The organism is Fibrobacterota bacterium (assembly GCA_019509785.1).
GTDB lineage: Bacteria > Fibrobacterota > Fibrobacteria > UBA11236 > UBA11236 > Chersky-265.
Map to the genome: position 1 here is coordinate 1 of JAEKLQ010000047.1, position 57,671 is coordinate 57,671.

General features: G+C 61.2%; 48 protein-coding genes and 1 pseudogene (1 of these 49 running past the window's edge). 33 read left to right on the plus strand and 16 right to left on the minus strand.

Going from position 1 to position 57,671, the window contains the following annotated elements; translation table 11 throughout:
• On the minus strand, positions 1–1,499 hold a 1,499-nt coding region (locus JF616_14080), incomplete at its 3' end, for a TonB-dependent receptor plug domain-containing protein (protein ID MBW8888879.1).
• Between the two features lie 238 nt (positions 1,500–1,737).
• On the opposite strand from JF616_14080, the gene JF616_14085 reads away from it, so the two are divergent.
• The 7 genes from JF616_14085 (at position 1,738) to JF616_14115 (ending at position 10,305) form a co-directional block, all read left to right on the plus strand.
• Complete coding sequence (locus JF616_14085; GenBank protein ID MBW8888880.1) at positions 1,738–3,699, plus strand: TonB-dependent receptor; 1,962 nt, start codon at positions 1,738–1,740, stop codon at positions 3,697–3,699.
• An 80-nt stretch (positions 3,700–3,779) separates the two neighbouring features.
• On the plus strand, positions 3,780–4,265 hold the full coding sequence (locus JF616_14090; GenBank protein ID MBW8888881.1) for a response regulator: 486 nt from the start codon (positions 3,780–3,782) through the stop codon (positions 4,263–4,265).
• Positions 4,266–4,287: 22 nt separating this feature from the next.
• Positions 4,288–6,432 carry a chemotaxis protein CheA gene (locus JF616_14095; GenBank protein ID MBW8888882.1) on the plus strand — a complete coding sequence of 715 codons (2,145 nt, stop codon included), beginning with the start codon at positions 4,288–4,290 and terminating at the stop codon, positions 6,430–6,432.
• A gap of 1 nt (position 6,433) precedes the next feature.
• Complete coding sequence (locus tag JF616_14100) at positions 6,434–6,880, plus strand: chemotaxis protein CheW (protein MBW8888883.1); 447 nt, start codon at positions 6,434–6,436, stop codon at positions 6,878–6,880.
• Positions 6,799–8,391 (plus strand): methyl-accepting chemotaxis protein, encoded by a 1,593-nt coding sequence (locus tag JF616_14105; protein ID MBW8888884.1) that lies wholly within the window; start codon positions 6,799–6,801, stop codon positions 8,389–8,391. Before JF616_14100 ends, JF616_14105 begins: the two co-directional genes overlap by 82 nt.
• Positions 8,388–9,491, plus strand: coding sequence for a chemotaxis response regulator protein-glutamate methylesterase (locus JF616_14110; protein ID MBW8888885.1), 1,104 nt, complete (start codon positions 8,388–8,390; stop codon positions 9,489–9,491). The genes JF616_14105 and JF616_14110 overlap by 4 nt, the downstream gene beginning before the upstream one ends.
• Positions 9,481–10,305 carry a protein-glutamate O-methyltransferase CheR gene (locus tag JF616_14115; protein MBW8888886.1) on the plus strand — a complete coding sequence of 275 codons (825 nt, stop codon included), beginning with the start codon at positions 9,481–9,483 and terminating at the stop codon, positions 10,303–10,305. The genes JF616_14110 and JF616_14115 overlap by 11 nt, the downstream gene beginning before the upstream one ends.
• Positions 10,306–10,691: 386 nt before the next feature.
• Here the strand turns inward: JF616_14115 and JF616_14120 are convergent, their stop codons facing one another.
• The gene (locus JF616_14120) at positions 10,692–11,669 is read right to left on the minus strand and encodes a chromate resistance protein (protein ID MBW8888887.1); all 978 of its coding nucleotides are present in this window, start codon (positions 11,667–11,669) and stop codon (positions 10,692–10,694) included.
• A gap of 77 nt (positions 11,670–11,746) precedes the next feature.
• Here JF616_14120 and JF616_14125 point away from each other — a divergent pair, with 77 nt between their 5' ends.
• From JF616_14125 to JF616_14165, 9 genes are all read left to right on the plus strand, one after another.
• Positions 11,747–12,940, plus strand: a complete 1,194-nt coding sequence (locus tag JF616_14125) for a chromate transporter (GenBank protein MBW8888888.1) — start codon at positions 11,747–11,749, stop codon at positions 12,938–12,940.
• A 31-nt stretch (positions 12,941–12,971) separates the two neighbouring features.
• Positions 12,972–13,847, plus strand: a complete 876-nt coding sequence (locus JF616_14130; protein MBW8888889.1) for a DUF1259 domain-containing protein — start codon at positions 12,972–12,974, stop codon at positions 13,845–13,847.
• Positions 13,848–13,849: 2 nt separating this feature from the next.
• The gene (locus JF616_14135) at positions 13,850–14,824 is read left to right on the plus strand and encodes a YncE family protein (protein ID MBW8888890.1); all 975 of its coding nucleotides are present in this window, start codon (positions 13,850–13,852) and stop codon (positions 14,822–14,824) included.
• A 35-nt stretch (positions 14,825–14,859) separates the two neighbouring features.
• Complete coding sequence (locus JF616_14140) at positions 14,860–15,894, plus strand: EamA family transporter (protein MBW8888891.1); 1,035 nt, start codon at positions 14,860–14,862, stop codon at positions 15,892–15,894.
• Between the two features lie 169 nt (positions 15,895–16,063).
• Positions 16,064–16,900 (plus strand): TIGR02147 family protein, encoded by an 837-nt coding sequence (locus JF616_14145; GenBank protein ID MBW8888892.1) that lies wholly within the window; start codon positions 16,064–16,066, stop codon positions 16,898–16,900.
• Positions 16,897–18,093: a carboxypeptidase regulatory-like domain-containing protein gene (locus JF616_14150; GenBank protein MBW8888893.1), complete on the plus strand. Its 1,197-nt coding sequence runs from the start codon at positions 16,897–16,899 to the stop codon at positions 18,091–18,093. Before JF616_14145 ends, JF616_14150 begins: the two co-directional genes overlap by 4 nt.
• A gap of 108 nt (positions 18,094–18,201) precedes the next feature.
• A complete protein-coding gene (locus JF616_14155) occupies positions 18,202–19,155 on the plus strand; it encodes a glycoside hydrolase family 16 protein (GenBank protein MBW8888894.1) in 954 nt (317 codons plus the stop codon).
• 19 nt (positions 19,156–19,174) lie between these two features.
• Positions 19,175–20,551 (plus strand): hypothetical protein, encoded by a 1,377-nt coding sequence (locus tag JF616_14160; GenBank protein ID MBW8888895.1) that lies wholly within the window; start codon positions 19,175–19,177, stop codon positions 20,549–20,551.
• Positions 20,552–20,954: 403 nt separating this feature from the next.
• The gene (locus JF616_14165) at positions 20,955–21,635 is read left to right on the plus strand and encodes a hypothetical protein (GenBank protein MBW8888896.1); all 681 of its coding nucleotides are present in this window, start codon (positions 20,955–20,957) and stop codon (positions 21,633–21,635) included.
• Here the strand turns inward: JF616_14165 and JF616_14170 are convergent.
• Together JF616_14170 and JF616_14175 are read right to left on the minus strand one after the other, a co-directional pair.
• On the minus strand, positions 21,632–22,342 hold the full coding sequence (locus JF616_14170; GenBank protein ID MBW8888897.1) for a hypothetical protein: 711 nt from the start codon (positions 22,340–22,342) through the stop codon (positions 21,632–21,634). The two genes, JF616_14165 and JF616_14170, sit on opposite strands and share 4 nt — an antisense overlap.
• Entirely contained in the window at positions 22,339–23,070 is a 732-nt protein-coding gene (locus tag JF616_14175) for an ATP-binding cassette domain-containing protein (protein ID MBW8888898.1), read from the minus strand. Before JF616_14175 ends, JF616_14170 begins: the two co-directional genes overlap by 4 nt.
• A 53-nt stretch (positions 23,071–23,123) precedes the next feature.
• Here JF616_14175 and JF616_14180 point away from each other — a divergent pair, with 53 nt between their 5' ends.
• A complete protein-coding gene (locus tag JF616_14180) occupies positions 23,124–24,272 on the plus strand; it encodes a PAS domain-containing sensor histidine kinase (GenBank protein MBW8888899.1) in 1,149 nt (382 codons plus the stop codon).
• On the opposite strand, the gene JF616_14185 is transcribed toward JF616_14180, so the two are convergent.
• Both JF616_14185 and JF616_14190 read right to left on the minus strand, forming a co-directional pair.
• Positions 24,259–25,029: a metal ABC transporter permease gene (locus JF616_14185; GenBank protein MBW8888900.1), complete on the minus strand. Its 771-nt coding sequence runs from the start codon at positions 25,027–25,029 to the stop codon at positions 24,259–24,261. The genes JF616_14180 and JF616_14185 overlap by 14 nt on opposite strands.
• Positions 25,010–25,711, minus strand: a complete 702-nt coding sequence (locus tag JF616_14190) for a metal ABC transporter ATP-binding protein (protein ID MBW8888901.1) — start codon at positions 25,709–25,711, stop codon at positions 25,010–25,012. The genes JF616_14185 and JF616_14190 overlap by 20 nt, the downstream gene beginning before the upstream one ends.
• Before the next feature lie 221 nt (positions 25,712–25,932).
• Here JF616_14190 and JF616_14195 point away from each other — a divergent pair, with 221 nt between their 5' ends.
• A complete protein-coding gene (locus tag JF616_14195; GenBank protein ID MBW8888902.1) occupies positions 25,933–27,015 on the plus strand; it encodes a TIGR03118 family protein in 1,083 nt (360 codons plus the stop codon).
• Positions 27,016–27,029: 14 nt separating this feature from the next.
• Here JF616_14195 and JF616_14200 read toward each other — a convergent pair whose 3' ends face one another.
• From JF616_14200 to JF616_14210, 3 genes are all read right to left on the minus strand, one after another.
• Complete coding sequence (locus JF616_14200; protein ID MBW8888903.1) at positions 27,030–27,986, minus strand: hypothetical protein; 957 nt, start codon at positions 27,984–27,986, stop codon at positions 27,030–27,032.
• A 73-nt stretch (positions 27,987–28,059) separates the two neighbouring features.
• Positions 28,060–28,629, minus strand: coding sequence for a Type 1 glutamine amidotransferase-like domain-containing protein (locus JF616_14205; GenBank protein ID MBW8888904.1), 570 nt, complete (start codon positions 28,627–28,629; stop codon positions 28,060–28,062).
• A gap of 89 nt (positions 28,630–28,718) precedes the next feature.
• Entirely contained in the window at positions 28,719–29,846 is a 1,128-nt protein-coding gene (locus JF616_14210; GenBank protein MBW8888905.1) for a class I SAM-dependent methyltransferase, read from the minus strand.
• Between the two features lie 483 nt (positions 29,847–30,329).
• Between JF616_14210 and nifJ the strand changes: the two genes are divergently transcribed.
• The 12 genes from nifJ to JF616_14270 all read left to right on the plus strand — a co-directional run bounded on the left by nifJ (position 30,330) and on the right by JF616_14270 (position 46,898).
• On the plus strand, positions 30,330–33,965 hold the full coding sequence (nifJ, locus tag JF616_14215; protein MBW8888906.1) for a pyruvate:ferredoxin (flavodoxin) oxidoreductase: 3,636 nt from the start codon (positions 30,330–30,332) through the stop codon (positions 33,963–33,965).
• Positions 33,966–34,479: 514 nt separating this feature from the next.
• The gene (locus tag JF616_14220; GenBank protein ID MBW8888907.1) at positions 34,480–34,875 is read left to right on the plus strand and encodes an NADH-quinone oxidoreductase subunit A; all 396 of its coding nucleotides are present in this window, start codon (positions 34,480–34,482) and stop codon (positions 34,873–34,875) included.
• Complete coding sequence (gene nuoB / locus JF616_14225; GenBank protein MBW8888908.1) at positions 34,866–36,227, plus strand: NADH-quinone oxidoreductase subunit NuoB; 1,362 nt, start codon at positions 34,866–34,868, stop codon at positions 36,225–36,227. Before JF616_14220 ends, nuoB begins: the two co-directional genes overlap by 10 nt.
• An 80-nt stretch (positions 36,228–36,307) precedes the next feature.
• Entirely contained in the window at positions 36,308–37,375 is a 1,068-nt protein-coding gene (locus tag JF616_14230) for an NADH-quinone oxidoreductase subunit D (protein MBW8888909.1), read from the plus strand.
• Positions 37,372–38,454, plus strand: coding sequence for an NADH-quinone oxidoreductase subunit NuoH (nuoH, locus tag JF616_14235; GenBank protein ID MBW8888910.1), 1,083 nt, complete (start codon positions 37,372–37,374; stop codon positions 38,452–38,454). Before JF616_14230 ends, nuoH begins: the two co-directional genes overlap by 4 nt.
• Positions 38,455–38,463: 9 nt before the next feature.
• Positions 38,464–38,946, plus strand: a complete 483-nt coding sequence (locus JF616_14240) for a 4Fe-4S binding protein (GenBank protein MBW8888911.1) — start codon at positions 38,464–38,466, stop codon at positions 38,944–38,946.
• Positions 38,947–38,948: 2 nt separating this feature from the next.
• Entirely contained in the window at positions 38,949–39,485 is a 537-nt protein-coding gene (locus JF616_14245) for an NADH-quinone oxidoreductase subunit J (protein MBW8888912.1), read from the plus strand.
• Positions 39,482–39,799, plus strand: a complete 318-nt coding sequence (gene nuoK / locus JF616_14250; protein ID MBW8888913.1) for an NADH-quinone oxidoreductase subunit NuoK — start codon at positions 39,482–39,484, stop codon at positions 39,797–39,799. The genes JF616_14245 and nuoK overlap by 4 nt, the downstream gene beginning before the upstream one ends.
• Positions 39,792–41,831, plus strand: coding sequence for an NADH-quinone oxidoreductase subunit L (gene nuoL / locus JF616_14255; GenBank protein MBW8888914.1), 2,040 nt, complete (start codon positions 39,792–39,794; stop codon positions 41,829–41,831). Before nuoK ends, nuoL begins: the two co-directional genes overlap by 8 nt.
• Positions 41,831–43,381, plus strand: coding sequence for an NADH-quinone oxidoreductase subunit M (locus tag JF616_14260; GenBank protein MBW8888915.1), 1,551 nt, complete (start codon positions 41,831–41,833; stop codon positions 43,379–43,381). Before nuoL ends, JF616_14260 begins: the two co-directional genes overlap by 1 nt.
• Before the next feature lie 7 nt (positions 43,382–43,388).
• Positions 43,389–44,837 (plus strand): NADH-quinone oxidoreductase subunit N, encoded by a 1,449-nt coding sequence (locus tag JF616_14265; protein MBW8888916.1) that lies wholly within the window; start codon positions 43,389–43,391, stop codon positions 44,835–44,837.
• Between the two features lie 225 nt (positions 44,838–45,062).
• The gene (locus JF616_14270; GenBank protein MBW8888917.1) at positions 45,063–46,898 is read left to right on the plus strand and encodes a PQQ-dependent sugar dehydrogenase; all 1,836 of its coding nucleotides are present in this window, start codon (positions 45,063–45,065) and stop codon (positions 46,896–46,898) included.
• Between the two features lie 77 nt (positions 46,899–46,975).
• Here JF616_14270 and JF616_14275 read toward each other — a convergent pair whose 3' ends face one another.
• The 3 genes and pseudogenes from JF616_14275 to JF616_14285 form a co-directional block, all read right to left on the minus strand.
• Positions 46,976–47,230: a BrnA antitoxin family protein gene (locus tag JF616_14275; GenBank protein ID MBW8888918.1), complete on the minus strand. Its 255-nt coding sequence runs from the start codon at positions 47,228–47,230 to the stop codon at positions 46,976–46,978.
• A pseudogene (locus JF616_14280) lies at positions 47,227–47,526 on the minus strand (BrnT family toxin). The gene JF616_14275 and the pseudogene JF616_14280 overlap by 4 nt, the downstream one beginning before the upstream one ends.
• A 99-nt stretch (positions 47,527–47,625) precedes the next feature.
• Positions 47,626–50,385: a bifunctional acetate--CoA ligase family protein/GNAT family N-acetyltransferase gene (locus tag JF616_14285; GenBank protein ID MBW8888919.1), complete on the minus strand. Its 2,760-nt coding sequence runs from the start codon at positions 50,383–50,385 to the stop codon at positions 47,626–47,628.
• Positions 50,386–50,514: 129 nt separating this feature from the next.
• Here JF616_14285 and JF616_14290 point away from each other — a divergent pair, with 129 nt between their 5' ends.
• Complete coding sequence (locus JF616_14290) at positions 50,515–50,991, plus strand: hypothetical protein (GenBank protein MBW8888920.1); 477 nt, start codon at positions 50,515–50,517, stop codon at positions 50,989–50,991.
• 7 nt (positions 50,992–50,998) lie between these two features.
• On the opposite strand, the gene JF616_14295 is transcribed toward JF616_14290, so the two are convergent.
• The 4 genes from JF616_14295 to JF616_14310 form a co-directional block, all read right to left on the minus strand.
• Positions 50,999–52,009, minus strand: coding sequence for a hypothetical protein (locus JF616_14295; protein MBW8888921.1), 1,011 nt, complete (start codon positions 52,007–52,009; stop codon positions 50,999–51,001).
• A gap of 212 nt (positions 52,010–52,221) precedes the next feature.
• The gene (locus tag JF616_14300) at positions 52,222–52,428 is read right to left on the minus strand and encodes a hypothetical protein (GenBank protein ID MBW8888922.1); all 207 of its coding nucleotides are present in this window, start codon (positions 52,426–52,428) and stop codon (positions 52,222–52,224) included.
• A gap of 97 nt (positions 52,429–52,525) precedes the next feature.
• Complete coding sequence (locus JF616_14305) at positions 52,526–53,569, minus strand: PilT/PilU family type 4a pilus ATPase (GenBank protein MBW8888923.1); 1,044 nt, start codon at positions 53,567–53,569, stop codon at positions 52,526–52,528.
• Positions 53,570–53,571: 2 nt separating this feature from the next.
• Entirely contained in the window at positions 53,572–55,209 is a 1,638-nt protein-coding gene (locus JF616_14310) for a PilT/PilU family type 4a pilus ATPase (protein MBW8888924.1), read from the minus strand.
• Positions 55,210–55,389: 180 nt separating this feature from the next.
• On the opposite strand from JF616_14310, the gene JF616_14315 reads away from it, so the two are divergent.
• Both JF616_14315 and JF616_14320 read left to right on the plus strand, forming a co-directional pair.
• Positions 55,390–56,814, plus strand: a complete 1,425-nt coding sequence (locus tag JF616_14315) for a HAMP domain-containing protein (protein ID MBW8888925.1) — start codon at positions 55,390–55,392, stop codon at positions 56,812–56,814.
• A gap of 4 nt (positions 56,815–56,818) precedes the next feature.
• Positions 56,819–57,671 carry the 5' portion of a sigma-54-dependent Fis family transcriptional regulator gene (locus JF616_14320; GenBank protein ID MBW8888926.1) on the plus strand. Its footprint extends 497 nt past the window's final position, so only the first 853 of its 1,350 coding nucleotides appear in the window; it begins with the start codon at positions 56,819–56,821; the stop codon falls past the right edge of the window.

A 57,671-nucleotide genomic window follows, 5' to 3' on the forward strand; every position in this document is an offset into this window, starting at 1 on the left:
AATATCCTCGGGGTGGGAATGGCGATAAGTGCAAGACGCGGGCTGAAATAGATCCTTTCCGCGTCGAAGAAGATGGTATTGGGGGCATCCAGGATATCGTCCCGGTCCATGCGGATGGCCGCGATGATTTTCAGGTGAGGGTTGACCGTGAACTTGTCCGAAACGTACATGCCCGCCGCGTGCGTCTCCGAGGGCGCGACGATCGAGTGCATTTTGTCGAGGCGGGTCGAATCGATGACGTTTCCCAGGCTGTCGAACGTGTATGAGTAGAAGGTATAAGGCCTATCGGGATCCCATTCGAAATCGTAGTTGTGCCGGTTCTGCTTCTCCGCGATTTGCAGCCCTAATTGGAAAAAATTCCTGCCGGCGAGATCATGCTGGATTGCGAACTCGCCCGCATAAGCGGTCTGGGAAAGATCCCAATCGGGAACGTCCCCGGAAGCATTCGGGCCGACCTCGACGACGGCCCTTGCCGTTCTCTTCAAATCCCCGTTTAATTCCAACGAAGAGGACCAGCCCTGTCCCCAGTTGGTTTTGTTCTTGATCCCCGCCGAATAGATGTAGTCCGAGCGTCGCGCGTCCTTGATGCCCGTGCTGACGTCATGCAGATCCGGCATTTGCGAGTTCTGGGAAAAGAACTGCCCGGACCAATTATTGAAATCGCTGCCGATGAACATTGAATAGCTGGGAAAAACCCTTCCGGTCACGTCATCCAGTTTGGCGAGGCTGGCATTGCTGCTGTTCGCCGAATTGGCCCTCCAAGCGTCGAAACCGCCGCGGGCATAATAGGAACCGGATGCGAAGAAGCTGGCATCCTCGCCCACCGATTTCCCAACCATATATTGGACATCCCGGTTGGGTTGCAAGCCGTCGCCATTGGTTTTGTAACCGGATCCGGCCGACATCGCGATTTCACCGCCATCGGATTTTTTCGTGATCAGGTTCAGGATCGCGCAAAGTGTCTCGCCCCCGTAGAAAACCCCACCCGGTCCAACGATGACCTCGATGCTTTCCAGGTTATCCAGGGGGAAGCCGCCGGCCTGGAAGAATTCGGGCTCGGTCACTTGATTGATGATATGCCCGTTGACCATCAGGGCGAATTTCTCGTTGTCGTTGGGCGCGATGCCTCGCACCTGGCCCACCATTTGGATGTCTTTCTGGTCGACCCCGAATCCGGGGATGATTTGGAAAATGTCCTTCAGGCTTTTGTAGCCCCGGCGCCGGATTTCATCATGGGTGATGACATACATGACGTTCGGGGCCTCGTCGATGGGTTCTTCGGATTTGGAGGCCGTCACTACCTTGATATTAAGGAGATCCGCAAGCGACAGGTTCATCTCTTCGTCCGCAAGACCTTTCGACTCCTGTCCGGAATCCTTGGCTGCGATACCCGGGGCGGAAGGCTTGTTCCAATCCGCCGCGGCGGCGATTGCTTCCGTGGGAAGTTGTAGGCCCAACCCGATGCACATTACCGAGCTGCTTAACATCAATCGATTCATTCTTATTCCTTATAATTCCGCGACCCTGGCGGGCCGTCCGCCGTCCCGAGGATTATGCAATACTTTCCCGGCAAAGGACATGGCATCGGGAAATCCCGGACTTTACGAGTTAAAGCGCCCTGCCGACCACAGGACCGGCTTGACATGAAGACGATCAGGTGTGGACAATAGTCGGTCGCGCCTGGAAAAGGAATCCATAATGCGGTCGGGAATAACATCGCCAACCATAGGTATACCCATGGTTGCGCCCCTCGTGTGCTTGTTCGCCGCATTGTCGATGGCGGGGGAAGAACCGCGGGAGTTGTCCTTGCAGGACTTGCTCAACCTCAAGGTGGAGGTCGCCTCGAAGAGCGAGGAGGATGTTTCCGAAGCACCAGGCGTCGTCTCCGTGATCACCAGGCAGGAGATCCAAAGCTTCAACGCGATCAGCCTGGTGGATGTGCTCAACCGGGCCCCCAGTACGCAAATGATGAGCTCGCATCTGCTGCCCCAGGCCAAGGTTTCCATCCGGGGATTGATGACCAGCCATAGCGACAACCACGTACTGGTGCTGATCAATGGCCGACCCTTCCGCGATGCCTTGGGGTATTACAGCAACGTGGCGGTGTATACGGCGTTTCCCGTGGATCTAATCGAGCGCATCGAGATCGTGCGGGGCCCCGGATCGGTCCTTTACGGTTCCGGCGCTGTCGCCGGCGTCATCAACATCGTCACCCGCGAGCCCGAAAAACCCATGTCGGTTTCGGTATCCGGGGGCGGCGGATCCTTCGATGGGAAAATGGCTTCGGGGACCGCGCTCCTGTCATGGCACGACGTGAAGCTCACCGTGGGCGGCAATTATTTCAACGAGGAGGGCTGGGACTTTTCCGCGAAGACCAAGATCGGGACGCTGGTGCAGGACAGCTCCATGAAATACGGCGAAGACAACAAGGGCGTGGCGGCCGTCCTGGAATACAAACGCCTGCGGGCCCAAGTATCCTACATGGATATCGCCTACGATGACTTGGGGATAGTGCCGGTCTGGGCCGCGGCCGGAAGCTCCTGGAGCACGCGCTTGTTCGCCGACATCGGCTACGTCCAGCCCTTGGCCGAAGGGTGGACCTTAAACGTCAATGCCACGCGCAATTCCTGGGAAAAGCATATCGTCGGCCCGTCGGGACCCTTATTCGGCGGCGACAACCAGGACCGCTCCGACGCCACGGTGTACGAAGGAGCGGTGCAAGGCCGTCTCGGGGAGAAGGGGAACGTCATCGCGGGCATCTCCGCTGAGAACCGTTCCAACCGGGATATCGTGGCCGTGGATAGCGCCGTCTCGAAAAGCCCGGCGGTTCCCATTTTGTACGACGAATGGCTTTATTCCGGATACGCCTCGGTGGACTACCGCTTCGTCGATCCGCTCAAGCTTATCGCCGGCTTCCAATACAACCACACCGTACACGGCAAGCTGGCCCTGGTGCCCCGGCTCGGGGCCATCTACGCTTTCACCGACAATGTCGCCTTGAAGCTGCTCTACGGCCAGGCCTTCCGGGTCGCCACTCCCCTGGAAGAATACGTCTTCATTCCCAACGTGCTGAGCGGGAATCCCGACCTGGATCCCGAGCTCGTCACGACCTACGATGCTCAGCTCTTCGTCAACACCACGAAGGCCCAATACACGTTCACGCTTTACTATAGCCATCTGCAGGATGTCATGGCGCGCGTATACCTGCATCCGGACGTGGCAACGGACTTGGAGGAAACTTTCGCCAATAAGGACAGTTACGACCTGTACGGGGCGGAGCTCGAAGTCAAGGTACCCCTGACCGAGCAGGTCTACGGGACCGGTTCCATGACCTATGAAAGGGAGAACGAGGATCGCCTTTTCATTCCCGACTTCATGGCCAAGGCCGGTCTTTTCTACGAGGCTGGAGGCTTCAATGGCGGGATCTTCGGATCCTTATTCGGCCGGGGCATCCAGGCACGGGGTTTCAACCCGGGCGTCGAGGATCTCAATCCCCCGGCGGAGCCGATTTTCCTGCTCTCCTTAAGCCTCAAATACGATTTCCGCAAATGGACCGGCGTTCCCCTGACCCTGGATGTCTACGGAACCAATCTTTTCGACGATCCGATGTGGTATCCCGAATTTTCCCGGAACGAAGTGAACACGCTGCCCATGGGCCCGGGCCGTGCCGTTTATGGTCGGGCCTCCCTCAAGTTCTAGGGTTTTCTCCTTGGGCTTCGGCATGGCCCGGGCCTATAATTGCGGAGAGATGAAAAAAAGCCGATCATGAGGACCTGACCATGAAGATCCTGTTGGTAGACGACTCTGGAACCATGCGCCAAATCCAGAAGATGATTTTACAAGGCATCGGCCTGACTGACGTAATCGAGGCCGCAGACGGGTCGCAAGCTATCAAGATGGCCGTCGAGCAAAGGCCGGCGCTGATACTTATGGATTGGAACATGCCCGGCATGAAGGGTATCGAGGCATTGCGCAAGCTCAAGGCGGCGGACGTCACCAAGGCCATTCCGGTTATCATGGTTACTTCCGAATCGGAAAAAAGCCACGTACTGGAGGCGGTGCGCGCCGGAGCGGCCAACTACATGGTGAAGCCCATAACCGCCGAAGTGGTCAAGGAAAAGCTGACTCCTTACCTGATCCATTACGGAGTCGTCCCCGTCGCCGGTCCCGTTGCCGCGCCATCCGCGACCGGAAAGGGTCCGGACGAGGCCCCGAAAAGCGGCGCGTCCTCCGAACCGGAAACCAAACCGGCTCCGCCGAAATGACCTGATGGAAACAGGAAGTCCGTTGGAAAAGCTGATTCGCGAATTCATCACCGAGAGTTCGGAGGCCATGGACAAGTTCGATGTCCTTCTCATGGCCATGGAGAAGGGTGGCGCCAGCCCCGAGGAGTTGGATGACATCTTCCGCATCGCGCATACCTTGAAGGGCGGGTGCGGCTATCTGGCCTTTCCCAAGCTGGAAGCCCTCACCCATGCGGGCGAAAGCTTGTTAAGCCGCATGCGCGACGGCAAGTTGACTGCCGATCCCCCGGTAATCGCATGCCTATTCCGCATGGGCGACCTGGTGCGGTCCATGTTGCGGGACATATCCGCCTTAAGCGCCGAAGGCGCCATCGATGCCTCGGAGCTGGTGCGGGAAATGGAAGCCTTGCGGCCCGGAAACGCAGGCTTGCCGCCGCGTACGGCGGTCCCCGAGAGCGACTGGAGCCTATCGGAAGCGGCCCAGCGCCCCGCATCCCCAGAGGCCCCCGCGCCCGCCGACAAAACCATCCGCGTGGAAGTGGGTTTGCTGGATAAGCTGATGAACATGGTGGGAGAACTGGTACTCGTACGCAATCAGGTGTTGCAGCAGGCCTCCGAAAGCGGGGGGCATCTCGCGCCCGCTTCGGCGCAACAATTGGATCAGCTCACCAGCGGCCTCCAAGAAGGAGTGATGCGCACCCGCATGCAACCCGTCCGGAACGTGTGGGACCGCTTCCCGCGCATGGTGCGCGACGTCGCCCGATCTTGCGGCAAGGACGTACGCCTGGAGATGGAAGGCGGCGATACCGGCCTCGACAAGACGGTCCTGGAAGCCATCAAGGATCCGCTCACCCATGTACTGCGCAACGCGATCGATCATGGGATCGAGTCCCCGGGGAACCGCGCCGCCGCGGGTAAGCCCGAGCAAGGCGTGATCAAGCTCAAGGCCTACCAGAAGGGAGGCAAGGTCCACATCGAGATCAGCGACGACGGAAGCGGAATCGACGTGGCCAAGGTGGCCTGCAAGGCCATGGACAAAGGCCTGCTTTCCGCCGAGCGCATCGCGGCCATGTCCGATTGGGAACTGGCCCAACTGGTTTTCCTTCCCGGCTTTTCCACTGCCGAGGCCGTGACCAACCTTTCCGGCCGCGGAGTGGGAATGGACGTGGTGAAGAACCATGTGGAGAAGATCGGCGGCACGGTGGACTTGGCCAGCCGTTACGGCGAGGGCCTTACCGTGCGCATCAAGATCCCATTGACATTGGCCATCATCCCGGCCTTGATCGTACAAACGGCGGGGCAACGCTTCGCCATTCCCCAAGCAAACGTGCTGGAAGTGGTTAAGCTAAAAGGCGACGCTGAAGGAAAGGGGCTGGAATGGGCGCAGGATCATCCCGTCTACCGCCTGCGAGGGGATCTCCTGCCGATATTGCGCCTGGAGGCGGCATTTAAAGGCGAATCCGCGCGCGCCGCGGATCGCGCCCCTATGGGGGAGGATTTCGTGGCGGTGGTACAGGCCGATCATGCGCACTTCGGTATCCTTTTGGGCAGCGTTCGCGATATGCAGGAAATCGTCGTGAAACCCCTTGGGAAGCATGTGAAAGCCAAGGCCTTGTTCTCCGGAGCCACCATCATGGGTGATGGAAAGGTAGCCCTGATCCTGGACGTGCCGGGCCTGGCCCAGGCCGCGGGCCTCACGCGGGAAATGGAGAAGGGCGCCCGCGCGGGAGCGGCCGCCGAGAACCCTCCCGGCACGGCCGAGAGCGGCGTACTGTTGGCCGAGCTCGCGGATGGAAGCCTGTTCGGATTCTCCCTGGCCGATGTGCTGCGAATCGAGGAAGTTTACCAGGCCGATCTGGAAGCCTTGGGTGGCCGGGAGGCTTGGCGCCATGCGGGCCGCTTGATACCGATCGTACGTTTGGAAGAGAAGCTGGGTCGGGGCGGCGCGCGGCCCACGGGCAGGCCTCTCAAGGTGATCTTGTTCGCGCGGGACGGAGCCGAGGCGGGGATAGCGGTCGAACGAATCCTCGATATCGCCGAGGGCATCGAGTTCCTGCCTTCGGTCTCAGGGCGGCCCGGAGTGCGCGCGGCTGCCATCGTGAATGGCCGGGCCATGGAAATCGTCGATCCGCTCGTCTGCATGGACGGCCTCCTCATGGCACCTTCGGACTCCGGGAAGGTGGCATAAGGTGGCCCAATATTGCTCTTTCCACCTCGCCGATCGGCTCTATGGCCTCCCCATCGTCGGCATCCAGGAAATCCTCCGCCATCTGGAGGTGACCCCCGTACCCACCGCGCCGGCCTATGTCATCGGCCTCATCAATCTGCGAGGTCAAATCGCAACGGTGGTGGATCTGCGCAAGCGCCTGGGGCTGCCTCCCGCGCCTCAAGGCCTGGATCCCATCCATATCGTCGCCGATCTGGACGGGGAGGCGGTAAGTTTCACGGCCGATCGCGCCGGTGACGTATTCGACCTCGAACCATCCGGCTTAGAACCTTGCCCCGGACCGGCGGATGCCGAAGCCTCTCCGGTCCTCGGGGTTTTCGCCCTGGAATGCGGGCTCATGCACATCCTGGACGCGCGCGCCTTACTGGATGCGACCGTCCAACCTGCCGAAACCAGGGCAGCGACTTGATACCGAAACCCATAAATGATTTTGGAGCCGATATGGAAAATTCTCCGACCCCCACACCCGGCGGCTTCACGTCCGCGTTCAAGGAATCCCGTATCCGGACCAAGCTCCTGATCCTTCAGGCCCTGTTCCTCGCGGCCTTCCTGGTCTTCGGGGGCTTGGCCTGGAATACCTTGCGCATCGTCCAGATCAATGGCCCCTATTACAAGAACATCGTGCAGAGCAAGGATCTCATCGCCGATATCCTGCCGCCTCCGGAGTATTTGATCGAGACCTACATGACCATCTTGCAGATGGCCTACGAGACGGAGGCGGACAAGCTTCCCGCGATGATCGACAAATGCAAAGCCTTGCGGAAGGACTATGATGATCGCCGCAACTTCTGGCTCAAGGATTTGCCCGAAGGCCCCATGAAGACCACCTTGCTGGAAACCTCGTATCGCCCGGGGTTGGAACTGCTGGAAATCCGCGATCGCGAATTTATCCCTCTGCTTCTCAAAGGCGATCGCGCCGGGGCGCAAAAGTTGGTGCAAGGCGTAATCCGCGAGAAGTACGAGCAGCATCGCGCCGCCATCGATCAATTGGTGACCCTCTCCAACGAAAAGTACGAGCAGGACGAGGCCGCCGCCTCCAGCATCGTGCGTATTCGGGCCTGGGTATTGGGGGGATTCGGGATCGCCATCATCGGGGTGGTGGTTATGCTCTGCGCCTACTTCATCCGCCAGATCACCGGCAGCCTGACGCGAATCTCCCATGGACTGGATCAGGCTTCCCGTCAGCTCTCCAGCGTTAGCCAACAGATGAGCGCCAATGCGGAAGAGACCTCTTCGCAAGCCACCGTGGTGTCTTCCTCCAGCCACCAGGTGAATCAAAGCGTGCAAACGGTCGCCAGCGGCACGGAGGAGATGACCGCCAGCATCCGCGAAATTTCCAAGAGCACCGCCGAATCGGTGCGCGTGGCCGATAACGCCGTGCGCCGCGCCGACGAGACCAACGAGAACGTCGCCAAACTGGGCCGCAACAGCGAAGAGATAGGCAACATCATCAAACTGATCACCTCCATCGCCGAGCAGACCAATCTGTTGGCTCTTAACGCCGCCATCGAGGCGGCCCGCGCAGGCGAGGCCGGCAAAGGCTTCGCCGTGGTCGCGAACGAGGTGAAAGAGCTGGCCAAGGAGACGGGCAAGGCCACCGAGGACATCGGCCGCAAGATTATGGCCATCCAAAGCGATACCCAGGGCGCGATTTCCTCCATCACCGAGATCTCCAACATCATCCGTCAGATCAGCGATATCCAGAACACCATCGCCAGCGCGGTGGAAGAGCAGACCGTCACCACCAACGAGATCGCCAAAAGCGTATCCGAGGCGGCCCGCGGCACCTCGGAAATCTCCAGCAACATCAGCGGCGTGGCCAAGGCCGCGCAGGGCACCGCCATAGGGGCGGGCGATACCAAGAAATCGGCCGACGAACTCGTACGCATGCTGTCCGAATTGCAATCCTTCGTGGGATGAGCGTGGAACGCCGCATCCGGGTCCTGATCGTCGACGATTCGGTGGTGGCCTGCAAGGCCCTCTCCGACGTCTTGGCGACCGATCCGGGCATTGAACTGGCAGGCATGGCGCATTCGGGCGCTTCGGCTCTGGCCAAGCTTCCGCAATGCGTGCCCGATGTGGTGATCCTGGACGTGGATATGCCAGAGATGGATGGTCTGCAGACCTTGGCCGGTATCCGCAAGGGACATCCCCGGTTGCCGGTCATCATGTGCAGCGGTCTCACCGAGGCGGGAAGCGCCACCACGGTGAAGGCCTTGCTCGGCGGCGCCTCCGACTACGTTACCAAGCCTCGTGGCGCGCGCGCGCAGGGCTCCTTTGCCAATTTCCAAAAAGAGGTGTTGGACAAGATCCATACCTTGTGCCCTTACGGCAATTTGCCGCACCCGGCCGCGCCCGTGCCCGCCGAACCGGCCATTGTTGCATCCACCGCCGTGGCGGCGCCGCGCGCCCGTATCGATGTGGTGGCAATCGCGGTTTCGACCGGAGGGCCCAAGGCCCTCGCCGAGGTCATACCGAATCTGCCCTCGGATTTCCCCGCGCCTATCCTGATCGTCCAGCATATGCCTCCGGATTTCACCAAGTCCTTGGCCGAAAGCTTGGGCAAGCGTTCGGCTTTGTCCATCGAAGAAGGCCGGGCGGGCGCCGCGGTGGTTCCGGGCAAGGTTTATCTCGCCCCGGGCGGCCAGCATATGGTGGTCGTGCGCTACGGCGCGCGCTATGAATTGGCCTTGCACGATGATCCTCCCGTGTTGTCCTGCCGTCCCTCCGCCAACCTCCTTTTCCAATCGGCCGCGGCCGCCTATGGAGCTTCGGTTCTGGGCGTGGTGATGACCGGGATGGGCCAGGATGGCGCCGATGGCGCCGCCGCCATCCGCAAGGCGGGAGGCATGATTTTCGTTCAGGATGAGGCCAGCAGCGTCGTATGGGGGATGCCGGGGGCGGTGGTCAAGGCCGGTCTCCAGCATCGGGTCATCCCTTTAAAAAGCCTGGCGGGCGTGATTCACGGGGCCGTATTGCAAAGCCGCGGCCGGAATCGGGAGGCCTCTGGTGGCGATTAGCCCGTCGGATTTCGATTTCGTGGCCGCGCTGGTTCACCGGCGCCTCGGCATTCGGTTAGAGCCGGACAAAGGCTATTTGGTCGAATCGCGATTCCGGCGCATCTACGAACGCATGGGCATGCGTACCGTTGGCGAATTCGTGGAGCGCCTGCGGGCAGGATCCCCCGAAACCTTGCTGATCGAGGCAATGGAGTCTTTAACCACAAATGAGACCTATTTCTTCCGGGACGGAACGCCTTTCGATGTACTGAGGGACAAAGTGATGCCCCGGGTGCTGGAAGCCAAACGAAGCGAACGCGCGCTCAACATCTGGTCGGCGGCCTGCGCGACCGGCCAGGAACCCTATAGCATCGCCATGACCTTACGCGAGGCGTTCCCGCAGCTTAGCGATTGGAACGTCCAGATCTTCGCGACCGACGTTGCAGCGAGCGTGCTGGACAAGGCTCGTGCCGGGCTTTTCACCCAAGCCGAAGCCAATCGAGGATTAACGCCAGCCATGCTCCAGAAGTATTTTTCCCGGGAAGACCAGGCTTGGCGAATGCGCGAGGATATCCGCCGCACCGTGAAATTCTGGCCCGTAAACCTTTGCCTCGAATGGCCAGTCTTCCCGCGTATGGACGTGATTTTCCTCCGGAACGTGCTGATTTACATGGACGAGACCGCAAAGCGCTCCATCTTCGCGCGCGCCCATAAGCTATTGCGTCCCGAGGGCTTCCTGTTCCTCGGCGCGGCCGAAAGTACCTTCAACTTAGGAGACTTCTTCCGGAGGACGGAGTGGGAAGTATCCGGCTGCTTCCGTCCGGTGGCGGTGTAGATGAAAGAGATCCAATTGCGGGAAGTTATCGGGAAAAGCCTTCCGAAAATCGCCGCCGCCTCGATTAACGCCGTTTATCCAATCCGTTTCCAGGCATTGGAAGAGCCCTCGCGCGATTATACCGTGGACGGGCAAGCGGTGGGCAGTCAACTCAACTATTCCCGGAATTTCCAAGTGTGCGCCTTTTTAATTACGGAGGCGAGCCAAATTTTCAAGTTGGGCCAGCGGGCTTTTCCCAAGCAAGGGCATATGGAAAGCCTGAAGATGGTGGTTTCGGCCAATGGGGAAGCGCTCAATACCATCATGAGCAAGGTGGCTTACCTGATGGGGAAGATGGACGAGGACACGGAAGTCGCCACTACTCACGCGTGTAATTACGCTCCGGCTCATTTCAAGGCCCGATGGAGCGCATTGAAAAAGCGCAAACCGCTTTTCAGCAGCGCGGCATCGTTCCGGGTCTCTTCCCGCAAACCCCGGACGAAGGCGTCGATGCCGGCGGCTTCCGGGCGCCCGTACCTTTCGTCCTTGATATCGATATCGTGGATGATTTCCGCTAGCGCCGCCAATCCGGGGGTTTTGCCTAGGGCGAAAGTTTTAAGCAGGCTTTCGAAAGTACAGTTCTCGCCATGATGGCCGAATACCGCCCCTTCCATATCGAAGGGCAGGGCAGGAGGGGCCACGGATCGGGCGCTCTTCGTCCCCACGAATCCGAAGCGGGCTTTGGGATCGATGAAGGTGCGGATGAGCCAAGCCGAAGCCAGGCGATCAACGTGCATTCCGGCCCGAGTCACCCATTTCCGGCCCCGGTAATCGCGTGCATTCAGTCCCGACGGAGCGAGGGCGGCCGGGAGCGCGCTGCCTTCTTTTCTTTCCAGCGATTTCTTCAGGGCATCCAACTGGCCTTTTATGGCAGCGGCTGCCTTGGATGGGAAATAGTCCCGTTTGGCGATGGACCCATGGGACCGGATTAAATCTTGCAAAGACGCGCGCATGGCTTGGATACGTTCCGCCGATCCCTTCTTCCGGGCCTGGATCAATTGGCGGTGGAACGCGGCGAGTTCTTTTGAGAACCCGAGATACTCCTGATCCCTGGCTGCTTGGAATAACCGGATGAATTCCCGATCCTCCGCGCTCGCATGGGTGGCCGTCATCAAGGAGGCTTTTCCGCCTCCATCCACTATGGTCTGGCGGATCCATTCCAGATCTTCCTCCGTTTCCCGGTTTTTCGGAAGCGCGTAGACGCTCCCTTTCAGATTGATGGCGCCAAGGGCCTGGAGCCGACGCCAAACCCGGACCCGCAGATTGGAACGGGACACGGAAACTTCGAACATCAATAGCAGCCATTCCCGGGGTTTCGCGCTCATGCCTTCGGTATCCTCGACGAAAAAAATAGATTGAAACGGGTATTTCAAAAAAGTAATACCTATTTCAGGAAACGAGCATGGAAACGCCCGCCGCCGAAAAGATCGCATTGGAAAGGGAAATGGAAGAGTATACCCTGTCCCAACTCCTGGTCTACTTCCTAAAGCTCGGAACCTTGGGCTTCGGGGGCCCGATAGCCCTGGTCGGCTATATGGATCGGGACCTCGTCGGCGAACGGCGATGGATCTCCAAGGAGCAATACCTGCGCGGCCTCGCCGTCGCGCAGCTCGCGCCCGGCCCGCTGGCGGCCCAACTCGCCATGTATATCGGATACCTGAAGGGCGGAATCCCGGGATCGGCCCTGGTCGGATTCGCCTTCGTGATCCCTTCCTTCCTCATGGTCGTGGCTTTGGGATGGTTGTACGTCCGGTTCGGCGGGATAGCCTGGATGCAATCCGCCTTCTACGGGATAGGCGCGGCCGTCATCGGCATCATCGTCAAGTCGGCCCATAAGCTCACCAAGCTGAGCCTGAAGAAGGACCCGCTCCTTTGGGGGTTATTCGCGGCCGTCGCTTTCGTCACCGCCTACACCGAGAAAGAGATCGCTTGGCTGTTCCTGGCGTGCGGGCTCGTGACCTTGGGCGCTCGCCTTTCCGGCCGGCCGGGCGTTCGCAAGGCGCAAACCCTGCTTGCGCCTATCGGTTTGGCATTCGCGCAATCGGCGCCCGTTCCCGCGGCGGTCGGGTTGGGTAAGCTATTCCTCTATTTCGTGAAGGGAGGGGCATTCGTATTCGGCAGCGGATTGGCCATCGTGCCTTTCCTATACGGCGGCGTGGTCCGGGAATACCATTGGCTCAACGAGCGGCAGTTCCTGGATGCGGTTGCCGTGGCCATGATTACGCCGGGACCGGTGGTCATCACCGTCGGATTCATCGGATTCCTGATCGCGGGGCTGCCTGGAGCCTCCGCGGCCGCGGCCGGCGTGTTCGCGCCTACATGGTTTTTCGTGGTCATCCTGGCACCTTACTTCGAAAAACACGGGAAGAACCAAAAGTTGGCTGCCTTCGTGGAGGGCGTGACCGCCGCCGCGACCGGGGCCATCGCGGGCGCGGTTTTCGTATTGGGCAAACGTTCCATCGTGGATCTCCCGACGATCCTCATCGCCCTGGCCGCTTTCGCCGTCGTATTCAAGACCAAGTTTCCGGAGCCCATCCTTATCCTCGCGGCAGGCGCTTTGGGGTGGACGCTCCGTCATTTCGGGATAGGAGGGTAACATGCGGGTTTCATCGGGTGTTTGCGTGGCTATGGTAGTGGCCGGTTCGTTGGCGGCGTACGGGAAGGACCTGCTTTCCGATACGAGCAGGATCCAATCCCTCACGGGAATGAAAGGCGCGTGGAACGCGAAGGAAGGCGTCTTTAAGGTCTCCAGCCCGCGCACCGACCTCCCCGTTTCCGTGGACGGATTCGCGATGCCGCCCTTCATGGGGCTAACGACTTGGGTGGGATTCTTTGATGGCGGGAAGGCCGAGGCCATGATCATGGGGGATCTGGTCCTTTTCCAGGACGAAGTCGATCCGGTGCTGGACGCCTTGCTCGCGAGCGGCGTGCAGGTGACCGCCTTGCACAATCATTTCTTCTACGACAATCCCAAGGTGTACTTCATGCACGTTTCCGGGGACGACAGCTTGGCCCGCCTGGCAGGGGGCGTGGGCAAGGCCATGGAGGCCGTGAAATCGATCCGCAAAGCGCATGCGGCCTTGCCGCTCGCCTTCGAGGGCCCGGCTATCGGGAGCCCCAGCGCCATTACCCCAAAGCCCCTCGAGGCCGTCTTCGGGCAAGAAGGGGAGAAGAAGGACGGCATGATCAAGTTCATCTTCGGCCGTAAGACCCGCATGCCCTGCGGATGCGAGGCCGGGAAGGGGATGGGCGTGAATACCTGGGCGGCTTTCGCGGGGAAAGACGAAGCGGCGTTGGTTGACGGGGACTTCGCCATGCGGGAAGAGGAAATCCAGGGCGTGCTCAAGGCCCTGCGCCAGGCCGGCATCCACATCGTCGCCATACACCAGCATATGATCGAAGAGAAGCCGAGGATCCTTTTCCTGCATTATTGGGGCAAAGGCAAGGCGGCGGAATTGGCCCAAGGGATCCGTTCGGCGCTCGCGACCCAAGCGAAAGACTGAGAATGCGCGTAATTGCCCCGCGGTTCCACCCGGCGCTGCTCCTCTTCGCAACCGCCGTCTTCGCGACCTCGCCTACCGCTTTGATCGTCTTGCCCGGCGTGTCGGGGCGAATCGATCATCTCGCCCTGGATGCGGCGGGTAAAAGATTGTTCGTGGCCGCATTGGGCAATAATTCGGTCGAGGTGGTGGACCTCTCCGCAAGCAAGCCCATCCGTTCACTGCAGGGACTGGCTGAGCCCCAGGGCGTCGCGTATATCCCGGCATCGGGCCATCTTTATGTCGCCGATGGGGGCGATGGCAAAGTGATTGTCTTCGACGCCAAGACCTTCGAACGCTTGCGGATCCTGGAACTGGGAAGCGATGCGGATAACGTACGCGTCGATCCCCATGGGGAACGGGTTTATGTCGGGTACGGGGACGGGGGAATCGCCGCCATCGAGGATGCTTCTGGCAGGATCGTTTGGAGGGCTACGCTTCCGGGTCATCCCGAGGCCTTCCAATGCGAATCATCGGGTTCGCGCCTATTCGTCAATATCCCGGATGCCGGAGAGATCGCCGTGATCGAAAAGGATCATGGCCGCCTCATCGCGCATTGGAAAACCGGGGATCTGAAATCCAATTTCCCGATGGCCTTGGATGAAGCCGGACATCGCCTTTTCGTAGGATTCCGTAGCCCGCCGGCGCTCGCCGTTTTCGACGCGGACAAAGGGAAAATGCTGGCTCGGGAAACGATCCATCGGGATGCCGATGACGTGTATTGGGATTCCGCTTCCACCCGGATTCTGATCGCCTGCGGAGAAGGGATTCTGGATCGCTTCACGGGGACCGGGCCTCAAGCCCTGAAAAGGCTGGAACCCATATCGACCAGGAACGGAGCCCGCACCGGCATTTTCGATCCGGAAGATAAGGTCTTCTACCTCGCGATTCCGAAGCGATGGAACTCGGCGGCGGAGATCCGGGTTATCCCCCTTGAGTGAAACCGGGTTGGCCGAGAGTTAACTTTGCCGGTAAAATGCGTCCCTTCATCCTCGCGATCCTTTCCGCATTCCTATTCGGCCTTTCGACGCCCTTAAGCAAAGGGTTGCTCGCGCATTGGACCTCGCAACAATTGGCCGGACTGCTCTACTTGGGCGCGGCCTTGGGAGTGTCTTTACCGCTGGTCATCAGTCGCGCGGGCTTCTTCTCCGCCCGCCTCGGTAAAACGAATTTCCTCAGGCTTGCCGGCGCCATCCTTTTCGGCGGTATCTTGGGCCCCCTTTTCCTATTAGCCGGTCTCAGCCTCGCTTCCGCATCATCCGTTTCGCTCTGGCTCAACCTGGAAATGGTCGCGACCTCGGTCCTCGCCGTACTTCTGTTCCGGGATCACTTGGGATTCCGGGGGTGGTCGGGGGCCGCCTGCGTTCTGGTGGCGGGCGTACTCCTGTCCTGGGGCGAAGGCGCCGCCGGCCTGCGCGCGGGAGTGTTCCTGGGCGCGGCCTGCATTTGTTGGGGCATGGACAATAACCTGACGGCCTTGATCGATGGGTTAACGCCTTTGCAGAGTACGTTCTGGAAAGGACTGGTGGCGGGAAGCGTGAACCTCGCATTAGGCCTTTGGCTGGCGCGGATTCCCGACCCGTCCCGCGCGGGGCTTTTCGGCGCCCTGGGCCTGGGTGCGATTTCCTACGGGGCCAGTATCGTCCTTTACATCAAGGCCGCGCAGGCCTTAGGGGCCAGCCGAAGCCAAATGATTTTCGCCTCGGCGCCTTTATTCGGATGGCTCGGTTCGGCGGTTTGGCTCCGGGAGGGCTTGACGCCTATGCAGGGATTGGCGTTCGGATTCCAGGCGTTGGGAACCTTCCTCCTTTTCAAAGACCGGCATAGTCATGCCCATTTCCATGAAGCCATGGCGCATACCCATGAACATCAGCATCAGGATGGGCATCATACCCATTCGCATCCCGGGTTAACCGGGAATTTCCGCCACACCCATCCGCATACCCACGAACCGCTTTCCCACTCCCATCCCCATTGGCCGGATCTCCATCATCGGCACGCCCACTCCTGAATTGTTATGCGGCCAGCCTCCAATAGGTATTAGGGATTCAATTCCACGACACCGCTTAATCCCATTAAGCGTTTTTCCGGGAGCCCGACCGTGGATTTGCGGGCCTTGAGCCGGATATTCCCGGGCAACGCCTATATTTCCAAGGTATCCGCGGGGAAGGCGGGTCTGTATGGATTCCATCTACGCCTACACCGATTACCGCCAATTCCTGTCTGACTTCTATCGCGAGAAGAAGGCCGCCAATCGGCATTTTTCCCATCGCCATGTCGCGGCTAAGGTAGGGATCAAATCGACCGGGCATTTTTCCCTTATCCTACAAGGGAAGGCGAATATCTCCCCGGAGCTCAGCCTCCGCCTCGGCGAGTTCATGAAGCTGCGCAAGCGGGAGGCGGAATATTTCGAATCGATGGTGGCTTATGGCCAGGCCAAATCGGATGCCGCCCGCCGCAAGGCCTGGGAACGCCTCGTCTCCCACAAGGAATGCCGGGTCGACATCGTGGAACCGGACCGATTCGAGTACTATGAAAAGTGGTACTATAGCGCGGTGCTGCGCATGCTCGATATCTACCCGTTCTCCGGCGATCATGCCAAACTGGCCCGCATGCTGGATCCTCCCATCACCCCGGCCGAGGCGAAGAAGGCCATCTCCCTGCTCGCGCGCCTGGACTTCATCCGACCCAGGCCCGATGGCCGGTTCGAAACCACCGCGCGCACCCTTAGCACCGGCTACGCCGCGCGCTCGCCGCATATCACCGCGTTCCTGAAGCAATCGGCCGACCTGGCCCTGCGTGCCATCGAGGCCTTCCCCCGGCCGGAGCGGAACATCTCCAGCGTCCATTTCAGCGTATCCGAAGAAACCTTCCGAAAAATAGAGCAGGAGGCGCGGGACTTCCGGCGTAAGGTCATGGCCATGGCTGAAGCGGATACGGCGCCCACGCGGGCTTATCAATTTAGCACCCAGATCTTCCCGCTTTCGGGCCGTTCCCCCAGGACGAGGCCGGGATGAAGCGGATCCTCGCCTGCCTGTTCTTCTCGGGCATCGCCTTGGCCTGTTGGCGTTGCGAGGGCGGCGGATCCTCGGAAACGGAAGGATTGACCCTCGCTGGCCGGGTCGTCGATTCCGCCCAGCATCCCTGGCCCCGCGCCCGCGTCGCTCTTTTCCCGGCGGCTCCGGCTGGCCGGGCCGACAGCCTGCCCGCGGCGATGGATTCCACGCGCAGCGATGCCGCCGGCCGCTTCGCCTTCCGCGGCGTCGCGCCCGGCTCCTATTCCGTAACCATCCTGTCGGAAGATTCCTCCCACGCGGCCATGCGCGCGGGGATCGAAGTCGCCGGCGACGATAGCCTGGAAGCATTATCCCTGCGTCCCGCGTCGTCGCTTACCGGCCAGGTTCCGCCGGGATTCCCGTACAGCCGCGCCAAACAGGTCGGCTTGCTCGGCACGCCGTTCGGCAGCCCGGTTTCCGCGGACGGCAGCTACCGGATTACCGGTATCACCGAAGGGACCTATCCCTTGGGCCTGATCCTGCGAACGGCGGAAACGCCCTCAAATCCGTCCGTCATCGGCGCGCTGGATACGGTGCAAGCGCTGCCGGGGCAAGCCATCGTCGCCCCGTCCCTCCAGGTCCCCGCCTTGCCCGGCACGGGTCCTTTCCTCGTCGATGACTTTGCCGATTGCGATCTGCGGAATTCCCTGCGGGGCCTATGGTGGACCGGGGGCGACGGGGCGGATTCCCGCGTGCCCAGGTTCGATGCGGCCGATCCCCAGGACGGCTCCGGCGGATGCGCGGCGCGTTTCACCTTCGCTTTCGGGCACGCGGCCCAGTACCCTTTTGTCGGCATCGGAACCTACTTCTGGCCCTATACGGACTCCTTGCCCCGGGCCGTGGATTTCACGGGAGCGACGGGGATCTCGTTCCGGATGAAAGGCAGCGGCGTCGCCATGGAGGTGCTCCTGCAATCGTCCGTCTCGGGGATCGTATCCGGCCAGGGCTTCAACATCGATAGCATCCCCGCGACGTGGACTACCTACAGCCTTGACTTCGGCGCCGACATGAAAGACAGCTACGACTCCGCCGATATCCGCAGTTGGCGGCAAAGGCGGAAGGCGATTACCCATATCCAGTTCGATGCCATCCCCGCCGCGGGAATCGATACCGGCACCATCTGGATCGACGACTTGCGCATCCTGCGGCCTTAGCATCCCGCGGCCGTAAGCCCGGATCCGCTTTACGGCATTGAGCGGAATCGGATCTCCGCCGCTTGCCTGGCGCTTCGGCTTCCGATATGTTTCCGGACGGAGGTGGATATGGCAAACCGCATCGGCATCCATGGGCTCGGTCTCGCCTTCGCATTGGCCGCCTTCAACGGCGCGCGGGCCCAGGCTCCCGCCATCTACGAGGAATTCAACGGCTGGTCCGGTACGACGTCTCCGGACGGGATCTGGCGCCGTAACGGGGATTGGACCGCGACCGGCGGCAACCTGTTCACCCTGGACGATGCCACTTTCTCCCCGACTTACGCAGGGAAACCGGGAGGTTACCTCACCCTTACGGTGAGGGCCGGCAAGCTCCAGGGCGGGGAAGTCCAGACCCTGGGCGGGGGCGATGGCATCGGCTTCAAGTGCAATTACGGGTACTACGAAACGCGCATGAAGCTGCCCAACATCCCGGGGATCTGCGCCTCCTTCTTTCGCATCGGGAAGGAGTACGACGGCAATCCGGAAATCGACATCGAGTTCCTGACCCCCGATTTCGCGAACACCCCGGGCAAAGGCAAGGTCCGGTGCATGTTGCATCCCGGCGATGGCGGGCCGCAGAACCTGCCCTTCAATCCCTCCGAGGATTTCCATCGGTACGGCTTCCTCTTCACTCCGAACAGGGTGCAATGGACCGCCGACGGCAAGGTGATCCAGACCTTGGACAACGTGGCCCTGGGAGGCGACGGCATCATCATGATGAACGCGTGGACGGGCAATGCCAATTGGGGCGGGGGACCGCCGGCCCAGGACGTGCAGGCGATCTACGATTGGGTGAAGTATTGGCCGGACGCCACGGCCATACCCGCCGATGCCGCGCCGGTGCGGCCCACTATCCAGGCCGCACGCGGCACATCGAGTGCTTTTCTGATCTTCCCGTTAGCGATGGAGGGAATGTACGGTATCGCCGCCCATGGCAAGGGGAAAGGAACAGGGATTTTCGGGCTCACCGGCCGCCGCTTGGGCGATGACGCATCACTCGCGCGGCGACCGCATGGGAATTGAGCCTCCCCCGGAAATCGCAATGAAGTTGTTCCGAGGGGTCGCGCTTTCGCTCGCCCTCTGGCTTCCCTCGCAGGCCGACCTGCGCGACTCCGTGTCCCAATTCGGGATTACCTGGGTCTTCGATAAGCCGCATGAGACCGGGCAGTTCGCCAACGGCGATTGGTGGGTGGTGGGCCCGGTAACGGCGGTATCGGTTTTGCCCGCGCCGGCCGGGGGCCGCAACGGATCCATGCTCAACCCGGAAGTGGGCTCCCAGGCGTATGATTCCCGGGGCGGCGCCTACGATGCCGCCCGGCAGGCTGGGTTCCCGCTCCAGCTCCAACCGATCCAATCCCTGGTCTCTTCGGTCAGCCATGATACTTCCACCTGCTCCCAGGGAGGCCTCCCCGGTTATCCCACCTATAACGGCGACTGCCAACGCGGTCCCGTGCGCACCCAGGCGGTATTGACCGTGCTGGCCTCGCCTCCGCCTCCCGGAACCTTCCGGCCCCCGTATGCGGGAACGGCCTACAAACCGCTCTTCACGGCATCCCGCATCTGCTGGGGCCTTTTGCCCAAGCTGCCCGTCCCCGCCACCGCCCCTGCGGCGGAAGCGGTCCTACGCCATGTGGAGCGCCCATGGATCGATCATCTGGATTCCTGGGAGCTCCAGTATTCCTGCGCGACCGGGAACATGTTCTGCTATGGGAGGGAAATCGCCGACATCGTCTCCGAGGTCTCGCAATACGTGCTTTTGGGAACCCCTTCGCAACAGGCATTGGCCATCCGGCTGATCCAACTCGGGATAGACGACTTCGGCGTGGTCCGCGCGGGCGGTTCCTGGCCCGCGGATGGCGGCCACATGAGCGGCCGCAAATGGCCCGTGTTGTTCGCCGGCCTGATGCTGGATGATCCGGCCATGAAGAAGCCGGGCTCCTTCGGTGGTGAAGATGGGCAGACCTATTACGGGGCACAGGGGAAAGCCCTGTGGGGCAAGATATGCCAGTATGGCTACCAGTATTTCCAGAACGGTTGTACGGGAAACGGATCCAAGGATTGCCGGGATCCCCAGGCGCTGGTGGATGGTTGCGACGATTATCGGATTTGCTGTACCTCCCATACCTGGGTGGGGCAGGCCCTGGCCGCGCATATCCTGCGGGCCGAGGACGATTGGGATCATCCCGCTTTCTTCGACTACGTGGATCGCTGGGTGGCCGAAGGCGGCGACAAGGGCGGGGACTTCGTCGGGAGCATGTGGGATGCGTATCGGAACAAGCTTCCCGCGCCGGGAACCTGCGCGGCATCTTCGGTCTTGCGGTCGGGCAAGATGCCTACGCGGAGACATGCGGCGAATCCGGCTTTACGCGGGCATTCCTGCGATGGCCGGGCGGTCCTAAAAACCGGGACCCGTCCGTGAATACGAGGGATATGGAATGGTAAGGCCGGGGGGAATGGTCAGGACGTACGGGGCAACTTGAGGTTCCACTTCTCCCAACGCGCGGTTCGCGACCAAGATGCGCGCGAATGAGGTGTTGGGTAGGCTGATCGTAAAGGGAGGCTCGAATTCGACCAAGGCTCCCTGGGCCCCCGTCAACAGGAGGCAAATGAGGGCCAACAGAACCGGATAGCTTCTCCCGCCCAGACCGTGACTGACTCCCTGCCTGATCTGCATCATGGCTCCTCCGAAATGGAAAACGCGGCGTCTTCCAGAATAGAATAAATCCACGAATGCCGGCCGCCGGAATCCTCGCGTTGCCCTTCCTCCGGAGTCATGGAATGATTGATGGGGATGGGAATTCGATTTAACTTTTCGCGTGATCATGAGCCAATCCAAATCCAAAGAGGGCGGCATGGCGCAAGAAGGGACTTCGCAGAATTGGTGGCAGACCTTGCCCGGCGTGATCACCGCCACCGGCAGCCTGCTCACGGCGATCACCGCCCTGGTCGTCACCCTGCATCAGACGGGCGTTCTAGGCAAGCGTGACGGGGTCGAAAAAAAGGAAACGATTGCGCAGGATCACGCGGCCGGGAGCGCTGCGGAAGGCACCCAACCGAATACCGGCGAGGACCGGCTAAAGAACCCCATCGTTCCGCAGACCGGGACGAATGGCGGTGCGGCGACTACGGCGCCGGCCTCCCCGCCCTCCAGCTCCGGATATGACCCGCAGACGGTGCTCAGCGCGCTCAAGGCCGCCAACATCGGCGTCAGCGTGGGGGAAAAGCAACTCCTCGACTGGCTCGCCGCCGATGACCGCACCTATCGCCGCATCGCCGACATCTCGCTCGATATTCTCGGCGACAAGCGGATGAATGGCCTGGCTCCCGATATCGACGTAATCAAGTTCCACTATCTCGAATTGCTGCATCGCGACGGTAACGGAGTCCTGCCTCTCGGCGAGCACGTGAACAGACCTCTACTCAAGCAGGCCATCCTGATGGCGTCGAATGAAAAGAACGGCGGCAACCTGCAACGCTTCGAGCGCGCGTTGGCGAAACGTTAAGGTTTTCGATAGCCCCTTAGTTTATCGAACCCCTTCCGGCTCCCGATCAGAAGGAGCGCAATCCAAATTCCCGAGGCTAGCGTCGCGGTCGCGACCCGGCCACCCGGCAGCGGGAAGAATGCCCCCTGGAGCAGGAGCAGCGGTCCCTGCATGGGATGGGCGATGAGCCAGCCACCCGAAGCGAAACCGAAGAAGGGCAATAGCGGGGGCACCAAAAGCAGCAGGGACGCCAGCAGCCGCGTGATCACCGCCCGCCCCTTCGGCGCATAGGCCACCACCAGGAAGGCGGCCAGGGAAAGGATCGCCGTTTCCCCGCAAACCCCCAGCATCAGCGAGCTCCAAGAAGCGATCTGTTTGCCCGCCACGAGGGCGATAAGCGGATTTTGGATCGCCGCCAGGAGCCCGAGGGAGGCGCAGCGGGCCGCAAGGAATTCATGGGGCCTCAATGGGGTCAGATCAAGGGCCGAAAGTACCCCGGCCTCCCGCTCGCTCGCGGTTTGGCGCAGCCCCAAGGAAAAGGCCAGCAGGAAAGCGTTGAGGAAGATGAAGGCGGGGGAGAGGATGTATTCCGACGCCCCATGGGTGGAACGCAAGGCGATGCCCCATACGGCGAGGGCCGCCAGAGCGGTCCATACGTAACGCGCGCGATACTGGACCAGAAGGTCGCGGCCCAGCGCCGCGGAAACGCGTCCCGGCATGCCTTTCATGATCCGGCTCCTTCGTTGCCCAGCCGTATGGCCCGGCCGCACAACCCGGCCGCCCAGGCCCCGTCGCGGGCCGCCAGCACCGTGGCCAGGCCTTCCGCCTTCCGGCCGCGCAGGGCCTCGCCCAGGCGATCGGAGGCGGTAGGGGAAAGCCCCTCCGGCGGGGTATCCAAGTATAGGAAGGCGGGACGGTGGAGTTGCGCGCGCGCCAAGGCGATCAAGAAACGATCATCGGATTCCAAGGCGGAGGCGCGCTTGCGCGCGATGCCGGCCAACCCCATCCGCTCCAGGGCCGCGCCCGCGGCGGCCGGCTTTCCTTCCCGGTATAGGCGCGCGTGGCTTTCCAGGTTTTCCCGGGCCGTCAATTGCGGCGTCAGCCCGACGGGATCCAGGACCGCGCCGGTCAGTTCGAAGAATTCCCGGCTCCAATCCCCCAGCTCCTTTCCCTGGAAAAGCACGTGCCCGGAATAGCGGCGGATTGCCCCGGACAGGATGCGCAGCAGGATCGACTTGCCGGAATCCGCCGGGCCCGTCAATGCCAAGGCTTCACCCGCCGCTACGGAAAAGGATAGGCCCGTGAAAAGGATCCTGCGGGGATTTTTTTCCGGCCAGGCGAGTTCGCGGACTTCCAACATGGGTCGGAAAAGTATTAATTGCCGGATCAACGCGCGATTGGAAATGCGCGCGGTACGGCCCGTCGCTCCATTGACCGTTCCTTGTCGGTTTGGCATTTTTTGGATTCTACCTTCACCCTTTAACCCAAACGTATCAGAGGTCGGGTTCGATGATCCAGGACGCCTTCACGCAGTCTGACTATGCGATCAACATCACGGACCCGAAGGGGATCCTGCTGAAGGTCAATGACGCGTATTTGCGCCTGTATAAGGTCAGCGACGAATCGCAAATCCTGGGACAAACACAGAGGCTAATCCGCTCTCCCTTCACCCCGGACTCGGTGTACAAGGAGATGTGGAGCACCATCTCGGCAGGCAAGGTTTGGCGGGGCGAAATGGGGAATCGCGCCTTGGACGGATCGGACGTTTTCATCCACCTCACCATTTCGCCCATCCGTAGGGACGGCGAAATCGTCGGGTACATGGGTTTCTCCATGGACCGGGCGCAGCAAGTGGTCTTGGAGCGGCAATTGTTCCATGCCAATAAGTTGGTGGCGCTGGGAACCTTGGGAGCCGGACTGGCCCATGAATTGAACAACCCCTTGGCGAGCATCCTTTTAGATGCGGAATATTTGCGCGAGGCGGTTAACAAGATTCCCGATCCCGCCGATCGCCAGGCCGCGTTGGATGCATCCGATTCGGTGATCCGCGGAAGCGAACGCATCCGAAGGGTGCTGGAGCATTTGCTGAAATATTCCAAGAAGGACGAGTCCGCCGCGCCATCCGAAATCGATTTGGCCTCCCTGCTCGAAGAGAGCCTTCTCTTCGTGGAGCGTCAGTTGAAAAGCCGCGGCATAGACATCCAGGTCGAGTCGGCCCAAGGCATCCTGATTTCCGGGAACCGGACGCAGTTGGAATCCGTCCTCCACAACCTGATCGCCAATTCCCGCGATGCCTTCAACAACGTCAACGTCGTCGCCAAGCTGATCCGGTTTTCCGCTTTCTTCCGGGCCGAAGACAATATGGCCGTGATCGACTATCGGGACAATGCCGGCGGGATAGCCTCGGACGTGATGTCCCGCATCTTCGAGCCCTTCTTTACGACCAAGGGGGGAGAGGGGACCGGACTGGGGCTTTCCATCAGCAGCCAGGTGGTGGCCCAACATGGGGGAACGATTTCCTGCGAGTCGCAGGCGGGGGAGACCCGGTTCCGGATCCTACTGCCCGCCAAACTGGATCCCAACAAAGCCGCTCAGGCTTCCCGGCCGAAGCCTAAAGCCGCCCACGAGGCTTCCAGCGTTTTCGTCAAGGCTCCCTAGGCTTGAATAAGCCCAGCAGGAAAAGCACCGAAGCGATCGACACGGTGAGCGGCCCGGTGGGCTTGGCCCAGGCCAGCGAAAGGCCGTATCCGCCCACGGTGGAAACCACGGCCGTCGCGGACGCGATGGCGAACATCGTATTCAGGTTTTTCGCCCAGCGGCTGGCCACCGCCGCCGGAATGATGATCATGGATCCCATCAGCAGGACTCCCAGGTAGCGCAGGCCCAAAGATACGGTCAGCGAAAAGGTAAGCAGGTAAAGCAGGTTGATGCGGGGGACCTTGATTCCAGCCGTGTGGGCGATTTCCGGGGAAACCATGGAAAGCACCAATCGGGACCGCATCGCGAAGACGAATACGATCACGATGATTTCGCCCGCGAGGCCTATCGCGAACTCGGAGCCGGAAAGCCTGCCGGGCGTGCCGAAGAGCACGTCCATCAATTCCTCTTTGGTGGCCAAAAGCGAACCCACCGCCAGGGCGCTGGAGAACATGATCCCAGTCACGGTTTCGGTTGCGATGCGCGACCGGGTTTCCATGATCCAGATGAGGATGGCGCCGATCATCAAGGCGGCCAGCGCGCCCCAGAAAGGCTGGATCCTGAAGGCGAGGGCGATGCCTATTCCAGGCAAGGCGAGATGGGAAAACGCGTCCCCGGCGAGCGTCATGCGGCGCATGGCGGCGAAGCAGCCCACCAGCCCGGCCGCCACGGCCATCCCGATCGCGAGGATAAAGGTGCTAGTGGGAAGAGTGGTCATGGGAATGGAATTGGATGTCTTGGCCGTACACCTTGGTCAGGAATTCCGCGGCCAGCGACGATTTGGGGGCCCCGAACCAGGCTTCGCCGCGGGCGAGACACAGCACCTTGTCGGCGTAACGCCCGACCACGTTGAGCTCATGGGATATGAAGAGAACGGTGCAGCCCTGCTCGCGGATGCCTTGGATCAATTCGTAGAGCAAGGCCTGGCCGGGTTCATCGACCCCGGCCGCGGCTTCGTCGAGCATGAGTACGGTGGGATTGCGGATGAGGGCGCAAGCGACGAGAAGCCTTTGGAACTGGCCGCCCGAGAGCGTACCGATGGTAGTGTTGAGCAAGCCCGGATCCATGCCCACCTTCTCCAAGGCTTGGGGCAAATCCGTGCGCCCCGCTTCCGAGACCTTCGCCATGGAGGAGAGGAAATCGCGGCAGGTCACCGGTAAATTCCGTTCGATGTCCAACTTCTGGGGAACGTACCCCAGCCGCGTTCCCGCCGGCCAGGTAATGGCGCCCCCATGGGGCAAGAGGCCGATGAGGGTTTTGAAGAGGACCGTTTTCCCGGCTCCGTTAGGCCCGAGAATGGCAAGGGTGGTCCCAGCCTCCACCTCGAAGCTCAGGTCCTCGATGATGGTCTTACGTCCGAACCGGATGGATAAATTGCGAACTTCGAGTGCTAATCCCATATCCCTTGCCGATTCTTTCCCGGCAGGGTAAAGCTAGGTTCTTCCTTCCAACGCAACTACCCGCGGCCATGCTTCAGGGCATCTTGGAGGCAAGGATCTTCAACGCGGGGGGCGTTAACAAATGAATACGGATACCCAACCCCTATCAGGGATTCCCTCCCGCGCGAAACGGTTTTTCATAGGAGGATCAAAGGCCAATCCCTTCCGGCCAGGAGGAAAACATGTTTACGAAATCCGGCTCGGTTCCCGGGTGGATCCGGGATTTATCCGTATTTATCGTCTTCGTCATGAGCGGTTGTATGGTGACCGATTATCATAAAAATTCGTCCAGCGGTTTCCGACAGTCGAACCTGGTTTCCGACACCGCGGGAATTCCGGCCAAGTCCCAGGATGCGGACCTCGCCAATGCTTGGGGTATCGCGGTGGGCGCCGGCGGGACTTTCTGGATAGCCGATAATCACTCCGGAAAATCCACCCTATACGATCGCAATGGAAATACCCAAGGGACGCCGGTTTCCATACCGGGCGCCCATGATCCCGTTGGCGCGCCTACCGGCGTCGTTTACAATGCCACCCCGGATTTCCCGATGCCGGACGGAAGCGGCAAGGCGCTTTTTATCTTCGCCGGGGAAGACGGATCCTTATCGGCCTGGAATTCCGGGGCCTCCGCGAAAATCGTCGCGACCCCCTCCGATTCCGGGACCGTCTATAAGGGCCTGGCCATGGCCGCCTCCGCCGGGAAAAACTTCCTCTACGTCGCCAACTTCAAGGGCCGCGCCGTGGACGTCTTCGACGCGGCCTTCCATCGGGATACGACCATGTCCTTCCGGGATTCCACCCTTCCCGCCGACTACGGCCCGTTCAATATCGCCGTGATAGGCAACGATCTTTTCGTCTCCTACGCGAAACTGAATCCTCCCGACAACGAAGACGATCAAGCCGGCCCGGGCAACGGTTTCATCAACGAATTCAAGACCGACGGAACCCTCGTCAGGCGCTTCGTCTCGGGAGGGGGCCTGAACTCCCCATGGGGGATGGTTTCCGTTCCGGGTACCTTCGGCCCCTTCAAGGACGGCATTTTCGTGGGCAATTTCGGCGACGGATTCATCCACGTTTACGATACGCAGGGGAATTTGCTCGGCCAAGCGCAAGACTCGAGCGGCAATGCGATCTCGATCGAAGGATTATGGGGGCTATACTATTCATCGACCAGCGATTATGGCGGCGCCTCCAACCAGCTGTATTTCACGGCCGGCCCCGATGATGAAAACCATGGCGTCTTCGGGTATTTGGCGCCGCGATGAATGACCGGCGGGGGTTACGGTTGGCCCGATGCCAAAACCCCGCCCAGCCAACGGCTCAAAAGGATGGCTCCTTGATGGTTCAAATGGTATTGATCGTAGAACAGGCTCTCGGGAATCTGGGGCAGGGGATGGGTGAATAGATCCAGGAAAGTCGCCTTGGCATGCCGCTCCGTTTCCCGTTTCAAGCGGGCGCATAAGCGCGCTTCCATCACCATCGGCGTGGGGCCGCTGATGGCGGATATCCACGCCGTATCCAAGGGGGCGTTGAGGATGATGACGCGCTTGATCGGCGAACTATCGATCCAGTCCAGGGATTTCCGGAAGGCCTTCCAATTCCCGCCGTCCAATAAGTAGTCCCGTTCCAAGGACGGCATGCCCCACAGGTTTCCGTTTTTCCGGCCCTCGTACGGCTCGAAGCCGGCGCTCTCCGCAAGGCGGCGGGGAAGAAAGGTAAATCGTTTGCAACCACTATCCTTGGTGAACCATTTCGTTCTTGCCGCTTTCGCGAGGGCGGGAAGCATTTGCCGGATCCAGAAGAGCGGGTATGCCTTTGGCCGATGCAGCAGGGTCCGCAGATGATCCCCGAGGCTCCAATTCAAGAGAGTCACGATGGGAATGCCCTTGAAGGCCAGGTCATTGAACGCGTCCAGGCTGATGCTGATCACCAAGGTGGGATGGCCGGCCAAGGCTTCGGGGTGCTTGCGGAGCGCATTAACCAGTGAAGTGGGATCCCCGGACAAAAGCAGCCATTGCCCGAGATTGACGCACTTGCCATGCGTGGAGTCCTCGAGTATCGAGGGAATCAATTGATACAGCGCCCGGGAATCGCCGCCCACCAGCACATCCGCCTTCCCGTCCGGGTCCAGGAGGCAAAGGCTTTGTTCAACCGGAGACGAGCCGATGGCCGGTTCCTTGCCGAACAAGAAAGGCAGGGAAACCACCAGGATGAGAACTGCCAGCGTAGGAAGCACCAGGAAGGGCAGGACTACGCGGGTAAGGATTTTTTTGCGGACAAAGATGGCGATGGGGTGCTCCCGCTTGGAATCAGGACAGGGTTTCTTCCCGATTCCCGGATCGGATCCAGGCTTCGCCGTCCCGCAGGGTCTTGTAGCCCATGCCGTGGTCTTCGAAATAGCGCACCACTTCGTCGATGCCCGGCGAGGCCGGATGCGGGGATTTGTAGTGCGGGGCTACGCTGAAGGGGATGACTCCCAAACCTTCCCACGGCGTGGCGGGATCGATACCCGGGGGGACGGCCGCCGGGTCGTTGACCAATTCGATGCCGCGCAGGGTCGGAGCCAAAACCGCGATGCCGCCGCTATACCCGCCATAGACCAGGCTATCCGCCGCCAGGGCGTCGAGAAGGGCGGGGGCGAATCCGCTTTGGCGCATCTCTCGTAATAGGACGAAGGAGTTCCCGCCCCGGGACCAGACCAGGGAAACGGTCGCGAGCAAGGCGCGAAGGTTGGCCTCATCGCCTCCGGCTTGGCAATGCCGGCGTAGGTCCAGCTCCTCGGTCTCAAAACCCAGGCCTTCCAAGGCGGATATTTCCCTTTCGAGCCGGAACTTCCGGTCCGCCTCGGGCAGCAGATCGCAGGCGTTCGCGATGACCAACGCCCTTCCCTTCCCCGGACCCGCCGGAGAAACCAGTTCCACCAATTTAAGTGGTTGGTTTCCCAGGCGGTAGGAAGAGAGGTAAAGCCTCAAGGGAGTTCCAGCACCCACCTGTAGGCTTGCATGATATCGCGCCGGAACACGTCGGCGGTGCCCCACAGGTAAACGTGGAACTTCCTGAAGGTGGATTCCCCGCACACCCGGACTATCTCTTCGCGGTTGCGCTCCAGGTTCTGGGCCCAATGCTTGGCCGTGAGGAAATAGCTGTGCCGATCGTCCCATACCCCCAAGAGCCGGAAAGGCGTCTTCGCGAGGTGCTTCATGTAATCATGCAGGCACAAGGGCGAACAGTTGCCGGGATAGATGTGCTTGGTGATGAAGCTATGGAACTTGTACTTCTCGCGGCAGGCGCTGGCGTCCAGGTAGATCTTGCCGCCCGGTTTCAGCAGGCGTTGGTAGGTGGCCAGGGAACGGGCATAATCCGGCAGATGCTCCGTTACCCCAAGGTTCACGATGGCATCGAACTTGAATCCCGGTTCGTATTCGTACAGGTGGCAGTTGACCACCTCGGTGGGCAGTTTTTCCGCCTTGATCATCTTCTGCAGGAATTGCTCGCTCTCCCGCGAAATGGTGAGCGAGGTGACGCGGATGCCCTTCTTGCCGGCATGCTCGTTGAATGCGCCCCAGCCGCCTCCGATGTCCAGCACCCGGTCGCCGGCCTTGGCGCCAACGGCGTCGATGGCGAATTCGATCTTCCGGGTCATGGCGTCTTCCAGGCTTTCGTCGTCGCGGAGGAAAACCCCCTGGGAGTAGCAGCGGTGCCGGCCATCCAGCAAGCCCAGGTAAAGCTCCGGCGAATTGTCGTAATGCGTGGAGATGCCGGAACGGTCCATCTTCGTCTGGCCGAACAAGAGCGGCTTGGCCAGGTTCCACAAGTAGTAGAGGGGATGGTTATCCGTGGTCATATCGCGCATGGAATGCAGCGCATCCATGTCGCCGGTTATATCCATATGCCCGAGGATATAGGACTCGACGAAGGCGAGGCCATCGAGGGATGCGAATGCGGATACCCCGGTTTTATCCTGGATGGTTATCGTGAAGGCGGGTTCGCCCTGGCCGAACCGGAAGGGCTTTTCGTCGCGCCACCGGACATCGACCGGAACGCCGCGGCCGCTCGCATAGTAGCGGGCGCACACCTTCCGTAAGAGGTTGATCAACCTCGTGAAACTGGGATCAACCGGGATTTTATCCCTGCTTTTCCCCGTTGCGGTTAAGACTCCTTTGGTCTGAGATTGGGTCTCGGCTACTTCCATTTGAAATTCCGTTCAGATTGGTTTTTCCGAAAAGTCGTTAAGACCTTCAGGCGTTTCGGGCCTAACGGGTAAAATGAACAAAATCTCGCCCAAATAGAAGAGATAAACAGTTTAAATGACGAAATCTGACAGCAATCTGGGGTATTTGGGGGGCAATCGGGGCATTGGAGTCCGATTGCATAGGGCTTGAAATAAGCCGAGGGGGATGAAATAGGCCCCGGGCACATCTTTTGCGCTTGACCCGGTATTGACACGCCCGAGCCAGGATTGCAACGGGTGCAGCCTTCATTCCCTGAAGATTGGGATGCGAGACGAAAAGGATGGCATGCGCGGCAAGACAGATTGGCACACACCGGAGGGGAAACCTTCCCGCTTGAAAGGATAACCATGTCCCGTCCCTTGTCGATCATGGATGGAAACGAGGCGGCCGCCCACGTTGCGTACCGCACGAGCGAGGTCATTGCCATTTATCCGATCACCCCGTCCACGACCATGGGCGAATTGGCGGATGCCTGGGCCGCCGCGGGTATCAAGAACATGTGGGGTACGGTCCCGACCATCCAGGAGATGCAATCGGAAGGCGGCGCGGCGGGCGCCATCCACGGCGCGTTGCAGACCGGCGCGCTCTCGACCACCTTCACGGCGAGCCAGGGCCTGCTGCTGATGATCCCCAACATGTATAAGATCGCGGGGGAGCTTACCAGCACGGTGTTCCACGTGACGGCCAGGGCCATCGCCACCCACGGCTTGTCCATCTTCGGGGACCATAGCGACGTGATGGCGGCCCGTTCCACCGGATGGGCCATTCTTTTTTCGGGTTCGGTGCAAGAGGCCATGGACATGGCGCTCATCAGCCAGGCGGCCACCTTAAAGGGCCGGGTTCCCTTCATCCATGCCTTCGACGGTTTCCGTACTTCCCACGAGCTCAACAAGGTCGAGGTGCTGGGGGACGATATCATAGCGGCCATGATTGATCCCGACCACGTGCGGGCCCATCGCCTGCGGGGCCTAACACCGGATCGTCCCTTCATCCGCGGGACGGCCCAGAATCCGGACGTGTTCTTCCAATCCCGCGAGACCGTGAATCCCTATTACATGCGCCTGCCCTTCGTGGTGCAAGAAGCCATGGACAAGTTCTACTCCCTGACGGGACGGCGATACCATCTCTTCGACTACCTGGGCGCGCCGGATGCCGAACGGGTGGTGGTCCTCATGGGTTCGGCCGCGGAGACGATGGAGGAGACCTGCCGGGAGCTGAATGCCCGGGGCGAAAAGGTCGGCGTGATCAAGGTCCGCCTGTTCCGGCCCTTCTCGGCGGAAAGGCTGCTCACGGCCATGCCTTCCTCGGTGAAGGCCATCGCGGTGTTGGATCGCTGCAAGGATCCCGGGGCGCTGGGCGAACCTCTCTACCAGGACGTCGCCACCTCACTGGCGTCCTGTTGGTCCCGGGGCCTCGCTCCCTTCGCCGCTTTCCCGAAGCTGGTCGGCGGACGCTACGGACTGGGCTCGAAGGAGTTCACGCCAGGCATGGCCAAAGCCGTATTCGATGAGCTGAAAAAGCCTATCCCTAAGAACGCCTTCACCGTGGGCATCCACGATAACGTGGGGCACACCAGCTTGGATTGGGATAACGACTTCGATTTGGAGCGTAAGGATACCGTGCGGGCCACCTTCTGGGGGCTGGGCGCGGACGGAACGGTAGGCGCGAACAAGAATTCGGCGAAAATCATCGGGGAAGAAACCGACGGCTACGCCCAAGGCTATTTCGTGTACGACTCCAAGAAATCGGGCAGCCTCACCATCTCCCATCTGCGTTTCGGCCCCACTCCCATCCACAGCCCTTATCTCATCACCCGCGCCACTTTCACCGCCTGCCACCAATTCTCCTTCCTGGGGACCTTTCCCGTGCTGGATGCGCTGGAAGCCGGTGGAACCTTCCTGCTCAACAGCCCATTCGGGCCGGACCAGGTATGGGCGCATCTCCCGGTGGAGGTGCGTTCGCAAATACGCGAGAAGCGGCCGGAGTTCTACGTGGTGGACGCCTTCGCCCTCTCATCGTCCCTGGGATTGGGCCGCCGCATCAACACCATCATGCAAGCCTGCTTCTTCGCCTTGAGCGGGGTTTTGCCCCGGGACGAGGCCATGGCGAAAATCAAGGACGCCATCCGCAAGACCTACGGCAAGCGGGGCGAAGCCGTGGTCAACAATAACCTGGAGGCGGTGGACCGGGCCTTGGATGGCCTCCATAAAGTCAGCATCCCGGCGGAAGACCCGGATTTCCATGACGCCTCTAAACCGCGCAAGGGAGGAGCCGGAGCGGCGGAGGATGCCTTCGTCCGCCGGGTCACCATGGAATTGATCAAAGGCAAAGGCGAGGAATTGCCCGTGAGCGCCTTCCCGCCCGACGGAACCTATCCGACCGCCACCTCCCGGCTCGAAAAGCGCGACATCGCCCTCGAAGTGCCCGTCTGGTCGCCGGCCTCGTGCATCCAGTGCGGCAAATGCGTCATGGTCTGCCCGCATGCGGCCATCCGTTCCAAGGTGTTCGCCCCGGATGCCGCCTCGGACGCGCCGGACGGATTCCAAACCCAAAAGGCCAAGTTCGCGGGCGTGAAGGACAAGAGCTATACGCTCCAGGTTTCCACCCGGGATTGCACGGGCTGCACCCTCTGCGTGGAAATCTGTCCCGCGCCGGATAAGGAGAACCCCGGCAAGAAGGCGCTCAATATGGTCGCGAAGGGGGAGAGCGATCCCCGCCAGGATTCCTGGTGGGATGCATTCTTGCGCCTGCCGGACGTGACCCAACTTAATCCAGAGTACAAATTCAATTCCGTTAAGGAAGTCCAGCTCCTGCGTCCCCTGTTCGAGTTTTCCGGAGCTTGCTCGGGCTGCGGCGAGACTCCGTATTTGAAGCTCTTGAGCCAGCTTTATGGCGACCGCCTGCTGATCGCCAATGCCACGGGGTGCTCCAGCATTTTCGGGGGAAACCTGCCCACCACGCCTTGGGCCAAGGATATCCACGGACGCGGACCCGCCTGGAGCAATTCCCTGTTCGAGGACAACGCCGAATTCGGATTGGGGATGCGCCTAAGCCTGGATAAGCGGGTCGAATTCGCGCGCCAATTGGTCGCGGAACAACGGGACGCGATCGGCGCGGATTTGGCCGACGAAATTTTGCATGCCGACACGACCTCCCCCGAGGATATCGAACGGCAGCGCCAGCGAGTGACCCGTCTCCGGGCCGTGCTGGCGGACCGAGTCGAACCGGGCGCGCGGGATCTGGCCGCTTTGGCGGACGCCCTGGTGGCCAAATCGGTTTGGATCGTGGGCGGCGACGGCTGGGCCTATGACATCGGCTATGGCGGCCTCGATCACGTGATCGCTTCCGGCCACAAGGTCCGCATCCTGGTCCTCGACACCGAGGTGTATTCGAATACCGGAGGACAGGCGTCCAAGTCCACGCCCCGGGCCGCGGTGGCGCGCTTCGCGGCGGGAGGCAAGCGGTCTGGCAAGAAGGACCTGGGCCTAATGGCCATGAATTATGGTAACGTGTACGTGGCCTCGGTGGCGATGGGCGCCAACGACATGCAGACCCTGAAGGCTTTCCGGGAGGCGGAGGCGCACGACGGTCCTTCCATCATAATCGCCTACGCCCATTGCATCGCCCATGGGATGGAGATGGGCGACGGCCTGCGCCACCAGAAGAACGCGGTGGAGTCCGGGCATTGGTTGCTTTACAGGTTCAATCCAGCCTTGGCCGCCGAAGGCAAATCCCCCCTGCAACTGGACTGCAAGGAGCCCAAAATGCCCTTGAAGGACTTCATGTACTCCGAGGATCGCTACAAGGTACTGGCGAAGTCCGATCCCGCCACGGCGTCCTCGCTGCTGGAGCAGGCCGAGGCGGATGTCCATCATCGCTGGGCCATGTACAAGATGCTGGCGGGGGCTTCTCCCGAGGCGAAATCTAGCGAGGCTCCCGCGGCACAGGCGGGCGGGGTCGATCCCGCGGCTAAGGGTCCATAACGGAGTGGGGTCGGGGAACGAGGGCAACGCTCCGGCCTGATCCGGGAAACCGGTTCAATCGATGCAAAATCCCCCGCGTGCCCGCGGGGGGGCGTCGTTTATCCGCCGGAGTTCGGATTCTCTTCGGACGGCGCGGCATACTGAAGCCAACAGACCGAGCAGAGAAGTTCCGGGGGATATTCGCTTTGGAACAATACTTTCACGCGATTGGCGCATTCCCGGCATTCCAGGCTCGAGATCACCGCTTTGCGGACCGGGCACTTTATGGTTTGACTTGTTAATCCCATGGCTTGCCTCCTTTTTTGTATGCTACCCTGATCGAAAGTAGGCTAGGAAACGGCCGGAAGCGTAGCGGGGACGCGAAAAAGATTCTGCCACGCTGTCCCCCCTGCCTGACACATTGACGGATTCCGCCGGGAGGCGCCGGGCCAGGGAGTAGTGGCGGCCGGGTTGCGGGCGGGAAGGCGTCGGAAACTTCGGTGGTATAACAATTGCTTTTTCTAATTCTTTGAGCATGTCGGGATATATCCTCATCGGTATCTTCGCCTTGACCGGAGCGCTTTTCGCCGGCGGCGCGATGATCGTCTCGCGACTGTTGGCCCCCCGCTTCCCATCGGCCCGGCATAAACTCGAAGCTTACGAGTCAGGCGAAGCCCCCATCGGTTCCGCGCGCATCCAATTCAAGGTCGGATACTACCTCTTCGCCCTGGTTTTCCTGGTCTTCGACGTGGAAGCCGTGTTCCTCTTTCCCGTGGTGACCACGCTGCGCGGGGCCCAGGCGGGGGCCCAAACCGGGGCCCATGCGGGAATGTCCGCGGCCTTTATCCTCGGCGAAGTGGTTTTGTTTATTGTTATCCTCGGGTTCGCATTGTTCTATGCCCTGAGGAAGAAGGCTTTGACATGGGAATGACGCCGGAAGCGCAATCCGAAGGCGTGATGCTCAACGCCGTGGACTACGTAGTGGGCTGGGCGCGCGCCAATTCGCTTTGGCCGTTGGTCTTCGGCACTTCTTGTTGCGCCATCGAGATGATGGCTACAGGCGCTTCCCATAACGATTGGGCCCGCTTCGGCCTGGAAGTGGCCCGCGCGACCCCGCGCCAAGCCGACCTCATCGTATTGGCGGGGACCATCGTTGAGAAGATGGGTACGCGCCTGGTCACCCTTTACGAGCAGATGCCGGGACCCAAATTCGTGATCGCCATGGGGGCCTGCACCATATCGGGCGGTCCCTTCTATTACGACAGCTACTCCGTCGTTAAGGGCGCGGATAGGGTGATACCCGTGGACGTGTATATTCCCGGCTGCCCTCCCCGTCCCGAAGCCCTGCTCTTCGGCATCATGAAGCTTCAGGAATTGATAAAGGCCGGCGGCCGCAAAGCGGGCGCGGTTCCCAATCCCGTCAACAAGGCCACCTTCGTGGACATGTGGTCGGAAACCGCGAAGGCCTGGGAAGAAAAGGAAAAGGCCAAGCAGGAAGCCATGAAGGAAGCGCAAGAGCGCTTCAAGAAGGAGAATCCCGATTATAAGGGCGTCGTCATTAAGCGGGTGGCGGCCCCCAAGTTCGACGAAGTGGCCCGTGCGGCCCGCCCCGAGAGGGGCCTGCCCGCGACGGAGATCTGGTCACTTATCGAGTCCCGCTTTCCGGGCGCCAGCGTGTTCGGATTGCCGGCTCCAGTGGTTCCGAAACCCGCACCGGCGGCGCCGGTCGCTCCGCAGCCCGCCTCGCCCACGCCTGACCCGGCCAAAGCCGATGCCCCTGCAGGGGTCTCCGCTTCCGCCGAGACTCCCGCTCCTGCGCCCGCTGCGGCTCCGGCCCCCGCTCCGGTCCTCACCATCCCTGAACGCCTGGCCGCGCAAGGTCCCGAATGGGTGCTCGACGTAGCCGTGAAGCGCGAGGATTATCTGCCCCTGATCCGCTTCCTGAAAGAAGAGGACAGGCTGGGCCTGGACTTCCTCATCGAACTGACCGCGGTGGACTGGAAGGACCGCTTCGATGTCGTAGCGCATTTACTATCGATGGGTAAAGGCCACAAGGTTTTCGTGCGCTGCGCCTTGCCGCATGACGAACATCCTGAAATCGATTCCCTGACGGGCCTTTTCGCCGGCGCCGATTGGCACGAGCGGGAGGCCTACGATTTCTTCGGCATCCGCTTCGCGGGCCATCCCGACCTGCGCCGGCTTTTCCTGGAAGACGATTTCCCCGGGCACCCATTGCGTAAGGACTTCGAGGATCCCACCCGCGTGGTGAAGAGGGCCTATTGAGCGCGGCGAGCCCACACCTGCCCCCGGGATTCGCCTTGCGGGAAACGCTTTCCGACGGGAGCCAGGAGTACTTCCTCAACATGGGCCCGCAGCACCCGTCCACCCACGGGGTGCTCAAACTGGTGGTGCGCCTCGATGGCGAGACCGTCATCCAGGTGGTGCCGCATCTGGGCTTCATCCATCGGGCCATCGAGAAGATGGGGGAGAACGAGACCTTCGTCCAGTACATCCATCTCACCGATCGGATGGATTATCTCTCCAGCCATATGAATAACCTGTGCGTCTGCCTGGCCATCGAGAAGGCCATGGGCATCGGCGTGCCGGAACGCGGGGAATACATCCGCGTGATGGTTTCCGAGCTGCAACGCATCCAGAGCCATCTTTTATGGTGGGGATGTTTCGGTATGGATCTGGGGGCGGTGACCGCCTTCCTGTACGGCTTCAAGGAGCGGGAAAAGATCACCGCCCTATTCGAGGAGCTGTGCGGGGCCCGGCTCACCATGAACTTCTTCCGGCCCGGGGGATCGAGTGCGGACGTGCCGCCCGGCTTCATCCCGCGCGTGCGCGAAATCATCGAGGACATGAAGTTCAACCTGCATGAGTTCGACACCTTGCTCTCCAAGAATCCCATCATCCGGGAACGCAGCTACAAGGTCGGCTGCCTGTCCCGCGAGAAGGCGATCAGCTACGGCTGCACCGGGCCGGTGGGGCGGGCGTCCGGGATGGACTTCGACGTGCGCAAGCATCAGCCTTATTCCATCTACGACCGGTTCCAGTTCGATGTGCCCGTGGGCCGGAACGGCGACTGCTATGATCGCTATATGGTGCGTATGGAGGAGATGCGGCAATCCATCCGCATCCTGGAACAGGCGGCGGATAGCTTCCCGGAAGGGCAATACCGCTCTAAGGAGAAGCCGGCCTATAAGGTTCCGGCGGGATCGTATTTCGCGTCGGTAGAGACGGCGCGAGGGATGAATTGCACCTATATGGTTTCCGACAATAGCTTCAAGCCCTACCGCATCAAGACCCGCTCCCCGAACTTTTCCAACCTTTCGGCCCTGAACGAGATGGCGGCCGGAGGCAAGATCGCCGACCTGGTGACCATCCTCTCCACCTTGGACATCATCGTCCCGGATATCGATCGATGAAGGCCTATCCCGTCAACCATCCCGTCGGCGATTTCGTGCGCGAGCTTTTGCCGCCGCTCCCGGCGGCCATCGTGAACGGGGCCATCGCCGTGGCCGCGGTCGCCGCCCTGGTGGTGGTCACGGCCATTTTCCTGGTCTGGCTCGAGCGCAAGATGTGCGCGCATTTCCAGGCCCGCCTCGGCCCCATGCGGGTCGGCTGGCACGGCGCTCTGCAACCTATCGCCGACTCCATCAAGCTACTACTCAAGGAAAACCTCCGGCCAAAGGCCGTGGACGTGCTGGCTTATTACCTGGCGCCGCTATTGCCCATCACCGGATCCTTCCTGGTGCTGGCGGTCATTCCCTTCGATGCGAACCTGCAAGCGGCGGATCCGGAAGCCGGCGTAGTGTACCTGGCCGCGGTTTCCGGCCTCGGGATCCTGGGCATCCTGATCGGCGGTTGGGGATCGAACAACAAGTATTCCTTGCTGGGGGCCATGCGCGCGGGCGCCCAGCTTTTCTCCTACGAGCTCTCCATGGTGCTGTGCATGCTACTGGTGGTCATGGCCAGCGGGACAGCCTCTTTGCGGGGGATCGTGATGTCCCAGCAGGGAACGGTGCTGGATTGGTGGATCGTGAAGCTGCCGGGCTCGGGCCTGTTGGCTTTCCTGCTTTTCCTGGTGTCTTCGACGGCCGAACTGAATCGGGGCCCGCTGGATTTGTCGGAAGCGGAATCGGAGCTGACGGGGGGATTCCACACGGAGTATGCCGGAATGGGATTCTCCATGTTCTTCCTGGCCGAGTTCGTGAACATGTTCGCGGCCGCCGGGCTGGGCGCCACTTTCTTCCTGGGCGGATTCCTGGCGCCCCATATCGGGCTGGGTCCGGTGGATACCGTTCTCGATTTCGTGCCGGGCTGGATGTGGTTCGGTCTCAAGGCTTATTTCCTCATCTTCCTGTACATGTGGTTCCGCTGGACCTTCCCGCGGCTGCGCATCGATCATCTGCTCGCGTTGGAATGGAAGATCCTTTTGCCCGCCTCCCTGGCCAACCTGTTGTTGGGCGCCGGCCTCATCACCTTTAACCTCATGTTGCCCTGAATCGCCATCATGAACACTGAACCCATCAACCCTAACGAGACCCCTCAGCCTGAGGAATTCGGCATCGGGCGGTTGCTGCGCGATGCGGCTTCCCTGATCAAGGGCATGGCCGTAACACTCGGTTACTTGCTGCGGCCATCAAGGATCGTAACGCGGCCCTACCCGGAAAACCGTGACACCCTGAAATTCCCGCAGGCGTTCCGCGGCGAAGTGGTGATGCCCCATGATGAACAGGGCGAACATAATTGCACGGCCTGCACCTTGTGCGAGAAGGCTTGCCCCAACGGCAGCATTTCCATCCTCACGACCAAGAACATCGCCGGCAAACGGGTGCTGGGCGAATTCGTCTACCGCCTTTCCTCCTGTACGCTTTGCAACCTGTGCATCGAAGCCTGCCCGTTCGACGCCATCCGCATGGGGCATGGTTTCGAGTTATCCGGTTACACGCGGGACGAACTCGATCGGATCCTCAATAAAAGGGAGGGCCGCTAGGCATGCGCGACCTCTTCGGTTTCGCCGTCTGTTCGGCGCTCTTGGGACTGGCCGTGCTTACCGTGGCAGCCCGCAACCTGTTCCGCGCGGCCCTGGCCCTGCTCGGCGTCCTGTTCGCCACCGCCATCCTATTCCTTTTGCTCCAGGCCGAACTAGTGGCCCTGGTGCAAGTGATGGTCTACATCGGCGGCATCATGATCTTCGTGCTCTATGCGGTGCTTCTGACTTCGGAGCTGGGCGGCCATATGCCGGCTCCCGCTTGGCGCGCGTCCGGATCCGCGGCGGCGGTCTCCCTGGCATCCCTGATCGCCTTGGCGGGATTTTTCCGATCGGCGGGAACGGGCTCCGAAGGCGCCGTCGGGAATATCGCTTCCGTCAAATCCCTGGGATTGAGGTTGCTCGATGCCGGGCCCGGAGGGTTCCTGGTTCCTTTCGAACTCGTTTCCGTCCTGCTGCTGGCCGCAATGGTCGGGGCCATCGCCATCGCGCGGCCGAGCGGCGCGGCGGAAGGTAAGGCCGAACCCCAGGCGGGCCCATGAACCTCACCGTTTGCCTGGGAGTCACCGCCCTGCTTTTCGCCATGGGCGCCTACGGGCTCTTGACGCGGCGGAACATGATCGCCGCCCTCATGTCGCTGGAACTCATGGTCAACGCCGCCCTCATCAACTTCGTGGCCTTCGCCCGTTTCGGCGGCGGACCGGGCGCGCGCGATGCCGAGGCGGGACCAATTTTCGTGCTCTTCGCGGTGGCGGTTACGGCGGCGGAAATGGCCCTGGGGCTCGCCATCGTCATCGCCTTGCACCGCGCGCGCCGCGATCTCGATCCCACGGATTTGGACGGATTACATGGATAGCGAGGGCCCTTCCAACCCAATCCTCGGCGGAGCACTGGTACTTGCCGCCTATGGCGTTCTCCTGCTGCCGCTCCTTTCCTTCCTGATCAACGGACTTTGGCTCGGGCGCAAAAGCGCCAAGGCATCCGGTTGGTCGGCCGCCGTCCTCATGGGCGGAACCTTGGCCTTAGCCATCGTCCTGGCCTTGGGCTATCATGCCCAAGTCCTCGGCCGCCCGGAATTCCCCGGCCAAACCGCTTTGGCTTTCGATCACCTCTGGCTTCCCTTCGGCCCCGGCGCGACGCAAGCGGCCAGGTTCGGCTTCCTGTTGGATCCCATTTCGGTGATGATGGTACTGGTCGTCGCCTGCATCTCCTTCCTGGTGCACGTCTACTCCATCGGCTACATGCAGGGCGATGAAGGGGCGGGACGCTTTTTCCCCACGCTCTCCTTTTTCACCTTCGCCATGCTGGGCTTGGTGGCCTCCAGTAATCTGCTGGAAACCTTCTTCTTCTGGGAACTGGTCGGCGTTTCTTCTTACCTACTAATCGGGTTCTGGTACCGGAAGCCCGCGGCGGTGGCCGCCAGCAAGAAGGCCTTCATCATGACCCGCTTCGCGGACGCCTTCTTCCTGATGGGCGCGTTGTTGGTGGGATTACGGGCCAACGGCTTCGACTTCCTGGTGCTGAACAGCCCCGCCGCGGCCGCGGCGCTGAACCAGAAGGTAGCCCTCGGCTTCTGCTCCGTGAACCTGCTGGCCCTGGGGACCTTCCTCATCTTCATGGGCGCTTGGGGTAAATCGGCCATGTTCCCCCTGCATGGGTGGCTTCCCGATGCCATGGAAGGCCCCACGCCGGTTTCCTCCCTGATCCATTCCGCCACCATGGTGGTGGCCGGCGTCTATCTGACCGCCCGCCTCTTCCCGCTGTTCTCGGCGTCCGGGTCCACCTTGACCGTGGTGGAAATCACCGGCGGCTTTACGGCGCTCTTCGCCGCCGTCATCGCCTGCACCCAGATGGATCTGAAACGCATCCTGGCTTTTTCCACTCTCTCCCAATTGGGCCTGATGATGGCTTCGTTGGGGGCCGGCGCGCCCGCCCATGCGGACGCCGGACAGGCCCTGCCTTACGTGCTGGCCTACTCGGCCTCCATGTTCCACGTCTTCACCCATGCCTTCTTCAAGTGCCTGCTATTCCTCTCGGCGGGCGTGGTCATCCACGCCATCCATAGCAACGATATACGGGACGCGGGCGGTCTACGCAAGGCCTTGCCCCTGACCTATGCCGCCACCTTGATCGCGGTGCTGGCCATCGCCGGCCTCCCGCCCTTTTCGGGGTTTTTCTCCAAGGACGAAATCCTCTTGGCGGCCTTCCGGAACGGGCATTACATCGGCTTCGCCGCCACCTTGATCACCGGCGGTCTCACCGCCTTCTACATGACCCGCTATTTCTTGTTGGCCTTCCACGGGCCCGCCGCGAGCCGTGCGGATCAATCCCATGGCCCTGCCGCTCCCCCCCATGAAGCATGGTTAATGGTGCTTCCCATTCTCATCCTGGCCCTACCCAGCGCCGTGATCGGATGGCTGACGAAGGATTTCTTCGTGGCCCACGTAGTGCCCGGCGCCTTCTCCGACGCGATGGGAGCTGGTGAAACGACGGCTCCCGAGGGCGACCTCGCCTGGCTTCCTTGGATAGCTTCGGCCATGGCGGCGTCCGGGGTCCTCCTGGGCTGGTTGTTTTATGGCCGCAAGGATCGGAAGGTCGGCTATCCTGAAGGTACGGCGCCTGCCTGGTATCGCCTGATTCAGAACAAGTTCTACATCGATGATCTCTACCTGTTCCTGGCGCGCAAGGCGGTCAATCGCGGAGTGGCGGCGCCGGCAAACTGGACCGAGCGCAAGATCATCAACGGCTCATTCGATGCCGGCATCGGCATGATCCGCCGTCTCGCGGCGGGCCAGAGCCGGTTCCAGAACGGGCAGGTGCAACGCTATATCGCGGTGGCGCTCCTGGGCCTCATCCTCCTTTGCCTTCTTGGAAGGACGCTTTTCTAATGGACGCCTCGGGTTCCTCGGGCAGCCTGCTCCTCAGCCTCACCTGGCTTGCGCCTTTGGCGTCGGCCTTCATCCTGATGGCCATTCCCGCGGACAGGCTCGCCGTCGTCCGCCGCTTCACCCTGGCCGTGAACGCCGCGGTGCTGGCCCTGATCGTTTATCTCGGCACTATCTTCGCCCTGCATCCGCCAATCGCCCCGTCCGGGTCCAGCGTCACCGCCCTGGCCTTCGCCGCCAAGCTTCCCTGGTTCCCCTCCCTGAACATCCATTACCAGGTGGGAGTGGATGCCATATCGATGTCCCTGATGTTCCTGGCCGCCGTGATCGTATTCACGGGAGCGCTGGCGAGCTGGAACATCGAGGCCGATCAGCACGGCCCGCATGGATCGGGAGGTAAGGCCAAGGAATTCTTCATCCTGCTGCAATTGCTCGCGGCGGGCGTATTCGGAAGCTTCATCTCCTTCGATCTCTTCACCTTCTTCGTCTTCAACGAGCTCACGCTTATCCCCACTTATCTCCTCATCGGCCTGTTCGGGAGCGGCCGCAAGTCCTACGCGGCCATGAAGCTCAACCTTATGCTCATGGGCGGATCGGCCCTGATCCTGGTGGGCATCTTCGGGCTTTTCTTCCAGAGCGGCATCCGCAGTTTCGACATCCTGGAACTGGCCCAGGTGCATTTCGGCGCGGGCTTCCAGCGCTGGGCCTTCCCGTCCCTGTTCCTGGGCTTCGGCATCCTGGGGAACATGTTCCCCTTCCACATCTGGTCTCCCGACGGCCATGCTTCGGCGCCCACCGCCATCTCCATGCTGTTGGCGGGCGTGCACATGAAACTGGGAAGTTACGGTTGCCTCCGCATCGCCATGTACCTGCTGCCCGAGGGCGCGCGGGAATGGATGGACGTCTTCCTGGTCCTGGCCGCGGCCGGGACGGTGTGGGGCGCATTCGTCGCGACCAAGCAGAAGGATCTCAAGTACCTGAACGCGTATGCTTCCGTCTCGCACTGCGGGCTGGTCTTCCTGGGATTGGCGGTGTTCACCGCCATCGGCCTGCGCGGCGCGGTGCTGCAAATGCTGGCCCACGGCTTCATCACGGCGGCGATGTTCTGCCTCATCGGGATGATCTATTCCCGCACGCATACCCGTCAGATCCCGGATATGGGCGGGCTGATGGCGAAGATGCCCTTCCTGGGCGTGGGTTTCGTCCTGGCCGGATTCGCCGCCCTGGGGCTTCCCGGCATGGCGGGCTTCATGGCGGAGCTGAACATTTTCCTGGGCGGCTTCAGCTCGGATAGGACCCTGGCGCGCCTATGCACGGCGGCTGCGCTCACTTCCATCATAGTGGCGGCCGTGTACGTGCTGCGCGCCACCAATTCCATCCTGAACGGCCCGGAGCGGAGCGGAAACGCCACCTTAACCGACGCTACTTGGGTGGAAAAGGCGCCGGTGGCGCTCCTTTTGGCGTGCATTTTGGCCCTTGGCCTCTTTCCCGGACCTTTGGTTTCCCTCGTGGACGGGGCCCTGCAACCCATCCTCAACAACCTGAATCGGTGAAGCTCGCATGATTATCCTGCCCTTCCTGCCGGAAATCGCCCTCTTGGGTTTGTCGATCCTCATCCTGGGAATGGAGATGGGCCGGGATGGCGTGGCGGTCCGCCGGGGAGGCAGGGGCGTATTCCATGCGGCCTGGGCGGGATTGTCCGCGATCCTGATCCTCGAGGCGCTGGCTTCCTGGACCGATCTAACCACTTCCATTGGTAGTTATCGAACCAGCCGGGATATCGGCCTTTGGAAGCAGATTTTCCTGCTTGCCACCTTCGCCACCGTGCTCCTGTCCCCGGCCTACTTCCGGGCCGGAGGCAATGCCCGCGGCGTCCTCACGCGGCCCGGAACCTTCTACGCCTTACTACTGCTATGCACCCTGGGCATGTTCGCCCTCATCTCTGCCCGGGATCTGCTCACCTTCTATCTCGGCATCGAGCTCGCCACCTTGCCGCTTTATGCGCTGGCCGCCTTCCAACCCAAGGACGGCGATTCCGTGGAAGCGGGATCCAAGTATATGCTCATGGGCGGTTTCTCTTCGGCCTTGTCCTTGTTCGGCATCTCCTTCCTGTATGGCTCGGCGGGAAGCCTGGGATTCGACGCCCTGAACCTGGCGGCCCAGGGAAACTCGGGTACGGGCCTGCTCCAGATCGGGGTCTACCTGCTGCTGGGAGGATTGGGCTTCAAGTTGGCCATGGCGCCCCTGCATATGTGGGCGCCGGACGTCTACCAAGGTTCCCCGACGCCCGTGATGGCATTCCTGTCCGTCGCGTCCAAGGCCGCGGCGGTGGCGGCTACCGCCCTTTTATTCCTCGGGCCTTTGGAGCCCTTGCGGCCTTCCTTGATTGGCATCCTTTCGGTGGCGGCCGTCCTCACCATGGCGGTGGGGAACCTGGGTGCGATGCGTCAATCCAACCTGCGCCGCTTCGTCGCCTATTCCTCCATCGCCCAGGTAGGCTATTTCCTGGTGGGTTTCACCGGGGAATCCGGGGCCGCACGGGTCGCCTTGCAATACAACCTGCTGGCCTATGGCGTAACCAGCTTCGCGTTGTACTTCATCATCAGCATCATCGGCAAGGAGGGCCCGGAAACCTTGGCCGGACTGCGAGGGCTCTCCCGGCGGAGTCCGGCATTGGCCGCCTTGTTGGCCCTTACCATGTTTTCCTTGGCGGGCCTGCCCCCCTTGGCGGGTTTCCTGGGAAAGTTCCTCCTCTTCTCGGCCGCGGCGGGGGAGGGGCACTACGTGCTCGTGGCCTTCGCGCTAGGGAATGCGGTCGTGTCCTTTTACTACTACATGCTGCTGGTTAAGGAAGCCTATCTGGCGCCAGCGGATGAAGGGCGGTCGGCCATCGCCTTGTCCCTGGCGCATAAGATCGGGTTGGCGATCTTGGCTCTGCTTTTGATCGTGCTGGGCGCGTGTCCCGGGGTGCTGGGATATTTGCAAGCGGTCGCGCCCTCGGCCGGGTAACGAGGCGCCGGTTGCCGACCAAGCCCATTCCCTAATGCCGCATAGCATCCCATGGCCTATTTTTACAATTCTCAAATCCTCCCATCCAACAACGGCCGGGTTATTGGTCATTTGAGGCAGGTATCGGTTCGCCAATCGGATCTTGCTCCGAATTGAGCTAAATTTTCCCGGGGTCTATTTCCTCTTTCGGTGCTATTTCTAAGGATGAAGCGGAAGGTAAACGTCATGAAACATATTAAGCTGTCATTTTTCCCGATCCTCTTGCTACCGGCCTTGGCCCTGAACCAGGCTTTCGGATGGACCTACACCTCGCCTACCAAGACCGGGACTTGTTCCAATCTCGATGAGACCGGAAGCGCGACGGATTTCACTACGACATCCATCGTAAGCAAGACCCTTTTCCCGACCCCCGGGGTTTCGGACCCGGTGAAGATGACCTTCATCATGCCCAGCGATACGAGCACGCATGCGGACATAATCATGATCGAGCGCTTCGGGGCCGTGAAATACTACAACGCCGCGGCTAAAACCTTGACCTTGATCGGAACGGTTCCGGAAGTGAGCCATGCCACCGAGGACGGCCTCGTAGGCGTTGCCGTAGAACGGCCGTTCAAGGACCGGGTTTACGTCGTATACAGCCATCAAGTAACCGCCAACGCCGCCAACAGCATCATCAGCGGAACGTATCGCCTTTCCCGGTTCTCCATGAATCCAACCACCCATATGATGGATATGAGTTCGGAGAAGATCATCCTCGACGTGCCGAGCGCCCGTAACCGCTGGCATACCTCTGGCGCGATCGAGTTCGACAACGACGGCAACCTTTACTGGGCGGTGGGCGACAATGAAACCGCCTTCACCGGTCCGGCCAACACCCATGACCTGCGCGGTAGCATGGTCCGCATCCATCCCAATGATAACGGGGTCGGCTATACCATCCCCCCGGGCAACTTCGCCGAGGTCTGGAGCAATAAGTTCACCGCGCAAGGGCGCACGGCCCTGGCCGCCAAATACAAGGATACCACCAAGGTCCGTCCCGAGATTTATATCAAAGGCACTCGCAACAACTACACCTTTTCGGTGGATCCGTACCGCAAACAAGTCGCCTATGGCCAATGCGGCCCGGATTACGGGGGCAACTCCGAGTTCCACCACAACACCCTGACGTCCATTTTCGGCGGCTGGCCCTTCTGGTCCGGTTCCACCAACGTATTGGCTTCCCAAGCCGGCTCCGGCCAATACGACAAGAACGGGGCGTCCGAACCCACCGACAAAACGTGGTCCACCTACATCCCCGCCAACAAGGACAATCCGGTCAATACCTGGACCGCCACCATGGCCGGCGCACCCGGTCCCGGCGTGGATACCTTGCCTCCCTTCACTGCCCCGAAATATCCGTATGCGCATTCCTGCGCCATGGGCAGCGTGATCATCCATTACGATGGTCGCGTCGCCAATCCCGGAAAGCTTCCCCCGCAAATGGATAACGTGTGGCTGATGGGCGATTACGATACCCGCAAGCTCCGCCCCGCCAAGGTTGATAGCGAAGGGAATATCGTCGGAACGGTCGCGGTCAGCCCCGGCATTTTCACTACCGGCTCGGGAACCGCCAACGGGATCAGCGCCCTGGTGGATTTGCAGCAAGGCCCGGACGGGGCCTTGTACGTCGTGAATATCAATTGCCCCGGCGGCACCAGCTCGGGGGATGCGCATTACAGCGATGCCTGCTCGGGCATCGTGCGCATCGAGTATAAGGGCGCGGCCTGCGCCGACACCGCCCTCCATCCCGCCGGAAAGCTCGTGACCGGCATCGGGACCTCGGGACGGATCGAACGCGGCCCCGTGGATTGGGTTGCGGTGGGTCCCCAGATGTTTTCCGTTCTTGCCGATGGGGCGCATTCCATCCGCATCCTGGACGTCCAGGGCCGGGTGAAGGCCTCCATGCAGGGCTCGGGCCGCATGGAGTACCCCTATCCTAAAGCGCTGGTTCCCAACTCCATCTATTTCCTGGAAGTCAAATCCGTACGCGGAATCAACGTGCGCGGATTCTACTACCGCTGAATTAAATCACCATACTCCGGCGACCAAGCGCCGGAGTATGGTTGCGCAGTGCGGTACCGACAAATAAAAGCACGATACTACTTCCGGAGTGCGCTTTGCACGGCCGAGCGGATCTCCTTCTTCAAGATCTTCAAATCGATTCCACCGCCCGGATGTTGCATCGCATCCCGAAGGGCATTATTAATTAGAGTCTGATAGGGAATATGCTTCCGACTGGATAAAGTCTGGAAGTATTCCAAAATATCGGCATCGAGGCGCAACGTCTTCTGCACCTTGTTCTCGCGGAAGAACTTTCCCCGTTCCCCGGCACTGAAATCGTACTCCTTCTTCATCGTTCTCCTCCTGGCACTTTCACATACTGCTTGCGTTCCTTCATAGTGGCTTTGCGCGCCGAAATGAGGCGGACTACTTCTTCTTCCTCTTTACCCCGATTGGTATGTACCACCACCAATACAAGCTGGCTTCCCGCTTGTCCAACGGTTACCCATCGTTCTTCCTCTTCCGAATGCTCCTCATCCGGAATGGACAGCGCCAGAGGGTCGCCGAAAACCAATCTGGCAAGTTCGAAGGAGATGCCGTGCTATTTGCGGTTGCTTTCGGCCTTCTTAGGATCCCATTCGAAGCGCATGTAGGCAGTATAACTACATTGTAGCTACAAGCTAGATTCGAGGCATTCAGCTTGGTATTTAGGCGTTACTTCCCGTGGGAGGCGAGTCTCAAAGCCCTGTCAATGCGGCGCGCCCAGCTCGTAAACCGCCAGGACCGAATCCGCGGTCCCTTCGGGGCTGAGCCGGAAGCCGAGGCCCCGGCAAAGGGCCTGCATCGCCTGGTTGGATTCCAGGATATGCGCCACCACGCGTTCCATGCCTTCCGCCACGGCGACCTGGAGCAGGCGCCGAACCAACTCTTTCCCAAGTCCCTGGCTTTGATAGCCATCCTCGACCAAGAGGGAGAGTTCGGCTTCCTGGCCCCCGCGCTTCTTGACCAAGCGGGCCACGGCGGAAACCTCGGGCTGTCCGGCGCCCGCTGCTTCCGTCACCGCGATCAGGGCCAGGTTGCGATCGTAATCGTTGAAGCAGATGCGCACCAGGCGATCGTGGGCCACGCGATGATCGAGGTGCGTGGTCCGCAAGTACCGGTTATAAACGGTCCGCTCCGATAAGCGGCCATGGAAGCGGGCGATCAAGGGTTCGTCCTCCGGACGGATGGGGCGGAGCAAAACCCGGCGGCCGTCTCGCAACGAGAAGTTCCACATGTATTGGGACGGATAGGGGCGGATGGCCGGGCGCGTGAGGCCGTCCAAGTCGACATCCCGTTCGTGGAGGATGACGCGGGCATCCAAGGCGATCTGCACCTTGTCCGAAACCAGGAAGGGATTGATGTCGATTTCCTTGATGCGGGGATTCTCCAGCATGATGTAGCTGAAACGCACCAGGGTCTCCTGGAGGGCTTTGAGGTCCACGCGCGGCTTGCCCCGCGCGCCCTGCAAGGCCCGGAAGACGCGCGTGCGTTCCATCAGCAGGCGCGCGAGGTTGGTGTTGAGCGGCGGCAGGGCCAGGCTGGTATCCTGCATCACCTCCACCAAGGTACCGCCCCAGCCGAATAGGACGACTGGTCCGAACTGGGGATTAACGTTCCCCCCCAGGATCAGCTCATAGCCTTTTTCGCGGATCATGGGTTGTACGCTTACTCCTTGGAAATGCTGGGCGCCCGCCTTCGTGGCCACCGAAGCCCGTATCGCCTGGAAGGCTTTCCGCACCTGTTCGGCATCCCTCAGATCGAGCACCACGCCATCCACGTCGGTCTTATGGGTCAGGGTTTCGCTATGCAACTTGAGGACCACCGGATAACCGATGGATGCGGCCTTTTCGGCGGCATCCGCTTCCGAATGCGCCACGGCCGTCTCCACCACGGGCACGCCGTAGGCCTTCAATACGCGTTTCGATTCCCATTCGGTCAGGGTGGCGCGGCCCGCTTCCCATGGTCCCGCCAGGATGGCCTCGACCGCCGAGCGGCGTTCGCGGGCATCTTCCTCCTTACCGGGCATCCGGGGGGTCTCATACAAGTTACGGAGGTTCTTCTGGTAGGCGGCCATGTAATTGAAAATCCGGGCCGCCGTGTCCGGGAAGGGGAAGGTGGGAATGCCTGCGCCGTTCAATAGCTTTATGCCCTCATCCATGCTGGCGCCGCCCATCCAGCTGGCGAGGAGAGGCGTATCCGAAGGCCGCTCCAGCGAGGCCATCTTCTGCGCGGTGACGGCGGGATCGGTCATGGCCTGCACGGTGAGTATGGCAAGCACGCCATCGCTGGCGGGATCGGCCAGGGCGATGCGGACGGCTTCGGTGAACCGATCCGGATCGGCGTCCCCGATCACGTCGATGGGATTGTTGTGGCTCCAATGCGGAGGAAGGATGGCGTCCAGGGCCTTGGAGGTCTCGGGCGTCAATGGCGCGAGGCTGCCGCCGTCCCGGATCAAGGCGTCCACGCAGAGCACGCCGGGGCCGCCGGCGTTGGTGACCACGGTGAGTTTGGGCCCCTTGGGCCGAGGCTGCTGCCCCAGGCTCGAGGCCAGGTAGAATAGTTCGGCGATGGAATCCACGCGCTGCACGCCTACGCGGCGGAAGGCCGCGTCCAACACGGCGTCGCTGCCGGCCAGGGTGCCCGTATGGGAAGAGACCGCCTTGGCGGCTTCTTCGGTGCGGCCGCCCTTGATGACGATGATGGGTTTGGAAAGGGCCACCTCGCGCGCCGAGGAAAGGAAGGCGCGGGCGTCGCCGATGGTCTCCATGTAGAGGAGGATGGCCTTGGTGTTCGGATCATCCCCGAAATAATCGATCAGGTCGCCCCAGCCCACGTCCATCATCGATCCGGTGGAAACGAATCCGCTGAAGCCGATGCCCGCCTTCAGGCTCCAGTCCAAAATGGCGGTGCAGAGGGCCCCGCTCTGGCTCAGGAAGGCCAGGTTCCCCGGCCGGGCCACGTCCCCGGCGAAGGTGGCGTTCAGCCCTAAAAGCGGGTTCATGATGCCCAGGCAGTTCGGCCCGATGATACGGAGCTTTCCCCGGGCCTTCAGCATCACTTCCTGCTCGATGGCCAAACCGGCCGGGCCCGTCTCCCGGAAGCCGGCGGAAATGATCACCGCCGCCTGGACTCCCATGTCCACGCATTCCTGGATCAGGCCGGGCACGCTGGCGGCCGGGGTGATGATGATGGCCAAATCCACGGGGTCGGGAATGCGGGTGAGGGAGGGGTAGGCCTTGACATCGGCGACGCTGGGGCGGGCGGGGTTTACCGGGACGATGGGCACCCCGGACGGATTCCGCAACAGGTTGCGGAACACGGCGCGGCCGACGCTGCCTTGCTTGTCTGTCGCTCCCACAACGGCCACGCGGCGCGGATGGAAAAAAGGGAAGAGGCCATTGTGGCCTTGGCTCAGGATCTCGTGGGAAGGATCGCGATCGGCGGGACGGATGGCCTCGGGTTCCATATTCTCCTCAAAGAAGACTCAGTAAATATCACTATATCGGAGGACCATCGGCCCAGATAATCATTTTGCCATGATGGCAAAAACGGGACCCGCGTCAAGGCATTCGACAGTAAGATACTGCCCAATCATATGGGCAAAAACAAGTTCACCTTCCGATCCTTCCCGCGCCTCGTACCTGCTGCGGCCGCATTCATCCTCGCGGGATTTCTTTGTTCAAAATGCACCCAACCCGAAGAGGAAAACGTTTGCCCGAGCGATAGCACGGAAATCCTCCTTACCTATCCCAAAGGCGGGGAGTCTTTCAAGATCGGGGATACCCTGAGGGTAAAGTGGAAGTTGTGCAATTATGGTCCTTCGGAAATCACCGCCGTGGACCCGTTGTTCTCACCCGATAGCGGGAAGACCTGGTGCTTTTTGCAGCAGAACTCCATTCCCGTGGGGTCCGCGAGCTTCGGGAATTACGCCTGGAAGATCCCCGACAGTATCGGATTGCAAGGCGTGTTCTTCCAATTGAAGAACAACCCCAAATGCCGGTTCCGGGTGGAACAGTACACTCCCGTGAGCGAAAAGCAACGCTCCACCAGCGGCATCTTCACCATAAAATAAGGTCTTCTCAGGGCGCCGCTTTGCGGCCCAGGATATTCACAAAGATATCGGACGACCCTTGCCCCATGGCCGGATAGAGGATGAGGGTAGGCCCTCCCTCCCCGTTCACTAGCTGCAGCCTTCCTTGCCTTGGCTCCGGCGCGCGCGCCAGGTAGGTAGCCCCATCCGGGAACCATCCCTTGGACTGGATCACCGCCAAGGCGCGCTTGGCCCATTCCCCATGGCCCAAGGTGGTGGCCGTATAATGGTGGTCATCCAGCATTTCCAATCCCTGGGTTTCCACCAGGGCGCTGAAGGGAAGCTTAATCGGCACCGAATCGATCTGCTGATCGACGATCTTGGGCCAGGGTTCGGTCAGGGCGTACATCCCCGAGGCGCCGGCTTCATAATGGCCCATCACGAAGGGAAGGTTCGGCTCCCCGATTTCGGCGCGCATATCCTTCACCATTTGGGTGATGTCGGCGGAGAAGTTCCGGCAAATCGCTTCCGAGGTGCGGGTGGCCTCGATGGTGCCCAGCATGCAGAAGATGCCGCCCAAGGTCGCGGTCTTCCGTACTTCCTTGGCCGCGGTGGTGATTTCGTTATAAAGCTGGCTGCCTTTCCAATACCGGTTGCTATCGCCGGGCATGCCCGAGGTATTGTTGTCGACCGAGCCATGGCACGTTCCGGATAGGCTCGCGTTGTCGATGGCGCCGATGTAGTAGGAAGGATATGCCGCCGCCAGCGCCTTGAGGTTGGGCATGCCGCCGCCGCCGCAGCCGCGGCCGCTTAATCCATTAGCCAGGTTGCCCGGGACTTCCTTGGCCAAGACCCATTGCTTGTCGCTCATCCAGTGGTAGTTCCAGACGCGCGGATTGGTGACGTTATCGCTATGGTTGATGTCCCGGCCCGCCATGTTGGAATGGCCGATGAACAGGAACACCACGAACTTGTCTTTGGGAACGGCAACGCCCCCCAGGTTGACCTGGGCGGTCGCGACCTGCAGCAAAAGCATGGCGATGGATAAAATTCTATACATGGAAGAATCCCTCTCGAACCCGTCCAACCCCTGGACCGAATGCCGCCCCTAACATATCGACTTGGCCCTGATCGGCGTCAGGGATAATCGCCCGGAATGCGGGAAGATATTCCGAATTGGGTATGTTTAGCCGGCTCTCGGCAAAAAAGGACATGCGCGTTCAGAGCGGTGAGCGAATGAACCTTGGCGCCGCGACCGGAGCACGGGCGATGTTATGACAGAGGGGCTTCCACCGACTCGAATTTCTTGCCGAAAACGGAAACGGCCACGTCCGTGAGGGGATCCTGCTCGGCGAGCAGATTCCCCTTCAGATCCCAATAGGTTTTCACGGGCCGCAAAGGCTCGTGTTCATTCCCGCCTCCCCGGATATGCTCGACCTCGATGACCTGGATCAATTTCGCCTTAATGTCGTTGCGCATGCAGTTCTCCCTAGTTCCCGAAAACTAATTAAGCGGGTACCGGGAATGAAAGAGGGGGCTTGGAAAAAGGCTAGGCTCGGAACCGGGTCTTCCGCTTTCAGCGGAAGCGGGTCTTATCCAGGGCCTTCATGTAGGCGGCCTCCTGGGTCACCTTACCGGCCTTGATCATTTCGAGCAGGCAATCGTCCATGCTGACCATGCCCAGCCCCCGATTGGTCTGCATCACCGAGTTGAGCTTGAGGGTTTCACCCGCGCGGATGATTCCCCCCAAGGCCGAGCAATGCAGTAGGATCTCATGAGCGGCCCAACGGCGGGTGCCGTCCGCGCTCTTGAGCAATTGCTGCGCGACCACGCCCTTCAGGCAGTTGGCCAGCAGGGAGCGGATCTGGTTCTTCTTCTTGGCCGGGAACACGTCGATGATGCGGTCGATGGTCTTGGCGGCCGAGTTGGTATGCAGGGTGCCGAATACCAGGATGCCCATTTCGGCCGCGGTGAGGGCCAATTCGATGGTTTCGCGATCGCGCATTTCGCCCACCAGGACGATGTTGACGTCGCTTTTGATGGCCCCTTTGAGGCCGGCCATGAAGGATTCCGTATCCTCTCCCACCTCCCGATGCGAGACGACCGAGCGTTTGCACTGATGCACGAACTCCACCGGCTCCTCGATGGTGATGATCTTGCGGCAATGGTTGGAGTTGATATGGTCGATGATGGCGGCCAAGGTGGTGGATTTGCCCGAGCCCGTGGGACCGGTGACCACCACCAGGCCCGAGGCGAGCTCGGCGAAGGATTTGAATACGTCGGGAGCGCCCAACTGCTCCAGGGACAACACCTTGCTCGGGATGATGCGGAAGACGGCCCCATAGCCGGTGTATTGCCGCAAGTAGTTCGCGCGGAAGCGCGCTTCATCCCCCATGGCGTAGGCGAAATCGAGATCGCCCCCGTTCTCGAATTTCTCCCAACGCTCCGTGCCCGCGATTTCGCCCAACAGTTCGCGCATCCGCTCGGGACCCAGGACCGGGAGGGGAAGGTCCATCAAATCCCCGTTCACGCGCGCTTTCGGGATGCGTCCCTCTTCCAGGTGCAGGTCCGATCCGCCCATGCGGGTCATCTCCCGGAACAATGCGTCGATTTGGGCCATGCCTATCTCCGCCCCAGGTATTTCTCGAAGTCCTTGGGATTGGTGGCCCGGCACATCGCTTCCGCAGGATTGACCAAGCCGCGATCCACCAGATAGCGCAGGGAATCGTCCAGCAAGATCATGCCGGCCGTCTTGCCGGTGAGCATGGCCGTGCCCAATTGATGTACCTCATCCTTGCGGATCATGTTGGCGACCGCGGTCGTGACCGTCAAAACCTCGAAAGCCGGAAGCATTCCCTCCCCGTCGGTACGGGGCAGGAGCTGTTGGGAGATCACCCCGCGCAGCGATTCCGAGATCATGTTGCGTACGATGCCTTGCTCTTCGGGCGGGAAGCTGTCGATCAGGCGGTTCAAGGTGCGGGTGGCATTGGTGGTGTTCATGGTCCCGAAGACCAGATGCCCGGTCTCCGCGGCCGAGACGGCCACGCGTATGGTGTCCAGGTCCCGCAATTCCGAAATGACGATGATGTCCGGGTCCTCGCGGAGTGCCGCGCGCAGGGCCGCGTCATGGGACAAGGTGTGCGGCCCGATCTGCCGCTGGGTGATGCGGCAGTTGGAGGGCGGATAGATGATCTCGATCGGCTCCTCGATGGTGATGATATGGTCATGCCGCTCGCTGTTCACGATGTCAACCAGGGTGGCCAAGGTGGAGGTCTTGCCGCAGCCTACCGGACCCGTCACCAAGACCAGGCCCTGGGCCCATTTGGTCAGCTCGCGGCAGGATTCCGGAAGGCCGGCCTCTTCCATGCTGCGGATGCGGTCCGGGATGACCCGCGCCGTCACGTCCCACCCGCGCCTTTGCTTGAGAAGGGTGACACGGTAACGCCCATGATGCGGTAACGTGTAGATGAACTCGAGATCGCCTTTGTCCTCGAAGGCCAGGAATTGCTCCCCGCCGAGGGCGCTTTCGACCCAACCCCGGATGCTGGTTTGGCTCAACGGCTCCGCGGAGACGGCTTGCAGGGCCCCGTAGCGGCGCAGCATGATGGGGTTTCCCGCGGAGAGATGCAGATCCGCGGCATGCTGTTGGCGCGCATAGGCCAACAATTCCCCCCAGGAGCTTCCGGGGCCTATGCTCGCGGGCGCGTCCACACGCGGCCCGTCGGCGGCGGGTCGATCCTCGCGGACCAAGCGTGCCGTGGCCGGCGAAGGCGCCGCGGAAAGAGGTGGCGCCGCGGAATGCGATTGCGCCGAGGCGGGCGAGGCGGGAAGCGATGCGGCCGGCGCATTCGGAACGGTTTTCTCCGGGGCAGGGAGGTGCGCGGATTCCGCCGCGCGTTTGCGCATCTCATGCTCCGCCCGGCTGGTCTTGCGCGCTTCAGGCTGGACGTCCTCCGCCACCGGAATCCAATTCTCCTCGACCACGTCGGTAATGGAGGGATCGCGTTGTACGATCGGTTCGGCGGGTAGGCCCGGCCCCGAATCGGGTTCGATGGCCATCGCCGCAGGCGCGGGAGCCTGGATGGATTCGAGGTAGGTACGGAGTTCGTAGTAGGTCGGTTCGGGAAGGACGCCTATTTCGACCAGCAGCAATGCGACATCCTTCTCGGCCGATACTTGGGGCCATACGGAAAGGATCTGCTCCCGGGACGCCAGTTGGTGGGAGAGGAGCAAGTTCGCGGCAAGTTGGTTGTCAATCATTCGAATCCGATAGGAAACCCATCCCATTATCCATAGTGGACGGTCGCTTGCAAAGCCGGAAAGCGGGGGGAGTAGCCCTCCATTCCGGAAGCATTGCCCCCTTTTCGGAAACCGAAGCTCCTGCTTCGGGAGCCGCTGGCCTCGGATTTGCTAAATTGCGTGGGTCCCAGGGCGGCATACATGCGTTTCCAGACCAAATTGATGGCGGTTTTCATCCTCCTGCTCTTAAGCGTAGTGGGGTTGATGGCGTTCTTTAATTTCCAGAACGCGAAGAAGTTGCTTGGCGAGGTCGAAGCGGACATGCAGGAGATCGTCAATACCGTGCACTTCTCCACGCGTAAGCTCTCGACCGAAAAGGGGCCGGACCGGGAGTTCCTGGAAAAATTCATCGAGGAATTCAAAGCCAAGAAGGGCGTGAAGGAAGTCTCCATCGTGAGCAATCGCCACGAAGTGATCGCCTCCAGCAATCCCAAGCGCATCGGCCGCAAGGACCAGGGCTTATCGGGCAAGGAGATCGTGGTGCAGGAGGAATTCGGCGCGCCCGATTCGACCCGCGAGGGCGGGCACCGGCTGCGCTATGAGGTCCGTATGCCGCTCATCCGCGATGATCGGGTCATCGGCCTGGTGCAGACTTCCATCGCCCTCACCGATTTCCGCAGCCTTCTGCGCGAAGCCTACGTGAAGAACCTGGGCATCGCCATCACCGCCTTGTTGGTCGCCTGCGGGGCCTCCTTCTTCATCCTGTACCGGCTCAACAAGCCCATCCGTTCCCTGAGCGCCGCCGCCGACCGCGTTTCCTTCGGCGATCTCACCGTGAAGATCCCCGATCTGGGGCGCGACGAGATGGGTCGATTGGCTGCCTCCTTCAACGGCATGATCACCAAGCTGGCCGAGCGGCAAACCCTGGAGGATCGCGTCCGCGGCCTGGAGCGACAGGCCATCCTCGCCGAATTGGCTTCCACCTTGGCCCACGAGATCCGCAATCCGCTCAACCTGATCAACCTGACCGCCGATCATCTGGGCGATCAGTTCCAGCCCGAAGAACCCGAACGGCGCATCGATTACCAAGGCCTGGTCGGCTCCCTGAAATCGGAAGTGAAGCATCTCAACCAGGTGGTGGGCGATTTCCTGGCCTTGGGCCGCCCGCATAAATTGAACAAGGCGGATTTCCGGCTGGAAAGCCTGCTGGAACAGGTGGAGATGATGGTCAAGCAGCATCTGGCCACCAAAGGGATCCGCTTCGCCATCGATTGCCCCGAGGACCTGCGCGTCATCGCCGATCAGGAGCAAATCCGCTTGGTGCTCCTGAACCTGTTGTTGAACTCCATCGAAGCCGTGGGGCCGGGCGGCCGCATCCGCATCCGCGCCCGATTGGATGAGGTCGGTACCCTCAGCCTTTCCATCATCGACGACGGCAAAGGCGTGGAGCCGGAGAACCTGGAGCTCATCTTCGAGCCTTATTTCACCAAGCGGCCCGGCGGTACGGGCCTCGGGCTGGCCCTGGTCCGGCGCATCCTCGACGAACACGGGGGCCGCATCGAAGCCAGGAATAATCCGGACGTAGGGCTGACCATGGAACTTACCATGCCGGCCGGGAAGGCCTGAATCGATGGCGAAGATCCTGATTGTCGACGACGAGGCCGCGCAACGGCGCATCATGGCGGATATCCTCAAGGCGGCGGGCCATCGCGTGGCGGTGGCCGAATCGGCGGACCAGGCCGAAGAAACCGTCGCCGATTTCGGGCCCGAAGTGGTGCTCACCGATCTCAAGATGCCGGGCCGGGGAGGATTGGCGCTGGTGGAATCCCTCGGCAAGCTTCCGCTTCCCCCGGAGGTGGTGGTGATCACCGCCTTCGGCACGGTCGATACGGCCGTGAAGGCCATGCGCCTGGGCGCGTACGACTATCTCACCAAACCCCTCGAGAAGGATGAGCTGCTCCTGGTGGCCGAACGCGCCGCCGAGAAGTTCTCCCTGCGCATGGAAAGCAAGCGTCTGCGCCAGGAACTGCATGGGCGCCTCGGGGAAGGCCTGGTGGCGGAGTCGGGCGCCATGAAGGCCATCCTGGAAATGGTGGACATGGTGGCCCAGAGCGATGCCACCGTCCTGATCCGCGGGGAAAGCGGCACCGGCAAGGAACGCATCGCCCGGCTGGTGCACCTGCAAGGCGCGCGCGGATCGCGGCCCATGCTCAGCATCAACTGCGCGGCTTTCCCCGAGACCCTGCTCGAGTCCGAGCTGTTCGGCTACGAGAAGGGGGCCTTCACCGGGGCGGCGGCACGGAAGATAGGCATCATCGAGGCCGCGCACAGCGGCACCCTCTTCCTGGATGAGGTGGGCGACATGTCCATCAGCACCCAGGCCAAGCTTTTGCGCGTCCTTCAGGAGCGCGAGATCAGGAGGGTAGGGGGGACCGCCACCATCCCTATCGACATCCGCGTGATCGCAGCGACCCATAAGGATT

Excerpts from the sequence above, each read along its gene's own strand:
- JF616_14085 (MBW8888880.1), top strand. The coding sequence starts at position 1,738 with ATGGTTGCGCCCCTCGTGTGCTTGTTCGCCGCATTGTCGATGGCGGGG.
- JF616_14090 (MBW8888881.1), top strand. The coding sequence starts at position 3,780 with ATGAAGATCCTGTTGGTAGACGACTCTGGAACCATGCGCCAAATCCAG.
- JF616_14105 (MBW8888884.1), top strand. The coding sequence starts at position 6,799 with ATGCGGGCTCATGCACATCCTGGACGCGCGCGCCTTACTGGATGCGAC.
- JF616_14110 (MBW8888885.1), top strand. The coding sequence starts at position 8,388 with ATGAGCGTGGAACGCCGCATCCGGGTCCTGATCGTCGACGATTCGGTG.
- JF616_14120 (MBW8888887.1), bottom strand. The coding sequence starts at position 11,669 with ATGAGCGCGAAACCCCGGGAATGGCTGCTATTGATGTTCGAAGTTTCC.
- JF616_14125 (MBW8888888.1), top strand. The coding sequence starts at position 11,747 with ATGGAAACGCCCGCCGCCGAAAAGATCGCATTGGAAAGGGAAATGGAA.
- JF616_14130 (MBW8888889.1), top strand. The coding sequence starts at position 12,972 with ATGGTAGTGGCCGGTTCGTTGGCGGCGTACGGGAAGGACCTGCTTTCC.
- JF616_14135 (MBW8888890.1), top strand. The coding sequence starts at position 13,850 with ATGCGCGTAATTGCCCCGCGGTTCCACCCGGCGCTGCTCCTCTTCGCA.
- JF616_14140 (MBW8888891.1), top strand. The coding sequence starts at position 14,860 with ATGCGTCCCTTCATCCTCGCGATCCTTTCCGCATTCCTATTCGGCCTT.
- JF616_14145 (MBW8888892.1), top strand. The coding sequence starts at position 16,064 with ATGGATTCCATCTACGCCTACACCGATTACCGCCAATTCCTGTCTGAC.
- JF616_14150 (MBW8888893.1), top strand. The coding sequence starts at position 16,897 with ATGAAGCGGATCCTCGCCTGCCTGTTCTTCTCGGGCATCGCCTTGGCC.
- JF616_14155 (MBW8888894.1), top strand. The coding sequence starts at position 18,202 with ATGGCAAACCGCATCGGCATCCATGGGCTCGGTCTCGCCTTCGCATTG.
- JF616_14160 (MBW8888895.1), top strand. The coding sequence starts at position 19,175 with ATGAAGTTGTTCCGAGGGGTCGCGCTTTCGCTCGCCCTCTGGCTTCCC.
- JF616_14165 (MBW8888896.1), top strand. The coding sequence starts at position 20,955 with ATGAGCCAATCCAAATCCAAAGAGGGCGGCATGGCGCAAGAAGGGACT.
- JF616_14170 (MBW8888897.1), bottom strand. The coding sequence starts at position 22,342 with ATGAAAGGCATGCCGGGACGCGTTTCCGCGGCGCTGGGCCGCGACCTT.
- JF616_14175 (MBW8888898.1), bottom strand. The coding sequence starts at position 23,070 with ATGCCAAACCGACAAGGAACGGTCAATGGAGCGACGGGCCGTACCGCG.
- JF616_14180 (MBW8888899.1), top strand. The coding sequence starts at position 23,124 with ATGATCCAGGACGCCTTCACGCAGTCTGACTATGCGATCAACATCACG.
- JF616_14185 (MBW8888900.1), bottom strand. The coding sequence starts at position 25,029 with ATGACCACTCTTCCCACTAGCACCTTTATCCTCGCGATCGGGATGGCC.
- JF616_14190 (MBW8888901.1), bottom strand. The coding sequence starts at position 25,711 with ATGGGATTAGCACTCGAAGTTCGCAATTTATCCATCCGGTTCGGACGT.
- JF616_14195 (MBW8888902.1), top strand. The coding sequence starts at position 25,933 with ATGTTTACGAAATCCGGCTCGGTTCCCGGGTGGATCCGGGATTTATCC.
- nifJ (MBW8888906.1), top strand. The coding sequence starts at position 30,330 with ATGTCCCGTCCCTTGTCGATCATGGATGGAAACGAGGCGGCCGCCCAC.
- JF616_14220 (MBW8888907.1), top strand. The coding sequence starts at position 34,480 with ATGTCGGGATATATCCTCATCGGTATCTTCGCCTTGACCGGAGCGCTT.
- nuoB (MBW8888908.1), top strand. The coding sequence starts at position 34,866 with ATGGGAATGACGCCGGAAGCGCAATCCGAAGGCGTGATGCTCAACGCC.
- JF616_14230 (MBW8888909.1), top strand. The coding sequence starts at position 36,308 with ATGGGCCCGCAGCACCCGTCCACCCACGGGGTGCTCAAACTGGTGGTG.
- nuoH (MBW8888910.1), top strand. The coding sequence starts at position 37,372 with ATGAAGGCCTATCCCGTCAACCATCCCGTCGGCGATTTCGTGCGCGAG.
- JF616_14240 (MBW8888911.1), top strand. The coding sequence starts at position 38,464 with ATGAACACTGAACCCATCAACCCTAACGAGACCCCTCAGCCTGAGGAA.
- JF616_14245 (MBW8888912.1), top strand. The coding sequence starts at position 38,949 with ATGCGCGACCTCTTCGGTTTCGCCGTCTGTTCGGCGCTCTTGGGACTG.
- nuoK (MBW8888913.1), top strand. The coding sequence starts at position 39,482 with ATGAACCTCACCGTTTGCCTGGGAGTCACCGCCCTGCTTTTCGCCATG.
- nuoL (MBW8888914.1), top strand. The coding sequence starts at position 39,792 with ATGGATAGCGAGGGCCCTTCCAACCCAATCCTCGGCGGAGCACTGGTA.
- JF616_14260 (MBW8888915.1), top strand. The coding sequence starts at position 41,831 with ATGGACGCCTCGGGTTCCTCGGGCAGCCTGCTCCTCAGCCTCACCTGG.
- JF616_14265 (MBW8888916.1), top strand. The coding sequence starts at position 43,389 with ATGATTATCCTGCCCTTCCTGCCGGAAATCGCCCTCTTGGGTTTGTCG.
- JF616_14270 (MBW8888917.1), top strand. The coding sequence starts at position 45,063 with ATGAAACATATTAAGCTGTCATTTTTCCCGATCCTCTTGCTACCGGCC.
- JF616_14275 (MBW8888918.1), bottom strand. The coding sequence starts at position 47,230 with ATGAAGAAGGAGTACGATTTCAGTGCCGGGGAACGGGGAAAGTTCTTC.
- JF616_14285 (MBW8888919.1), bottom strand. The coding sequence starts at position 50,385 with ATGGAACCCGAGGCCATCCGTCCCGCCGATCGCGATCCTTCCCACGAG.
- JF616_14290 (MBW8888920.1), top strand. The coding sequence starts at position 50,515 with ATGGGCAAAAACAAGTTCACCTTCCGATCCTTCCCGCGCCTCGTACCT.
- JF616_14295 (MBW8888921.1), bottom strand. The coding sequence starts at position 52,009 with ATGTATAGAATTTTATCCATCGCCATGCTTTTGCTGCAGGTCGCGACC.
- JF616_14300 (MBW8888922.1), bottom strand. The coding sequence starts at position 52,428 with ATGCGCAACGACATTAAGGCGAAATTGATCCAGGTCATCGAGGTCGAG.
- JF616_14305 (MBW8888923.1), bottom strand. The coding sequence starts at position 53,569 with ATGGCCCAAATCGACGCATTGTTCCGGGAGATGACCCGCATGGGCGGA.
- JF616_14310 (MBW8888924.1), bottom strand. The coding sequence starts at position 55,209 with ATGATTGACAACCAACTTGCCGCGAACTTGCTCCTCTCCCACCAACTG.
- JF616_14315 (MBW8888925.1), top strand. The coding sequence starts at position 55,390 with ATGCGTTTCCAGACCAAATTGATGGCGGTTTTCATCCTCCTGCTCTTA.